This window comes from Maricaulis sp. (assembly GCF_030149425.1).
Taxonomy (GTDB): domain Bacteria; phylum Pseudomonadota; class Alphaproteobacteria; order Caulobacterales; family Maricaulaceae; genus Maricaulis.
In genome coordinates this window covers 113300-155004 of record NZ_JASBRQ010000053.1, presented here as the reverse complement: position 1 = coordinate 155004, position 41705 = coordinate 113300, and the positions used below count along the sequence as shown (strand labels likewise).

General features: G+C 61.5%; 36 protein-coding genes and 3 tRNA genes (1 of these 39 cut by a window edge). 25 read left to right on the top strand and 14 right to left on the bottom strand.

The window, feature by feature from the left end:
- Positions 1-58: 58 nt before the first annotated feature.
- Positions 59-553 carry a 30S ribosomal protein S9 gene (gene rpsI, locus Q1V57_RS09405; protein WP_300529949.1) on the top strand — a complete coding sequence of 165 codons (495 nt, stop codon included), beginning with the start codon at positions 59-61 and terminating at the stop codon, positions 551-553.
- A 105-nt stretch (positions 554-658) separates the two neighbouring features.
- Here rpsI and Q1V57_RS09400 read toward each other — a convergent pair whose 3' ends face one another.
- Positions 659-1534, bottom strand: a complete 876-nt coding sequence (locus tag Q1V57_RS09400) for a glycerophosphodiester phosphodiesterase family protein (protein ID WP_300529947.1) — start codon at positions 1532-1534, stop codon at positions 659-661.
- A 47-nt stretch (positions 1535-1581) separates the two neighbouring features.
- Positions 1582-2496: a LysR family transcriptional regulator gene (locus Q1V57_RS09395; RefSeq protein WP_300529945.1), complete on the bottom strand. Its 915-nt coding sequence runs from the start codon at positions 2494-2496 to the stop codon at positions 1582-1584.
- 119 nt (positions 2497-2615) lie between these two features.
- On the opposite strand from Q1V57_RS09395, the gene Q1V57_RS09390 reads away from it, so the two are divergent.
- The 3 genes from Q1V57_RS09390 (at position 2616) to Q1V57_RS09380 (ending at position 6745) form a co-directional block, all read left to right on the top strand.
- Positions 2616-3236 carry a class I SAM-dependent methyltransferase gene (locus Q1V57_RS09390; protein ID WP_300529943.1) on the top strand — a complete coding sequence of 207 codons (621 nt, stop codon included), beginning with the start codon at positions 2616-2618 and terminating at the stop codon, positions 3234-3236.
- Between the two features lie 12 nt (positions 3237-3248).
- Entirely contained in the window at positions 3249-5132 is a 1884-nt protein-coding gene (locus Q1V57_RS09385) for an ABC transporter transmembrane domain-containing protein (RefSeq protein ID WP_300529942.1), read from the top strand.
- Positions 5133-5239: 107 nt separating this feature from the next.
- Positions 5240-6745, top strand: a complete 1506-nt coding sequence (locus Q1V57_RS09380; protein WP_300529940.1) for a diguanylate cyclase — start codon at positions 5240-5242, stop codon at positions 6743-6745.
- A 65-nt stretch (positions 6746-6810) separates the two neighbouring features.
- Here the strand turns inward: Q1V57_RS09380 and Q1V57_RS09375 are convergent, their stop codons facing one another.
- From Q1V57_RS09375 to phaC, 4 genes are all read right to left on the bottom strand, one after another.
- Positions 6811-8328, bottom strand: coding sequence for a serine hydrolase domain-containing protein (locus Q1V57_RS09375; protein ID WP_300529938.1), 1518 nt, complete (start codon positions 8326-8328; stop codon positions 6811-6813).
- A 26-nt stretch (positions 8329-8354) separates the two neighbouring features.
- A complete protein-coding gene (locus Q1V57_RS09370) occupies positions 8355-9995 on the bottom strand; it encodes a M56 family metallopeptidase (protein WP_300529937.1) in 1641 nt (546 codons plus the stop codon).
- Positions 9992-10390 carry a BlaI/MecI/CopY family transcriptional regulator gene (locus Q1V57_RS09365; protein WP_300529935.1) on the bottom strand — a complete coding sequence of 133 codons (399 nt, stop codon included), beginning with the start codon at positions 10388-10390 and terminating at the stop codon, positions 9992-9994. Before Q1V57_RS09365 ends, Q1V57_RS09370 begins: the two co-directional genes overlap by 4 nt.
- A 123-nt stretch (positions 10391-10513) precedes the next feature.
- Positions 10514-12394, bottom strand: coding sequence for a class I poly(R)-hydroxyalkanoic acid synthase (gene phaC / locus Q1V57_RS09360; RefSeq protein ID WP_300529933.1), 1881 nt, complete (start codon positions 12392-12394; stop codon positions 10514-10516).
- A gap of 85 nt (positions 12395-12479) precedes the next feature.
- Here phaC and Q1V57_RS09355 point away from each other — a divergent pair, with 85 nt between their 5' ends.
- The 10 genes from Q1V57_RS09355 (at position 12480) to Q1V57_RS09310 (ending at position 18480) form a co-directional block, all read left to right on the top strand.
- Positions 12480-12809: a hypothetical protein gene (locus Q1V57_RS09355; RefSeq protein WP_300529931.1), complete on the top strand. Its 330-nt coding sequence runs from the start codon at positions 12480-12482 to the stop codon at positions 12807-12809.
- A 69-nt stretch (positions 12810-12878) separates the two neighbouring features.
- On the top strand, positions 12879-13835 hold the full coding sequence (gene glpX, locus Q1V57_RS09350) for a class II fructose-bisphosphatase (RefSeq protein WP_300529929.1): 957 nt from the start codon (positions 12879-12881) through the stop codon (positions 13833-13835).
- A gap of 1 nt (position 13836) precedes the next feature.
- Positions 13837-15645, top strand: a complete 1809-nt coding sequence (gene recJ, locus Q1V57_RS09345; RefSeq protein WP_300529926.1) for a single-stranded-DNA-specific exonuclease RecJ — start codon at positions 13837-13839, stop codon at positions 15643-15645.
- 71 nt (positions 15646-15716) lie between these two features.
- A tRNA-Glu gene (locus Q1V57_RS09340) sits at positions 15717-15791 on the top strand.
- A 91-nt stretch (positions 15792-15882) separates the two neighbouring features.
- Positions 15883-16383, top strand: coding sequence for a 6-carboxytetrahydropterin synthase (locus Q1V57_RS09335; protein ID WP_300529924.1), 501 nt, complete (start codon positions 15883-15885; stop codon positions 16381-16383).
- Between the two features lie 380 nt (positions 16384-16763).
- On the top strand, positions 16764-17288 hold the full coding sequence (locus Q1V57_RS15905; protein WP_366145117.1) for a cold shock domain-containing protein: 525 nt from the start codon (positions 16764-16766) through the stop codon (positions 17286-17288).
- Between the two features lie 76 nt (positions 17289-17364).
- Positions 17365-17928, top strand: a complete 564-nt coding sequence (locus Q1V57_RS09325; RefSeq protein WP_300529920.1) for a DUF192 domain-containing protein — start codon at positions 17365-17367, stop codon at positions 17926-17928.
- 39 nt (positions 17929-17967) lie between these two features.
- A tRNA-Pro gene (locus Q1V57_RS09320) sits at positions 17968-18044 on the top strand.
- 29 nt (positions 18045-18073) lie between these two features.
- A complete protein-coding gene (locus tag Q1V57_RS09315; RefSeq protein ID WP_300529918.1) occupies positions 18074-18379 on the top strand; it encodes an ETC complex I subunit in 306 nt (101 codons plus the stop codon).
- Positions 18380-18403: 24 nt separating this feature from the next.
- Positions 18404-18480 (top strand) — tRNA-Arg (locus Q1V57_RS09310).
- A gap of 49 nt (positions 18481-18529) precedes the next feature.
- On the opposite strand, the gene metC is transcribed toward Q1V57_RS09310, so the two are convergent.
- Positions 18530-19684: a cystathionine beta-lyase gene (gene metC, locus Q1V57_RS09305; protein WP_300529916.1), complete on the bottom strand. Its 1155-nt coding sequence runs from the start codon at positions 19682-19684 to the stop codon at positions 18530-18532.
- The gene (locus tag Q1V57_RS09300) at positions 19681-20694 is read right to left on the bottom strand and encodes a cysteine synthase A (RefSeq protein ID WP_300529914.1); all 1014 of its coding nucleotides are present in this window, start codon (positions 20692-20694) and stop codon (positions 19681-19683) included. Before Q1V57_RS09300 ends, metC begins: the two co-directional genes overlap by 4 nt.
- 141 nt (positions 20695-20835) lie before the next feature.
- Between Q1V57_RS09300 and Q1V57_RS09295 the strand changes: the two genes are divergently transcribed.
- Positions 20836-21420: a DUF6134 family protein gene (locus Q1V57_RS09295; protein ID WP_366145116.1), complete on the top strand. Its 585-nt coding sequence runs from the start codon at positions 20836-20838 to the stop codon at positions 21418-21420.
- Here Q1V57_RS09295 and Q1V57_RS09290 read toward each other — a convergent pair.
- Positions 21417-22895 (bottom strand): deoxyribodipyrimidine photo-lyase, encoded by a 1479-nt coding sequence (locus tag Q1V57_RS09290; RefSeq protein WP_300529910.1) that lies wholly within the window; start codon positions 22893-22895, stop codon positions 21417-21419. The two genes, Q1V57_RS09295 and Q1V57_RS09290, sit on opposite strands and share 4 nt — an antisense overlap.
- A gap of 87 nt (positions 22896-22982) precedes the next feature.
- Here Q1V57_RS09290 and kdsA point away from each other — a divergent pair, with 87 nt between their 5' ends.
- Entirely contained in the window at positions 22983-23834 is an 852-nt protein-coding gene (gene kdsA, locus Q1V57_RS09285; RefSeq protein WP_300529908.1) for a 3-deoxy-8-phosphooctulonate synthase, read from the top strand.
- A 5-nt stretch (positions 23835-23839) separates the two neighbouring features.
- On the opposite strand, the gene Q1V57_RS09280 is transcribed toward kdsA, so the two are convergent.
- Positions 23840-24982, bottom strand: coding sequence for a DUF3089 domain-containing protein (locus tag Q1V57_RS09280; protein WP_300529906.1), 1143 nt, complete (start codon positions 24980-24982; stop codon positions 23840-23842).
- A 143-nt stretch (positions 24983-25125) separates the two neighbouring features.
- On the opposite strand from Q1V57_RS09280, the gene Q1V57_RS09275 reads away from it, so the two are divergent.
- Positions 25126-25785, top strand: coding sequence for a DUF502 domain-containing protein (locus tag Q1V57_RS09275; protein WP_300529904.1), 660 nt, complete (start codon positions 25126-25128; stop codon positions 25783-25785).
- Here the strand turns inward: Q1V57_RS09275 and recG are convergent.
- Positions 25782-27866 carry an ATP-dependent DNA helicase RecG gene (gene recG / locus Q1V57_RS09270; RefSeq protein WP_300529902.1) on the bottom strand — a complete coding sequence of 695 codons (2085 nt, stop codon included), beginning with the start codon at positions 27864-27866 and terminating at the stop codon, positions 25782-25784. The genes Q1V57_RS09275 and recG overlap by 4 nt on opposite strands.
- A 75-nt stretch (positions 27867-27941) precedes the next feature.
- Here recG and Q1V57_RS09265 point away from each other — a divergent pair, with 75 nt between their 5' ends.
- Positions 27942-28235, top strand: coding sequence for a succinate dehydrogenase assembly factor 2 (locus Q1V57_RS09265; RefSeq protein ID WP_300529900.1), 294 nt, complete (start codon positions 27942-27944; stop codon positions 28233-28235).
- A 22-nt stretch (positions 28236-28257) separates the two neighbouring features.
- The gene (gene mfd, locus Q1V57_RS09260) at positions 28258-31761 is read left to right on the top strand and encodes a transcription-repair coupling factor (protein WP_300529898.1); all 3504 of its coding nucleotides are present in this window, start codon (positions 28258-28260) and stop codon (positions 31759-31761) included.
- 9 nt (positions 31762-31770) lie between these two features.
- Here mfd and Q1V57_RS09255 read toward each other — a convergent pair whose 3' ends face one another.
- Positions 31771-33087 (bottom strand): hypothetical protein, encoded by a 1317-nt coding sequence (locus tag Q1V57_RS09255; protein WP_300529897.1) that lies wholly within the window; start codon positions 33085-33087, stop codon positions 31771-31773.
- Between the two features lie 95 nt (positions 33088-33182).
- Between Q1V57_RS09255 and Q1V57_RS09250 the strand changes: the two genes are divergently transcribed.
- Positions 33183-34292, top strand: a complete 1110-nt coding sequence (locus Q1V57_RS09250; protein WP_300529895.1) for a CaiB/BaiF CoA-transferase family protein — start codon at positions 33183-33185, stop codon at positions 34290-34292.
- On the opposite strand, the gene Q1V57_RS09245 is transcribed toward Q1V57_RS09250, so the two are convergent.
- Positions 34289-35512 carry a pentapeptide repeat-containing protein gene (locus Q1V57_RS09245; protein ID WP_300529893.1) on the bottom strand — a complete coding sequence of 408 codons (1224 nt, stop codon included), beginning with the start codon at positions 35510-35512 and terminating at the stop codon, positions 34289-34291. The genes Q1V57_RS09250 and Q1V57_RS09245 overlap by 4 nt on opposite strands.
- 339 nt (positions 35513-35851) lie before the next feature.
- Here Q1V57_RS09245 and Q1V57_RS09240 point away from each other — a divergent pair, with 339 nt between their 5' ends.
- Positions 35852-36103, top strand: a complete 252-nt coding sequence (locus Q1V57_RS09240) for a hypothetical protein (protein ID WP_300529892.1) — start codon at positions 35852-35854, stop codon at positions 36101-36103.
- An 8-nt stretch (positions 36104-36111) separates the two neighbouring features.
- Here Q1V57_RS09240 and Q1V57_RS09235 read toward each other — a convergent pair whose 3' ends face one another.
- Positions 36112-37104, bottom strand: coding sequence for a WYL domain-containing protein (locus Q1V57_RS09235; protein WP_300529890.1), 993 nt, complete (start codon positions 37102-37104; stop codon positions 36112-36114).
- Positions 37105-37259: 155 nt separating this feature from the next.
- Between Q1V57_RS09235 and Q1V57_RS09230 the strand changes: the two genes are divergently transcribed.
- The 4 genes from Q1V57_RS09230 to Q1V57_RS09215 form a co-directional block, all read left to right on the top strand.
- A complete protein-coding gene (locus tag Q1V57_RS09230) occupies positions 37260-38051 on the top strand; it encodes a YihY/virulence factor BrkB family protein (RefSeq protein WP_300529889.1) in 792 nt (263 codons plus the stop codon).
- A gap of 86 nt (positions 38052-38137) precedes the next feature.
- Positions 38138-38842: a CoA transferase subunit A gene (locus Q1V57_RS09225; RefSeq protein ID WP_300529887.1), complete on the top strand. Its 705-nt coding sequence runs from the start codon at positions 38138-38140 to the stop codon at positions 38840-38842.
- Complete coding sequence (locus tag Q1V57_RS09220) at positions 38843-39502, top strand: CoA transferase subunit B (RefSeq protein WP_300529885.1); 660 nt, start codon at positions 38843-38845, stop codon at positions 39500-39502.
- 127 nt (positions 39503-39629) lie between these two features.
- A protein-coding gene (locus Q1V57_RS09215) for an efflux RND transporter permease subunit (protein WP_300529883.1) crosses the window boundary here: on the top strand, positions 39630-41705 show its 5' portion. The gene runs 1005 nt beyond the window's last position; 2076 of the gene's 3081 nt are visible here — the first part of the coding sequence; it begins with the start codon at positions 39630-39632; its stop codon lies off the right edge, out of view.

Genomic DNA, 41705 nt, shown 5'->3' with positions numbered 1-41705 from the left:
AGCAGCCTGAAGTGATCGACTTCAAGTCCATGAACTCCAAGAACGCACGAGGCTGATGATGGCTGAAGAAGCACGCTCCCTCGAGGACCTCAAAGACGTCATCGCCGAAGGCGGCAATGACGCTGTCGAAGTCGATGTGACCCCGGCTGAGCCGCAGATCGACGAACATGGCCGCTCCTATGCCACCGGCAAGCGTAAGAACGCTGTCGCCCGTGTCTGGATCAAGCGCGGCAATGGCAAGATCACGGTCAACGGCCAGGATCAGGAAAAATACTTTGCCCGCCCGGTTCTGCGCATGTTGCTGCAGCAGCCGCTGCAGACGGCTGAGCGCGTCGACGAGTTCGACATCATCGCGACCGTCAAGGGCGGTGGCCTGTCCGGTCAGGCCGGCGCAGTCCGCCACGGCATCTCCAAGGCGCTGACCTATTTCGAACCGGGCCTGCGTCCGGTGCTGAAAGCCGGCGGCTTCCTGACCCGCGACAGCCGCGTTGTTGAGCGTAAGAAGTACGGTAAGGCCAAGGCCCGCCGTTCCTTCCAGTTCTCCAAGCGTTAATCGCTTTCAGCTCAGGCTGGAATTCAAGCGGGCGGTTCCTTGCGGAACCGCCCGTTTTGTATTTGGCCTCAGGCCTTGCTGATGACGACCAGTCGTTTGTCGACGCTAGTTGACGGTGCAGGCATCAATCTGATTTTGCAGCACGTCCGGTCCACCCAGGGCCGCGACGGCTGTTGGGACGTCGTCGACGGACAGGATTTCGATGCCTGCCTCACGGGCCTGCTGATAAATGCCGGGCGTGCCGTCTTCGAGCCGGAAGAGACCGGCTGAGGTTTCCAGCCCCCGTTCAGCCAGGACCGCGTCCTCCGCGGCGTCGGGCAGGCGCACACCGAGCCAGAGATAGACCTGGTCCAGGTCCACGCCGGCTGCAGCGAGTTCGTCCGGACGGTTCGGCGCAGACAGGGTCAGGCTGGAATCCAGGGCATGAATCTCGGCGGCCTGTTCGACCGTATAGGCGATAATCAGGGCCAGATCCTGCGCGTTCTCTGCGTGAATCGCGTCGACAATCTGCGCGATCTCGACGTTCTTCATGTCCAGGTTCAGTGCCAGTCCGGTGTCCCTTGCGGCGGCAAAAGCATCGGACAAGGTCGGAATGGTTTCCGCGACGGTATTGCCGTCATCATCGACGAGCTGCAGCCCGGCAATCTCCGACCAGTCGCGATCATCATAACGGCCCGACCCGGTCGTCGTCCGGTCCAGAGTGTCATCATGCATGAGGAAGAGCTGGCCATCGGCGGTCTGGGCGACATCAATCTCGGCATAGAGAACGCCGAGCCCGGCATTGGCGCGGATCGTCGAGATCGCATTCTCCGGCAACCCGGCCCGCGGACCGGCGCGATGGGCGGCGAGCATGGTGGCGCCGGTTTCGCGCAAGCATTCCACGATAGCGGCCGGGCGTTGGCTCAGCCCGTCATTGGCGGGCTGTCCGGCCGGGGCGCAGGCGGCGGCCAGGAGGGGAAGAAGAAGCAGGCTGTGTCGCATGAATAAACTCCGGTTTCGCGTTGTCCTGGCACCGGCTTGTGGAGCCTTCAGGACGCAGGTGCATTCTCTAGCGTCTTTTTCAGCTCCCGGGCCAGAAGGTCAAACACGATGCGGATGCGGCGGCTGGTGTTCAGTTCGCGATGGGTCACCAGCCAGATCGGTATCGGGATGCCGCCCAGCCGTCCGGGCAGTATTTCCTCGAGGTCGGGATAGAGAGAGGCGACATCGAGGGTGACGGGTGAGATGCCGAGGCCAGCGCGCGTAAGGGCCAGGATAGGCTGGCCGTTATTGGCGCTGATCTTGAAATTCTCCACGCCGATATGAACGCCCATTTCAGCAAAATACGGCAGGGACCGCTCGATTTCCCCAAAGCCCACGAACGGGTAGTTGGCGAGATCTTCAGGCGATTGCGGCCGGCCGAATTCGTCAAGAAAGCTCTTTGCGGCGAACATGCGTCCGTCCGTTTCCCCGACCAGCTTGCCGATCAGGTCGGGTTGTTCCGGCCGGGCGTGGCGGATCGCGATATCGGCTTCGCGCTTGCGCAGATCGCGCAACTCGTTGGCGGCGGTAATCTCCACCGTGATGTTCGGCGCTTCGTGGCGCAGGGTCTTCATGATCGACGGCAGAAACAATGTTGCCATTGTGTCCGTGGCCGTGATGCTGACCTGGCCCTCCACTGTGGTTGATTGCCCGGACGCGGCGAGGGAGATGCGACTGGCGGCCTCGCCCATGGCGCGGACATGATCGAGCAATTCCATCCCGGCCTGGGTGATCTGCATATTGCGCCGGTCCCGTTCGAACAGGGTGACACCGAGCGCCTCCTCCAGTGAGGCGATCTGGCGGCTCAGGGTCGGCTGTGTCTGACCCAGCGCACGAGCGGCTGCGGAAAAGGAACCTTCCTCGACGGTGGCGAGGAAGGCGCGGATTTGGTTCCAGTCAAAGGATATCGATGCCCAGTTCATGCATTTGCGTATATCAGAAAACCCGATTCCGGCAATTTATATCGATCATCTGTATATGTAAGTCAGGTGTCAGCTGATCACCGGCGCAAACACGCGCCCCGAGACAAAGAGAAATGACAATGACCTCGAGTGCAAACTGGTGGGATCGTATCGCAGAGAAATACGCCCGTTCGCCGATCGCCGATGAAGCGGCTTACCAGCGCAAGCTGGAACTGACCCGCGAACATTTCACGCCGGAAAGCGAAGTGCTGGAATTCGGTTGCGGGACAGGTGGAACAGCCATCGCCCATGCGCCCCATGTGCGCCATGTGCTGGCGACGGATATCTCCGAAGAGATGTTGAAGATCGCCCGTGACAAGGCCGCAACAGCCGGTGTCGGCAATGTGACCTTCGAACAGGCGGATTTCGATACGCTGGAGGCAGGCGAGTTTGACGCCGTTCTTGGCCTGAGCATTCTGCATCTGCTCAGCGACCCGCGGCAGGCCATCCAACGGGCCTATGAGCTGACCCGCCCGGGCGGTGTGTTTGTCAGTTCAACTGCGTGCCTGGGTGACAAGATGTGGTTTCTTCGACCGATCGCCCCCATCATGAAGCTATTCGGTGTCTTCCCGCCGGTCCTCCGATTCTTCTCGGCGCGTGAATTGCGCCGGAACATCGAGGATGCGGGCTTCGAGGTCGAATATGAGTGGCGTCCGGAAAAAGCGGTGGCGGTGTTTATCATCGCGCGGCGTCCGGACTAGGCGGAGCAAGACATGACGGCGCAGACCCGAACCCAGGCGCAACAGGCCGACCTTGATCGCGGATCCAGTTTCGCCGCGGAAATGGAGCGCGATGCCGAGCACCGCGCCAAGGCCCGCAGCGCGCAGCCGTTGAAGCGTCTGGTGCCCTATGTGCTGTCCTATCCGGGCTTGCTGGCGGCCTTCGCCTGCTTCCTCGTGATCGCGGCCTCGCTCACCCTGGTCTTGCCGGGGGCTTTCCGCCTTGTCGTCGATTGCGGCTTTGGCGGAGCGTCTGATGCCGATTTGTGCCAGGCCTTTGCCATCGGCGAGGACCTGTCCGGCTATTTCATAGCCGGGATGGTTGTCGCCTTTGCGCTCGGGCTCGCCAGCGCCTTGCGCTTCTATTTCATCTCGCGTCTGGGTGAACGGGTCGTGGCGGATTTGCGCCGTGATGTTTTTGATCACCTGGTGGGCTTGAGCCCGGCCTTTTTCGTCACCACGCGGACCGGCGAGGTGCTCTCCCGCCTGACCACCGATACGACCTTGATCCAGACCGTTGTCGGGTCATCGATTTCTGTTGCCCTGCGGACCGTGGCGACAACGTTGGGTGCCTTGATCTTGATGATAGTGGTGAATTGGCAATTGGCGGCCTTGGTGTTGGGGCTTGGCCCGTTGATCATCCTGCCGATCTTGATGTTTGGCCGCCGGGTTCAGCGCCTGTCACGCTCGAGCCAGGACAATCTCGCCGATGCTTCGGCCCGGGCCAGTGAAAGCCTGATGGCTCTCGAAACCGTCCAGGCTTTCACCCGCGAACGTGAGGAAAAAAGCAGTTTTGCCGGGGCCGTGGAAAGCACGTTCAAGGTTTCCATGCGGCGGGTCACAGTGCGCGCGGCCATGACCGCTGTCATCTTCACTGTCATCCTGACCGGACTGATCGCCGTGCTCTGGTTCGGCGCCGTGCAGGTGCAGAGCGGGGCAATTACCCCGGGCGCCATGACCCAGTTCGTCATGTACGCCTTTGTCGCGGTAAGCGGTGTCGGCATGCTCACGGAGACCTATGCCGAGGTGATGCGGGCCGCCGGTGCCACCGAACGGCTGATGGAATTGCTGTCGGCCCAATCCGATATCGAGGCGCCGGCGACGCCGTCGCGCCTGCCCGATCCGGTGATGGGGGAGATACGGTTTGAAGGCGTCGATTTCGCCTATCCGGCCCGTCCTGACACCCCGGTGCTGCGCGGCCTTGATCTGGATATCCAGCATGGCGAAACCATCGCCCTGGTGGGGCCGTCCGGCGCTGGCAAATCTACCGTATTTCAGCTGCTCCTGCGCTTTTATGACCCGCAGTCCGGGCGGGTCCTGGTCGATGGCGTCGACGTGGCCGCGCTGGACCCCAAAGCCTTGCGCGGTGCGCTTGCCGTGGTGCAGCAGAACGCGCCGCTGTTTTCCGGCACGGTTGCCGACAATATCCGTTTCGGCCGTCCTGATGCGAGCCTTGAAGCCGTTGTCGAGGCCGCCAAGGCGGCGAATGCCCACGAATTCATCGAGCGTCTGCCGGAGGGGTATGACACCGGGCTGGGTGAGGGAGCTGCGACGCTTTCCGGCGGTCAACGACAGCGCCTTGCGATTGCCCGGGCGATCTTGCGCGACGCGCCTGTTCTGTTGCTGGACGAGGCCACCAGCGCGCTCGATTCCGAGAGTGAGCAGGTCATCCAGCAGGCCTTCGAACGCGTCTCGCAAGACCGGACCACGCTGGTGATCGCCCACCGGCTCGCCACTGTGCGAAACGCTGACCGGATTGTCGTCATGGAAGACGGTCAGATTGTCGATATCGGCCGGCATGAGGACTTGCTGGCGCGGGGCGGGCTTTATGCCCGCTATATCGAGCTGCAATTCGGTGAGAGCCTGACCGAGGCCTGACAGGGCGAACGGTTCGCTTGCAGTGTTAAATTATGCGGTTAGTGGCTTGCGAAACCCTCCCTTAAGCATGTGAACCCCACGGTCAGCTTGAATGTGGAGCTGACCCAATGCCATCAACCCCGGAATTGAGCCCGGAAGAAATCCGCCGCATGCGTCTTGTCGTCGAGCATGCGACGGATGTGATCGTGCTGACCGATACGGACGGGTTGATCACCTGGACCAACCCGGCTTTCACCAAGCTGACAGGGTTTTCCGGCGAGGAAGCCCTGGGTCAAAAGCCCGGTGATATGCTGCAGGGCGAGGCGACGTGTCAGACGACGCGCCAGCAGATTTCCGAGGCGCTGAAATCCCGCGTGCCGATCACAACGGAGATCGTCAATTACACCAAGGCGGGCGAGCTCTACTGGGTCGAGCTCAACATTATTCCGATCTATGACGAGAATGGGCAGCACATCAATTTCATGTCGATCGAGCGCGAGATTTCCGAGCGCAAGGACATGGAGTTTCAGCAAAACCTGCAGGCCATGCAGGACAAGGCGCGCCGTGACGAACGCCGTCTACTCAGCCAGATCGGCGAGTGGCTGCATGCCTGCAAGTCTGTTGATGAGCTGCTGGATGTGATCTCCAGCGGGCTGGCCAAACTCTTGCCGGGTACGTCTGGCGGTCTCTTCCTGTATTCCAATTCGCGCGATGTGCTGGAGGATGTGTGCCGCTGGAATTCCGGTGCAACCGGCGCCGCGATCGAACCGGATGATTGCTGGGCGCTGCGCCGTGGCCGCTCCTATGCCTATGGCACGGCCGAGCTGAACTATGCCTGCCACCACGTCACCGAGGAGCCGACCGCGCCCTATATCTGCATCCCGGTCATCGCGCATGGTGATGCCATCGGACTGCTGCATGTTGCGCTGGATTACATGGCTCTGCACGAGGCCCGCCAACCGGAACAGGAAGCAGAAATCATCATCAAGCGTGAGCTTGCCTTGACCTGTGCCGAACAGATTAGTCTCGCCCTGGCCAATGTCCGGCTACGCGATGAATTGCGGGATCAATCCGTGCGGGATCAGCTGACCGGCCTGTTTAACCGTCGCTGGTTCCTGGAGCAGTGCCGGCGCGAGATCCAATACGCCCAGCGCCATAAATCGCCCTTCACGCTGATCGCCTTCGATGTCGATCACTTCAAGGCCTTCAATGATAATTACGGTCACGATGCCGGGGACATGGTGCTGCGTGAAGTTGGTGAGGCACTGGCTTCCTATGCCACGACGGGCAGCACGGCCTGTCGACTGGGCGGGGAGGAGTTTTCGGTGATCTGCCCTGGAATGGACAGCGCTGCTGCGGCCGATCTGGCCGAGGAATTGCGGGCCGCCATCGCCCGGATATCCATCTCCTACGGGGCCGGGAAACTGCCGCGCATCACCATGTCCGCCGGTATCGCGCAACTCGGCCAGCCGGCCAATACCGTGCAAGACCTGATGAAGACGGCCGATCAGGCCCTTTATGAGGCCAAACGCCTCGGTCGCGATCAGGTCGCTATTGCAAATGCCGATGATCCGCTGGAGGACATGGCCGCAGAGCTGCAGGACATGTCGGACAAGCTTCGCGACGCGTCCTGAGCGCGTCGCCAGCGCCCTGAAACTAGAGACGGGAGCCATATGCCCCCGTCTCATTAGAGCAACACCTACTGTCGTTCGTAGCGCGATCGTGCATTGGGCATGTGCAGGGTCATCGCGCCGCTCTGCCCGAAGGCGTCGCGGTGAAATTCCACCTCTGCGATCCCGTCGCGCAGATTAAATGCTGTGATCAGGAAACGATTGGGCGCGGTCGCGATAAGCTCGATCGTCTGGTCGCTGCCTTCCCGCGCCAGGACGAGTTCGCCCTCTTGCATGGAGACGATCAGGCCCTGGTCGAAAAACCCGTTGATCACCTGCTCGCGCTGATCGCGGGGGAAGTCTGCATCAACTGCATAGGTCCCGGTATAGCTTTGCAGCTGCGCTGCCGGGAGGTTGAGCGCGGGCAAATAGACCGGCGTGTTGATCTCCCAGTCCATGGTATCGGCCACCGCATTGCGGATCTCGGTGTAAAGCGCACTCCCGCGCGAGCCATTGGTCAGCACGACCAGCCCGTCGCCGGTGGCCAGATGACCCTCGATCCAGGTCTGATAGGAGTTATTGGCGCCGCCATGATGAAAAAAGAGGCCGGCGCCTGCGCCCGAAAGGCGCGGGCCGAGGCCGTGTTCGCTGGGTGAGACCTTGGTCATCATGTCCGTGGCCAGGTCCTGCGGTAGGAATCCATCCGGGCTGCGATAGCTCTCGATCAGCGCGACGACGAGCGCCCCGAGGTCATTGGCACTGGTCCACATGCCGGATGCGGCCAACTCGGCCATGGCCTCATAACCGCGGGGCAAGGCGGCCGGGGCGCCATCTCGACCGTGGGCATAGGCGATATCGCCATGACCCTCGGGCAGCGGATTGGCAAATGTGGTCCGGTGCATGCCCAGCGGCTCAAACAAAACGGATTGGGCGGCTTCTTCGAACCCGGTTTCAAGCCGGTCCGCGATGACCTGTTCCGCGAGCGTGTAGCCACCGCCGGAATAGCGATACCCGCTTCCCGGCGCTGCCAGCAGGGTCAGGGCACCCTGGCGCGCGGGCCCGGTGCCGTTGAGGGTTTCAATCCGGCTCGGCATAGGCTGGCCGGGCTGGAAATCGGGAAAGCCGTGCAGGTTGAAGCCGGCTGTATGCGAGAGGATGGTGCGCAGGGTGACCTGGTCCTCGTCATATTCGGGCTGATCGGCCAGTGCCCAGCGGGTCAGATAGGTGCTGACCGGTTGGTCAATATCGATACGACCCTCGGCCTGCAGAGCCAGGACCATGGCGGCAGTGGCGATCTTGCTGACCGAGCCGGCGGAAAAGACGCTGTCGGCCGTGATCGGCAGATCCGAGCCGGCCCGGGCCGTGCCAAAGCCAGCGGCATAAACAACCTCGCCGTCTTCAAGGATCGCGATGGCCATGCCGGGCACGTTATGGGCCGCCATGCGCTCGGCCAGGGTGTGGCGCTCGATTACCGTGCCGACGGTGTAGCGGTCGCGCAATTGGTCGCTGAAATCGGCGGGGTTGTTTTGGGCGAGGACACCGGAATTCAGGGTGAGCGCGGCCATCCCGGCGAGCGCGGTGCTCGCCAGACAGTTAGAAAAAGTCATGGAATTACTCCTGATGTGTAGGGGTGTTAGCGGGTCGGCGGACGGTGTGCCGCGCCGTGTTCTTCAAGCCAGCGCAGCATTCCGCGCTGATTATGCCGCTGCGCTTCGCTCAACGCCGAGCGATAGATGGCATCGCCGCGCCGGTCGGTCGCCGGGACAGTCAAAGACAGATCAGCACCGGCCTCCAGCAGCAGTTCAGCCATTTCGACATGGCCGCGCCGGGCCGCATTGATCAGTGGGGTTTCATCTGCCGGGGCAAAGCCGTTTGTATCGGCACCGGCCTCAAGCAGTCTGGCGGCGACATCGAGATGATTGCCGGCGGCGGCCTGGATCAGGGCGGTTCCATCTCCCGGGGCAATCAGGTCCGGATTGGCGCCGGCTTCCAGCAGGGTCGTGAGCAGGCGCATATTGCCTTGGCGGGCGGCTTCGATCAGCGCGCTGCCATCGCCGCGGCTGGCGAGGTTCGGGTTGGCTCCCGCTTCCAGCAGGCGATCGACCATGCCGTCCCGGCGCATGCGCACCGCGGCAATCAGCGCCGTGCCATCGCCCGGGGAAACGCTGTCGGGATCCATGCCCTGTTCCAGCAGCCGATCGAGGCTTTGCATGTCGCCGCGCTCGACCGCATCGATCAGCCGCGACGCAGAGCCGGAGCTGGCGATCGCGCCGGTGAAATCGGCCAGCTTGTCGAGCCGGTCGGGGTCAATCTCGATCGCAGCGCCAACGCGCGGGGTCGCGACCAGGGCCAGGGCGGCCAGGGCCGGAAGGATAAGGGGAAGTTTCATGAGCACTGCCTTGTTGGAGGAGGGTTTGAGGGCTGCGAGGTATTGGATGCGCTGGGACAGCGCCGTGCGGCGCCCGGCAATCGCCAGCGCCAGGGCCGGGCCGCGCACCTGGCGTTCGGCGGCGTCGAGCAGGGCGTGAGCCATGACCAGCGGTTCGCCGGTTTGCTCGGCGGCGTAACGATCACACAGGCTTTCCCGGCTCTTGCTCAAAATGGGACGCAGAAGAAAAACCGGCACCAGCCACCAGAACACCGCGGCCATGACGCGCTCGACCAGCACGGTCCAGGTGTCGCGACGTTGCAGGTGGGCGATTTCGTGTTCCAGCACGGCGCGGCTACCGGGCGCCTCGCTGTCATAGTCCTGCGGCAGATAGACGACGGGGCGCAGATAGCCCGCCAGCATCGGCTCTGGAACATCGGCCGACAGACGGGTCTCAACCGTGTGCGAGAGAGTGGAAATCCGGCCGATCACTGTCTCTTCACTGCGAACCAGCAGGCGCCGCAGGCTGTAAAGATCGCGTCCGAGGACAATCAGCAAGGCGAGGCTGACAGCGGCCCACAAAGCCAACAGACCAGGCGCAATCCAGGCGGACAGATCAAGGCCAGGCTGCGCCGTTGCCAGATCGCCGGGCCGGTAGGCCACACCGGCCGTGGCGGGAATGGCTGCGCTTACCGTATCGATGTGTCGCGGCAGGAACTCGATCGAGCGCGGCATCAACGCGATCAGGAAAACCAGCGGACCGGTCAAAAGGGCTGCGAGGGCAAAATCGTGGCGCTGCTGGACATGGCTGGCCGGGGCGAACCGGTCATAGCCGATCAGCAGCCCGGTCATGGCGAGCGAAGCCAGGAGTCCGGATCCGGCAGCGGGAAGCAGGATGTCGCTCATTTGCCATCCTCCTTGCGGCCTTGCTGCTCGATCAGATGGGCGCGCAAGGCCTCGATATCATCCAGGCTGAGTTTTTCATCCTCGATCAAATGCTGGGCGAGGGCCTGGGGTGAGCCGGAGAACAGATTGTCGACCAGCCGGCCGAGGGCGGATTTCTGAGCCCCGCTGCGCGAGACGGCCGGCGCGTAGATATGCGCCCGGCCATCCTTGCGGAAGGTGACATGGCCTTTCTCCGCCATGATGCGCACCGTGGTCAGAACCGTGGTGTAAGCCAGCCCGTGAGCGGCTTCGAGAGCCTCGGTAAGCTGGCGTACGCTGGCTTCGCCGCGTTCCCAGAGCACATCCATAATACGCTGCTCGGCGTCGGTCAGTTGAGGCGAGGCAGGTCGCGGCATCGACTAATTCCTTAGTTGTTCAATCTGAACCTAGCGAAAGGCCCCGATCAATCAACTAACAAATTAGTAGGATTGAAAGCGGGACAGGGCATGCGCCTGTCCCGCCAACCGAAATGACGCGTATTACTCCGCCGGTTCCGCCTGTTTATTGCCCGCGGGAGCATCGGAACGGACCAGAACATTCTCGCCCGGTGCTTTGCGAATGACAGCGAGATTGCCGTCACCGGGAACCCGCGCGGGAACGTTCTCGCCGGAGCGTTCATAGAGCCAGCCACGCCAGTCGAGCCACCAGGAGCCGGGGTGTTCCTCAGCATCGGCGATCCATTCATCCACCGTGTCGGGCAGGGCGTCATTGGTCCAGTGCTGGTATTTATTGGCATCGGGATGGTTGATCACTCCGGCGATATGGCCCGAACCGGCCATCATGAAGCGCACCGGGCCGCCAAAGCGCTTGGCGCCTTTGTAGACGGAAGGGTAGGGCGCGATGTGATCATCGCGCGAGGCCTGCATGTAGATGGGGGTCTTCACTGCGCCGAGGTCAAGCTTGACATTATCCATGCTCAGCTCGCCCTTCGAGAGGCGGTTATTCTTGTACATGTTGTCTAGATACCAAAGGTGCAGCGCCTTGGGCATGCGCGTCTGGTCGGCATTCCAGAACAACAGATCAAAGGCCTGCGGCTGTCGACCGAGCAGGTAGTTATTGATGGTGAAGGACCACACCAGATCGTTTGACCGGAGCAGGTTGAACGTGTCCGCCATGGTCCGACCGTCGAGCACGCCGCCCTGGGCGTCCATCAGGCGCTCGATCTCCTTCATCCATTCATCATCGATGAAGAGCAGGAGATCGCCGGCCAGTTCGAAATCGGTCTGGGCGGCAAAGAAGGTGGCAGAGGCAATGCGCTCGGGCTTGCCCGTGGCTTCCAGATAGGCCAGGGCCGAGGCCAGCATGGTCCCGCCGACACAATAGCCCACCGTGTTTACCGAGGTTTCCCCGGTCGCTTCCTCGATCGCGTCAATCGCAGCGAAGAGGCCTTCATGCATGTAGTCTTCGAAAGTCTTGTCCTTGAGCTCCGGGCCCGGATTGACCCAGGAGATGAGGAAGACGGTAAAGCCCTGCTTGGTCAGCCAGCGCACCATCGAGTTCTTTTCGCGCAGATCGAGGATGTAGTATTTATTGATCCAGGGCGGCGCGATCAGCAGCGGGCGCTGTTTCACCGTCTCGGTGGTCGGCTCGTACTGGATCAGCTCGATGATATCGTTCTGGAACACGACCTTGCCCGCGGTCGTGGCGATATCCTCACCCACCTTGAAGCCTTCCATATCGGTCTGGGTCAGGGCGAGGCGTCCCTTGCCCTTTTCCAGATCCGCCATGAGGTGCTTGAGCCCGCGGGTAAGGTTTTCACCCCGGCTCTGCATGGTCTCGCGCAGAACGTCCGGATTGGTCAGCGCAAAATTGGTTGGCGCCAGCGCGTCTGTCATCTGCTTGGTGAGAAATTCGACTTTTCGCTTGGTCCGCTCGTCAACGCCGTCGACCCCGCGTACGAGCCCCATCAAGAAATGCTGATTGAGCAGATAGGACTGTTTGATCGCATCGAAGACCGGGTTCTCGCTCCAGTCCTTGGAGCGCCAGCGTTTATCGCCGGGTTCCGGCTTGATCGCGGGATCCACATCCCCGGTGACGACACGTTTGGTCGTATTGGTCCACAGATCGAGATAGCCCTTCATCAAATCGGCCTGTGCCTGCATGACCAGTTCAGGGTGCGAGACGATCTCGGTCCAGACTTCGCCAAATTCCGGTGCAGAATGAAACGGGTCGGCTTGCGGCATGACCGGGTCGCCTTCCAGTGCCTTGGCCATCACATCAGACATCAGCTTCTGAGATTTCAGTGAGGCCTGCATGAGATTGCGCGACACCTGGTCGAGGGTTTCCATGTCCTTCTCGGTCAGATCCGTCCAGCTGGGACCCTGGCCATTGCCATTATCGGTGGAGTCCGTCTTGCTCATGAGCAAATCCTTCTGCAGAGGGAGTGGTATGCGCGGTCACGAGCGTATAGAAAGCAGAAACACGCGCCTCGCGCGAGGAGATATCATGAAGTTCGTGCCTGTTTTCAGCATTTTTTCGGTCGTGCTTGCCGGCTGCTCGACACTCGATATGCCCGTTATTGAAGGCTCCAATGCCGAGTGGATCGAAGAGCGCCGCCTGGAGCGTCAAGGCGAGGGCGCCGCGCCGGTGAGTGTCCCGGTCTATGAGTCGAGCCCGATCATCCGCAGCCATATGAATGTGCGCATGATTGAAGTGCTCGAGCAGCGCGATGCGCTGATTGCCGAATCCGAAGAACTCGACGATGAGGCGGGAGCCGATACGGAGGAGTTTCTTCGCAATGGCCAGGCCCGCACAACACCGCCGCAAGGGGATTGAACCGGAACGCCTGTTACCGGTAACATCAGTTAAGGGCGGCGCGTTCGCCGCAAGAGGGAGACATCCGAGATGAGCGATACGCAATCGCTGAGCAATCTGGCTATGGGCGCTGTGCGCGCCGCTGAAGCTGCGGCGATCGCCGCTTATGACTGGATCGGCCGTGGCGAAAAGGAATCGGCAGACCAGGCAGCTGTTGACGCGCTGCGCACCGGGCTCAATGCCATGGCCATGAAAGGCCGCATCGTCATCGGTGAGGGCGAGCGCGACGAAGCGCCGATGCTGTTCATCGGTGAGGAAGTCGGAACCGGTGAGGGCCCGGCCATTGATATCGCGCTGGACCCGCTGGAGGGGACCACGCTGACGGCGAAAAACATGCCGAACGCACTGGCTGTGCTGTCCCTGAGCCCGCGTGGCGGCCTGTTGCACGCGCCGGATACCTATATGGACAAGATTGCGGTTGGGCCGGGCCTGCCTGCCGGCGTTGTCGATATCGACGCCAATCCGGAAGAGAACGTCATCAATCTGGCCAAGGCCAAAGGTGTGTCGCCGTCCGAGATCACTGTCTGTGTGCTCGAGCGCGAACGTCACCAGTATATCATTGATGGCGTCAAGGCTGCGGGCGCCCGGGTCCGGATGATTTCCGATGGCGATGTCGCTGGTGCTATGGGCGTTTCCGGTCTCGGTACCCAGGTCGACATGTATATCGGCCAGGGCGGGGCGCCTGAGGGCGTGCTCGCCGCTTCGGCGCTGCGCTGTATTGGTGGTCAGATGCAGGCCCGCCTGTTCTTCCGCAATGATGATGAGCGTGCCCGTGCGGCCCGGGTCGGCGTGACGGATCTTGATCGCAAATACGACCTCACCGAGCTGGCATCGATGGAGTGCCTCTTCGTGGCCACGGGCGTAACCGCCGGTGATCTCGTCGATGGCGTGTCCAAATCCGGCTCTCTGGTGACCACGGAAACGCTGCTGCTCGACAGCACGGATAACTCCGTGCGCCGTATCCGGACCGATCGTCCGCTGGGCTGAGGTGGACGACACCCTCGAGATGGACCAGTCGCAGGACGCCCCGCTATTGGGCGTCTCTGCTTCCCTGTTGGGGAAGTCCTGGCGCCTGCGCACCGGTTCGGAAGATGATGTCAGCCGTATCGTGCGCGAGCAGCGCATCGAGGATGTGTTGGCGCGCCTCATCGTCGCCCGGGGCATCGGGCCGGATGATGCGGCCCGCTTCCTGACGCCCAGGCTGAAGGACTATTTCCCCGACCCGTCCAGCTTTGCCGATATGGACAAGGCCGCCAGCCTCCTGTGGGACGCGCTGGAGGCCAAGCGTTCGATTGCTGTTTTCGCCGATTATGATGTCGACGGGGCGACCTCGGCGGCGCAGTTGATCCGCTGGATGCGCACGCAGGGCGCCGCGCCCCGCCATTACGTTCCGGACCGGATCGAGGAAGGCTATGGGCCGAACATCGCGGCTTTCGAGCGGCTGCACCAGGACGGGGTAGAGCTCGTCATTACGGTGGATTGCGGCGCGGCCGCGCACAGCGCGCTGGAGGCAGCGGCCGGGATCGGTCTCGAGGTTATTGTCGTTGATCACCATTTGATGGACGGGGCATTTCCGCCTTCAGCGGCTCTGGTCAATCCCAATCGACCGGACGATCAGTCCGATTGCGGGCATATGGCCGCGGCCGGGGTGACCTACATCCTGCTGGCCGCGCTTAACCGCGAAGGCCGCCGCCGTGGCCATATCGATCAATCCAATGCCCCCGACTTGCTGGCCTTTGCCGACCTGGCCGCCTTGGGAACGGTCTGTGACGTTGTGCCCTTGACCGGCATCAACCGGGCGATTGTTGCGCAAGGCCTGAAAGTGATGAGTCGCTGGGACCAGACCGGTCTGGCGGCCCTGGCTGAAATCGCCGGCATATCGGAGCCGGCCAGTGTCTACCACGCCGGTTTTCTGCTCGGACCGCGCATCAATGCCGGCGGCCGTGTTGGTCAGGCCGATCTCGGCGTGCAGCTATTGACCACCGACAGCAGCGAGGATGCCACCCGCCACGCTCGTCGTCTTGACCTCTCCAATACGGAACGGCGCGCCATTGAGGCTGAGGTGCTGGATGCCGCGATTGCCCAGGTCGAACGCCAGGGGGCTGACCGCGCTGTTCTGGTCGCGGCAGGAGAGGGATGGCACCCCGGTGTCATCGGCGTCGTAGCCGGGCGTATCAAGGAACGCTTCGACAAACCGTCCATCGTCATTGGCATCGATCGCGACGCCCAGCCTGCAGTGGGCAAGGGATCGGGGCGCTCAGTGCCGGGTGTCAATCTGGGCGGCGCCATCGCGGCCGCTCGCGAAGCCGGTCTGCTGCTCTCCGGAGGTGGACACGCCATGGCCGGCGGGCTCACCGTCAATCCGGACGCGATTAATGCACTGATTGAATTTCTCGATGCCCGGCTGGCGCCGGAGCTGGCGGCCGCGGAAGACGCCCGCACGCGCTGGATTGACGGCATTTTGAGCCCAGCCGCGGCGACGCTGGATCTTTGCCGCAGTATCGAAACCCTTGGGCCGTTCGGTCAGGGCAATCCGGAGCCGCGCTTTGTCATGCCCGATGTCCGGGTGACCTATGCCAAGCGCGTCGGCAGCGACCATGTTCGCGCCAGCCTCGAGGGATCCGACGGTGCCCGGGTGGCTGCGATCGGTTTCCGCCTCGCCGATCTGCCTGCAGGAGAGGCTTTGCTGCGGGCGAGTGATCAGCGACTGCACATTGCCGGACGGCTGAAAATCAATGCCTGGCAAGGCCGCGAGAGCGTTCAACTGCAAATCGAGGACATCGCACCTGCGAATTGATGTGCTTTTTTCAGCTCAAGCGCTTGCAAGGCCCGAACAACTTTTTTATATCACCGGCCTCACATCGATGCGGTCCCTTCGTCTATCGGTTAGGACGCCAGGTTTTCAACCTGGAAAGAGGGGTTCGATTCCCCTAGGGACTGCCATCGATGCGAATTTCAGCCAGCCATGTTATGTCCGCTCTGGCCGCGCTTCGCGAGCGCAGCGGCTATGGCTCTGACAGGACGCAGGTTGGATATGGCGCATCTCTCTACCAAGACCTATGGCAATGAACGCGGGTTATCCTGCACCTCTCGCCAATGGGCGGCGGATAGCGATTGCCACCTGCTGCACGGCTATTCCTTTGGCTTCCACTTCGTTTTTGCGGCTGAACAGCTCGACAAGCGCGGTTGGGTCCTGGATTTCGGCAAGGGCGGCTTCGGACATATTCGCGACTGGTTGCACGAAATGTTCGATCACACCCTGCTGGTTGCCGAGGACGATCCGGAGCGCGCAGCGCTGGAAGCGCTGGGCGAGCGCGGTATTGCCCGGGTTCGTATCGTATCCGGAACCAGCTGTGAGCGCATGGCCGAGATGACCTTCCATAAGGCTGATGAGATCCTGCAACGCCTGACGGGGGGGCGGTGCTGGGTTGAATCAGTGGAATGCTCCGAGCACGGCTCTAACAGCGCCATCTATCGCAGTGCCAAGGCCGTGGCCCGGTTGGCAGAGGCGGAAGCGCTGGCGACTCGCCTTTGAGGTGAGGCTGCAATGGGTGGCGTCATGAAAGCGCCCGAATCGCATTGAAAATCTCGCACTTTTTGTCTGATTTGCCCTCAGAAACCACACGGAATGGTGGAGTTGTGTGTTTTGTACACGTCAAAAACGGCGGTTTTCCACAGAATTAATTCCCCTTTTAGGAGAAAAATACACATTACCGCCACGTAATGAGAGACCCATCTCCTTGCGGGCGGTTCGCGTCCTAAACACAATATCTTGTGTTAATTGTCTTGCGAATGGCTTTCAGTATCATCATGTAGCGGAGGCGAAAAGCAACCAAATGAGTGATTTACCTTCTCTTAACTTTTGAAATTGTGTAAAACCTTTCGCTCGAGGGTTGTCTATGCGAGCGAAAAGTTATGGTTCTGGCTCATGAAGTATTCGACGACACAGAGGTTGTTCGTCTCGAAGGCCGCGTAAAATGGTATGATCCTGCACGCGGATATGGATTTATCGACGCAACTGACGGATTGGGGGACATCCTCCTCCATGCAAGTTGTCTCCGACGATTTGGTCAGGGGCCCGCACTGCCCAACGCAAGTGTAATTTGCAAAGCTGTCAAAGGCGACAAAGGTCGGCAGGCGATTGAAATCGTCGAAATGACCGGTGGCGATGAGCAGGCTCCGGCCCGGCCACGGCGTTTCCATCCCAATGCCGGGATCAATGCCCCGTTTTGCAGTGCGATTGTGAAATGGTTTGACGCATTGCGCGGTTATGGTTTCGTCACCTGTGACGAGGTTGAGGGAGATGTCTTCCTCCACGCCGCGACACTGCGCCGGGCAGGGGTGGATGAAATCCAGCCTGGAGAAGTGGTGCAGGTCCGTTGCGTCGAGGGGCCCAAAGGGGCCCTGGCGGCCGAAATCCGGGTCGGCGCGCCGGTCTAGCTGCAACTGCACAAGCCCGCCGGGCTCCAGGGTCGAGTGATTGCCTCGGCTCCAGAGCTTGGCTAGCTTGCGGCTCATGAAAAGCCTTCTTCTTTCTGCCCTGCTGCTCGGTGGCGCTGCCGTCACGCAGCCCGAACCGTCGGCCGAATCGGCTGCGGATATTCCTGCAACCGAGATTGCCGAGGTCGTGTTTGGTGCGGCTGAACCCGTCATCATTGAAACCGGTGGCGCAACGCATACGATTTCGGCAGAGATCGCCGAAACCCAGGAGCAATTGGCGCGCGGCCTGATGTATCGCGACAGCCTGGCCGACGATGCGGGCATGCTGTTCCGCTACGAGCCGGCTCAGCGCGCCTCGATGTGGATGGAAAACACGCTCATCCCGCTCGACATGATTTATATCGACAGCGATGGCCTGGTTGTGAAAGTGATCGCCCATGCCCAGCCGCAGACGCGCCGATCGCTGACATCGGACCATGTTGTTGTCGGCGTGCTTGAGCTGGCCGGCGGGCAATCAATTGAACGCGGCATCGGCCCGGGGGCCATCGTTCGCCACCGCTTCTTCAATAATGTGGAAACCGCCACAGCCGAGGATGCTGTGGATGAAACTGCGTCTGGAGCAGTCACGGACGAGCCCTAGTCTTGCCATTGGGCAAGACCGCTTCCATAAGGGCAATAACGGGGCGTAGCGCAGCCTGGTAGCGCATCTGGTTTGGGACCAGAGGGTCGCAAGTTCGAATCTTGCCGCCCCGACCATCGCAAATCTCTTGGGATTGGAGACATCGATGTTTGCAAAAATCTATCGGCCGGCGCGTAGCGCCATGCAGTCCGGTCGCGCGAAGTCGAAGCAGTGGATCCTGGAGTTCCGTCCGGAGATGGCCCGCCGTCCCGATCCCTTGATGGGATGGACGTCGAGCTCGGACATGCGCAGTCAGGTCCAGCTCAATTTCGATAGCAAGGAAGAGGCGATGGCCTACGCCAAGCGCCAGGGCATTCCTTTCCAGGTTTCCGAACCGCAAGCGGCCAAGCGCTACGAGAAGTCCTACGCGGCGAATTTCTCCGCCGATCGCAAACAGCCCTGGTCGCACTAGACCAGCCTGCCGGCCCGGCGCTCAGCCTCCGTAGCTCAACCGGATAGAGCACCCGCCTTCTAAGCGGATGGTTGCAGGTTCGAGTCCTGCCGGAGGCGCCATTCTCCTGAACTTGGACGCCATGCTGCGACGATTTTGCGTCCTATTGGCTCAGCCCACGCTGATCGCGGCCAATCCTCGCTCCAGATCACCGATCAAATCTTCCGGGTCTTCCAGGCCGACGGCCAGGCGCATCAATGTCCCGGAATGGACGCCATCCCCGGCACTGCGCCGCAGCTGCGGATCGCAATGGATGATGAGGCTCTCATACCCGCCCCAGGAATAGCCGATACCAAAGAGTTTGAGCTGATCCATGAAGTGTTCCGCCCGCGGCACATCATCGACCAGAAGTTCAAAAGAGAACAGGCCCGCCGGTCCGGTGAACCATCGCTTATAGCGCTCATGATCTTCGTGATCGGGCCGGGCGGGGTGATAGATGCGGCCAATTTCCGGACGCGTTGCGAGCCAGTCGGCGATCTGCAGCCCAGATGCTCCGCTTTTCTGCATCCGCATCTCGAGCGTGCGCAGGCCGCGCAGTACCAGAAAGGCGTCATCGGGACTGGCGAACATGCCCAGGGTTCTCTCTGTATCGGCCAGCCGTTTGGCGGCCTGTTCAGAACCCGCGACGACTGCTCCCAGCATGACGTCGGAATGTCCGCCGATATATTTGGTCAGGGCCTGGGCGGCCAGATCAATGCCGAGCTCGAGCGGTTTCATGGTCAGGCCGGCGCTCCAGGTATCATCGATGATGGTGGTGACACCATGCTCGCGGGCGATGCTGGCAATAGCTTCGAGGTCCTGGATTTCCATGGTCAGCGAGCCAGGGCTCTCCAGCAGGATGGCCTGAACGCTGTCGTCGAGCTGGGCTTCGATATCCCCGCCAGCGCGCGAGGATACGAAGCGGACCTCAACGCCAAACCGCTTCAGGGTCTGGAGCAGGAAGCCCCGGACCGGGCCATAGATACAGTCAGCCGCCAAGACTGTGCCGCCCGCTTCAACAGCGGAGAGCACGGCGAGCGCATTGGCCTGCAGGCCCGAACTGGTCAGGGCGCAATGCTGGCCGCCCTGAAGATCGCAAAGGGCTTCGCGCAATCCCGACTGGGTCGCCATCCCGACCCGGCCATAATGTGGGCGTCCCGGCGGTGCGTTGTAGAGCTCGCCGGCGGACGGGGCCAGGATGGTCGACGCGCGCTCGACCGGAGCATTGACCAGGCCGCGTTCGCCATGGGCGCGGCCCAGGCGGGTCAGGCGAGTGGCGTCTTTCATGCGTTCGCCCCATCAAGCCAGGCCGGAACCGGCAGGTTCTTCTCGCGCAGGAAGTCCGGATTGAAGAGTTTGGACTGATAGCGCGATCCGTGATCGCACAGAATAGTGACGATGGTGTGCCCGGGCCCCATATCCCGGGCGAGGCGCATGGCCCCGGCGATATTGACCCCGGCCGATCCGCCTAGGCACAGGCCTTCCTCCTGCACCAGGTCAAAAATAATCGGCAGGGCTTCCTCATCGCTGATGCGGTAGGCCCGATCGATTTTCACGCCTTCCAGGTTGGCGGTAATACGGCTCTGGCCGATCCCCTCGGTGATGGAATTGCCCTCAGCCTTGAGCTCGCCATTGGCGTAATAGCCGTAAAGCGCGGCGCCGCCAGGGTCGGCCAGGCCAATCTGGATCTCCTCGCGCTTGGACTTAAGGCCATTGGAGACCCCGCCAATTGTGCCGCCGGAGCCGACAGCACAGGCAAACCCGTCTATCTGGCCGCCGGTCTGGTCCCAGATTTCCATCGCGGTGGTCTGGGCGTGGTAGTCGCGGTTGGCAACATTATCGAACTGGTTCGCCCAGATCGCGCCATTGGCTTCGCTTTCATTGAGTTCGGCGGCCAGTGTCCCGGAATAGCGGGCATAATGATTGGGGTTCTTGTAAGGGACCGCGTCCACCTCGATCAGCTCGGCGCCCAAGAGCCGGATCGCATCCTTTTTCTCCTTGGACTGGGTGCGCGGGAAAACGATGACGACCTTGTAGCCCAGGGCTGCACCGACCATGGCAAGCCCGATACCGGTATTCCCGGCTGTTCCCTCGACAATCGTGCCACCGGGCTTGAGCGCCCCGGAGGCCTCGGCTGCGCGGATAATGCCCAGCGCTGCGCGGTCTTTGACCGAGCCGCCCGGGTTGAGAAATTCAGCCTTCCCAAGGATTTCGCAGCCGGTTTCATCGGATGCCCGGTTCAGGCGTAATAGCGGCGTGTTTCCAATCAGATCGATGACCGAACGGGCGTGCGGCATGGGGACCTCGCGGGTAAGGGGCAAAAATGGGATGGGTGCCCGAAGGAAATTCGGGTCTGAGGTGATCCGGTTCAATAATAGGCACGTATTGCGGGTATGATCAAAACACTGCTCCTCCCCGCCACCCTTATTTTGGGCGCAATGCCTGCCTTTGCAACGGACGTCCCTGCACAAGACATCCGTTTCGACGTTTATCGCAATGGGTCTCCCTTTGGGGAGCACATTGTCCGCTTCACGCCATTGGGCAACGGCGATGTCGACGTCGATATCGAGATTGAACTTTCGGTGCGTCTCGGGCCCATCACCGTGTTCCGGTATGAACACCAGGCGATCGAACGCTGGGACGATGATGAGCTGGTGCTGATGCGCTCGCGGACGTTCAAGGATGGCGGCTGGCTGGAAGTGGATGTCGAGCGCGGTCCGGACGGCGAATTGATTTCGCTGGGTGAAATGCTGAGTGACATGATCCCGTCAAGCCATTGGCGCGGATATACGCCGGAGACCCGGACCATCCTGAACACCGAAACCGGTGAACCCATGCCAGTTGAGGTGACCGATCTGGGCTTGCGGACTATCGAGACCGCGAGCGGTCCGGTCGAGGCCCGCGGCTATCGCATGGCCGGCACGGTGACGGTGGATCTCTGGTATGACGCCGATGGCCGCTGGGTCGGGTGTGAGTTCGAGGCCCGGGGCCAACGCATCAGCTATGTGCTGCAGGACGCCTAGGCGTCGTTCTGCTTGATGGCGGCGAAGGCGTCCAGGGCGGCCTGGCGCCGCTGCTTCAGATCAATGATTGGCGCAGGGTAATTCCCGCCGATCTCAACCCCTGCAGATAATCGCATGGCCGGTGGAGCCCCGGATGGCGTGTGGATGTCCTTGCCGCGCAGACCGGCAAGTTCAGGCACCCAGCGGCGCACATAATCCCCATCCGGGTCGAATTTCTCACCCTGTGTGACCGGGTTGAAGATGCGGAAATAGGGGGCAGCGTCGGCACCTGTCCCGGCGACCCACTGCCAGCTCGTCGCATTGACCAGCGGGTCGGCATCAACCAGCGTGTCCTCGAACCAGTGCATCCCGTCCTGCCAGTGAATGCCGAGATGTTTCACCAAGAATGAGGCGGCGATCATGCGGACGCGATTATGCATCCAGCCGGTTTGCCAGAGCTGGCGCATACCGGCATCGACCATAGGAATACCGGTCTGCCCGCGGGCCCAGGCCTTGAAGGCAGCAGGGTCATCGCGCCAGGCAAAATTATCGAATTTCGAATTGAAATTCTTCCGCCGCAAATCCCCGAAATGATGGAAGAGATAATAGGAAAACTCACGCCAGCCGAGCTCGGCGAGGAATTTCTCCACGGCAGCACTTGAGGCTCCACGCGCTTCGGCGTCACGGATAGCGATCCAGATTTGCCGCGGGGAAATCTCGCCAGCCGCTAGGTGGGGTGACAGCCGCGAGGTGCCCATAATATCGGGCCGGTCCCGGTTCTCCGGGTAACCGTTGAGGGCCTCGTGAACAAAGCGGTCCAGCGCTGTTTGCGCGCCGCGTTCGCCGGGCACCCAGTGCTCATCAAACTCTTCTGCCCAATTGGGATTGGACGGGATGAGGCCCCAGTCTTCAATGGCGCTGCCATCGATATCCAGGCCCGCATCATTGATCTGCTTGGGTTCGGGGGCCAGCCGGGTGGGACGGATAGTGGTAGATGCCGTGCGCCAGAAAGGCGTGAAGACCCGGAAGGGCAGTCCGGACTTGTTGAGGACCTGGCCGGCGTCGAGCAGTGTGATCGAGCGAAAGACCCGCGGCTGGGTCCCGATCTCCATCAGACGTTGGGCCAGGCGGCGGTCGCGATCATCAATCTTGGGATCTGTAATCTGGTTCCAGTAAACATCGCTGATCGCGTGTTTCTGGGCCAGGTGCGGCAGGACATATTCTGCATCGCCCTGGATCAGATGCAGCTTCGCGCCCAGTGCGCGGACCGCCTCGCTCATCTTTTCGATCGAGCGATGCAGCCACCAGCCACTCGCCGCGCCCGGGGTTAGACGGTAGGGCGTGTTCTCCTCATGAATATAAACCAGTATGAGGGGTTGGCCCGATTGCACCGCGGCCGACAGCGCCGGATTGTCCCGGAGCCGGAGGTCTCGTCCGACCCAGACGAGGGCCGGTACTGTGGCGGAGGCGGTTGCCATGGCTTGATTGTACGTCAATAAGAACTCAATTCGTCTACGATATCGCTATGCGTCCAGATCAGATTTGATGACAGCGAAGCCAGAGATTTGCTCAAGGAGTTGGCCGTGACTGAGCTGAATGCCGTGATTTCCGTTCCCCGCCCGGGTCAAGATCCGATCGAAATCGGCAATGACCGGAAACTGGTTATGATTGCCGGACCGTGCCAGCTGGAAAGCCGCGAGCATGGTCTTGAGGTATCTGCCCAACTCAAGGAGATCGCGGATCGCCTTGATATTGGATTGATTTATAAGACTTCCTTCGACAAGGCAAATAGAACCAGCCTGTCCAGCCAACGCGGCGTCGGGCTTGAGGCTGCCTTGCCGATATTCGCGGAAATCCGTGAGACGACGGGGCTTCCGGTTCTCACCGATGTGCATACCGCAGAGCAGTGCGCCATGGCTGCCCAAGCGGTCGATGTGCTGCAAATCCCGGCATTCCTGTGCCGCCAGACCGATTTGCTGATCGCCGCGGCTAAGACCGGCAAGGTGATCAATGTGAAAAAGGGCCAGTTCCTGGCGCCCTGGGATATGAAAAACGTTCTCGGCAAGATCGCCGGCGCGGGTAATCCCAACGCGATGGCTTGCGAGCGCGGGGCCAGCTTTGGCTATAATACGCTGGTGACCGACATGCGGTCCCTGCCGATCATGGCCGGTTTCGGTGCGCCCGTGGTGTTCGACGCCACCCATTCGGTCCAGCAACCGGGCGGGCAGGGGACCACGTCGGGTGGCCAACGCGAGTTCGTTCCGCCCTTGGCGCGTGCGGCGGTGTCCATCGGGGTCGGAGCCGTGTTCATGGAAACCCACCCGGATCCGGATAATGCGCCCTCGGATGGCCCCAACATGGTGCCGCTCGATCAGTTTGAGGCGCTGGTCGCCGACCTTCTGCGCTTCGACCAGCTGGCCAAGGGCTGGAGCTGATCGGCTTATTGCGGGTCGAGCATCCGCCAACGACGCTCTTCCTGCAATATGGTTCCAAGGATCAGGCTGCGGCGCGCGGCGTCTAGGCGGATGTCCTCGTAAAACAGATTGTAAGGCGGCTCGCGGAATTCCTCCGCGATCCGGCTCGGGCGGCGCAGAAGGGCTGAGCGGGGGCGCTCGGTAAACAGCACGCCGTCAGCGCATTGGGCCCCGGTTTGGCGCGGTATCGGGGCCGGATTGGTGTCCATCGACAGATTGACCGCCGCGACCCCGCCCTGGTGCATTTGCGCCGAGGCATACTGGTTCGACGGCGCTGCGAGCAGCGGGTTGGTGCAGAGCAGGCGGCGCTCATTGACGAAGTTCAGCGTCCCGTCCGGGGTCCAGCTCATCGTCCGCTCGGTGAGAATACGGATGCGCCGTTCTTCGCTCGGCAGCACCTGCATGAACGCATAGATGCAGCGCACATCTTCCGGGGTTTCGCACGCGGGTATGCCCTCCAGGGACGTATTGAGCAGGTCGAGCGGGACCGGGTGTTCGATGATATAGGCGGTGACCAGCCGGGCCTGCATCACCGGATCCTCAGCAAAGCGGTCGATCAGTAATCGCAGGACATGCAGACCACCCTGGCCATAGCCGGACAACAGGATCGGCCGCGACGGCCCGATATCGGCGAGGAATTGATCAAACGCCCGCAAGACGTCCTGATAGGCAAACTCCCGTGCCAGAACGCCGTCCTCGCGATTATTCATGAAGGTATAAAGCGCCGCCTGGCGGTATCGCGGCACAAAGAGCGGCCCGGCGCTGGAAAATGGCGCGGCGTAATTGGGCAGGATCACACGCTCGACGGCCTGGTTGGAACTGGTCTTGTCCAGTTCCGCATTCCAATTGGCCCCGCCCGAATAGGTCGTCGGGTGAACGAAAAAGACCGCGGTTTCCAGATCATCGGAAAAGCGGCCCTGAAGATACCAGGCCTCGGCGCTGGCATAGTCCGCCCCCTCAGGCGGCTCATAGGTCTGGAAAGGTTCGCCAGGGTCCTGGAAAGTCTGATAGATCTGGTCGCGCAGGAACCAGCCGGACAGGGCGGCGAGGGCGAGAAAGCCACCGACGCTTGCAGCAATAATCCACCAGGCGATACGGATCGTGTTCAAAACTGTTTCCTCGGGCGAGTCGGCGCATGATTGCTGGCGAATTATCCAAGCGCAACCGATTGGCGGCGCTGAAGGCTTCGCTTATGGTTGCCGCGCTGCTGAGGGGCGGTTTGCGGATGTCCGCGGGGTTTGGAACGGAATAGATGCTGCGCTGGCTACGAAATAGCTTTCTTACCGGGATTATCATCGCCACGCCGCTGGGTGTGACGATATTCCTGATCATCAGCTTTGTCGGCTTTGTTGATCGGGTGGTGAAGCCGATCATACCGGCGCGCTATAACCCGGAGACCTATCTGCCGGGTGATTTCACCATTCCCGGCCTCGGTGTGGTGATCGCGGTTTTCCTGCTTACCGTGCTTGGTGCACTGGCGGCGAATTTCTTTGGCCGCTCGCTGATCGGCATGGGCGAGCGGGTTCTCGCCAGCGTGCCGCTCGTGCGCAATGTCTATGGCGCGGTGAAACAGATCGTCGAGACCGTCTTCAACGGCAAGCAGAACTCCTTCAAGGAAGTCGTGCTGATCGAGTATCCGATGAAGGGGCTTTACGTCGTCGCCTTTGTGTCTGCGGAGGGCAATGACACGCTGCGGGAGAATATTTCAGACGATGTCATTGGCCTTTTCGTGCCGACAACGCCCAATCCAACCTCGGGCTTTCTGCTTTATACGCCGCGTTCCAACACCATCCCGATCAACATGTCGGTCGAGGAAGCCGCCAAGCTGATCATTTCCTTCGGCATGGTGACGCCGGACAAGCTGCCGCAAGAGGTGAAGGACGCGCTGCCGGACGAGGTGAAACAGGCCTAGCCGGATTTCAGCAACCGGATGCCCTGGTCCTGATCGAACAGGTAAAGCAGGTGGCGCAGGGCATCGCCCGTATCCCCGGTCAGTTCCGGATCGCGCGCGACGATCAGCTTGGCCCAGTCATTGGCGAGCTCGATCAGATCGGCATGAGCCTCGATGTCGGCCAGTTTGAAGTCGGGCAATCCGCTCTGGCGCAGGCCCAGCGGGTCGCCGGCGCCACGCAGACGCCAGTCTTCTTCGGCAATACGAAAACCGTCATCGCTCTCGCGCAGCATTTCCAGCCGGGCCTGTGCGGTTTCGCCGAGCGGGGGCTTGTAGAGCAGGAGGCATGAGGACGGCTTGTCGCCACGACCGACACGCCCGCGCAACTGGTGCAGCTGGGCCAGGCCGAAGCGTTCGGCGTGCTCGATGATCATGATCGTGGCATCCGGGGCATCGACGCCGACTTCGATCACCGTCGTGGCCACAAGGACCTTGATGTCACCGCCCCTGAAGGCGTTGGCGATCGCCTCTTTCTCAGCGGGCTTCATGCGGCCGTGCAAGAGCCCGATACCCTCATCCCCCAGCGCCGCGCGCAGATAGCGCCAGCGATCTTCCGCAGCGGTGAGTTCGGAGTGCTCGCTCTCTTCCACAAGCGGACAAACCCAGTAGACCCGCTCACCCTTGGCCAGGGCGCGCCGCAAACCGTCAATGACATCATCGACCCGGTCCATGGAGATCAGCCGTGTCGTCGGCGGGATGCGTCCGGCCGGTTTTTCATCAAGACGCGAGACATCCAGATCGCCGTAGACGGCGAGGGAAAGTGTGCGTGGGATCGGTGTCGCCGTCATCACCAGCGTATCGGGCCGATAGCCCTTTGCCGTCAGGCGCAGCCGGTCCGAGACACCAAACCTGTGCTGCTCATCAATGATCACCAGACCGAGATCGGAAAACTCCACCCCCTCTTGGAACAGCGCGTGGGTGCCGCAAACAACTTCAACATCGCCGGCTGCCATCTGTTCAAGCAATTGCGCGCGGGCCTTGCCCTTGTCCCGGCCGGTCAGGGCGATGACATTGAGACCGGCGGGTTCGAGCAGGGATTTGAGCGTCTTGGCATGCTGGCGTGCGAGGATTTCCGTCGGCGCCATGAGCGCGGTCTGGGTTCCCGCTTCGCTGGCCCGCGCCGCAGCCAGGGCGGCGACAAAGGTTTTGCCTGCGCCAACATCCCCGTGCAGCAGTCGGGTCATCCGCTCAGGCAGCGCCATATCCGCCTCGATCTCGGCAAACGCGCGTTGCTGGGCTCCGGTCGGCTGGAACGGGGCATGTTTGAGCAGAGCAGCGACCTTGTTGCCCTTGCCCTGCAGTGCCCGGCCGGACTGGCGTTTGCGACGGGCCCGGACCAGCTGAAGCGCCAGCTGACGGGCGAGCAGCTCGTCAAAGGCCAGGCGTTGCCGGGCCGGAAACTCCGGTTCCAGCTCGCTCGCACCATCCGGATTGTGAAGGGCTTCCAACGACTCTTTGAATGCAGGCCAGGCCCGTTCCGCCTTCAGGTCGGTATCAATCCATTCTGGCAGGTCCGGCAGAAGTCCCAAGGCCCCGGCGATGGCTTTGCGGGCGGTCTTGCCGGTCAGACCGGCGGTGAGCGGGTAGACGGGCTCCAGTAAAGATGTGCCCGCAGCCTCCTCCTGCGTCATTACCAGATCGGGATGCACAATCTGGATCTCCGATCCGAAGCGTTCGGCCTTGCCGGAGACGATACGCGTCTGGCCTACGGGGAGAAGCTTGCTGAGATAATCCCCGCGCGGATGGAAATAGATCAGGTGAAGAAAACCGGTCGGATCATAAAGCCGGACCTTGTAGGGCTGGCCCTTGCGGCGGGCCGGGAAATGTTCCTCGACCTGCGCTTCGATCGTCACAATCTGCCCCTCGGGTGCATCCGTGATCGAGACCTTTTGGCGACGGTCAACCAGCCCGGTTGGCTTGAGCCATAACACATCCTTCACCCGCGGCCCGGTGAGCTTGGCCAAGAGCGCAGCCAGCCGCGGGCCAATGCCGGGCAGGGCAGTGACGTCCTGAAACAGGGGGAAGAGGATTTCCGGTCGCATCGGCGTGCACTTTATCGTGCGAAACGCGCTGCGCCAGTGCTCGACGCGGCCCGGAAGCGGGACTATATCGCTGGCATGAGTGAAACGATCGAACACAAGCGCAAGAAACTGCGGATCCGTGCCTGGCGCCGGGGTTTCAAAGAGGCCGATCTCATCCTGGGTCGATTTGCCGATCAGAATCTGGACGCCATGTCCGATGAGGCGGTTGTCGAATTCGAGCACCTGCTCGACCAGACCGATGCGGATCTGTATGCATGGATCATCGGCCGGGAAGCGACGCCGGCGCAGTTTGACGGCGATGTCATGCAGGCGCTTAAACGTTTCCGGGTCGACGAGGACGCCGAGTATGGCGATGGTCCGAGACAGTAAGCTGTTCAGCTAGAAAAAAGACATGACGGATTTGGACATGATCGCCCGCGCCAAGGGACAGGCGCGGGTCTGCGGCGTTCCGGAAGGCCTCGATGCGCTTGTCTTTGCCGACAGTGCAAAGCTTCGCGGCGGTCTCAACGTTTTCATTGCCCGCGATGATTCCCGTGCTGCAGCTTTTGCAGCCGCGCTTGAGTTTTTTGCTCCGGAAATTGACGTGCTGCGGCTACCGGCCTGGGACTGTCAGCCCTATGACCGGATTTCCCCGTCTCCCAGGGTCGCAGCACGGCGCGCCGCGACGCTTGCTGAAATCGCCAATTATTCCGGTGATGCCACGCGGTTTGTCGTTACCACCGTCAATGCGGTCACCCAACGCTGTGCCCCGGTCGAGATTATGCGCGGTGCTGGCCAGCGCATCCGGCCCGGCAATCAGGTCGACACCGAAGCCCTGAAGGCGCATTTCGCGGCGAACGGCTATGCCCGTGCGACCACGGTGATGGAACCGGGCGACTATGCTGTACGCGGCGGTGTCATTGACGTTTTCCCGCCGGGTAATGAAGAGCCCGTGCGCCTCGACTTCTTCGGCGACACGCTCGAATCAATCCGCGCCTTCGATCCGGAGACCCAGCGCTCAACGCGGCAAATGACCGAACTGGTCCTGACGCCGGTGAGCGAGGTTCTGCTGGACGAGAAAAGCATTTCGCTGTTTCGCGGCGGCTTCGTCAAAACCTTCGGGGCGGTGCAGCATGGCGACCCGGTGTATGAGGCGGTGAGCGCCGGCGCGCGTCCCGCCGGGGTCGAGCACTGGTTGCCGCTGTTTTACACGCAGACTGCCAGCGTTTTCGATTATCTCCCGGATGATGCCCTGATCGCCGTCGACCCCTTGGCGCGAGAGGCCTTTGACGAGCGTTTGAGCCAGGTCGCGGACTATTTCGAAGCGCGTCAGATCGCAGCCGGGCAAACTCATGACAATGCCTTGTCTGCTCCGGCCTACCGGGCACTTGACCCCTCGGCGCTGTATTTCGCCGAAGCCGATTGGGACGCGGTGCTGGACGGCCGGACCGTGCGGCATTTCTCGCCCTTCAGCGAACCGGGTGAGAATACGGTTGATGTCGGCGGCAAGCAGGGGCGGGTTTTTGCAGCCGAGCGGACGGCTGAGAACACCAATGTGTTCGATGCGGTGGCCAGCCATATCAATCTTCTCAGGGCAGATGGCAAACGGGTTGTGCTGGCTGCCTGGAGCCTCGGCGCATCGGAGCGGATGGCCAGTGTCCTCGGAGATCATGGCGTCAAGAATATCGCTCTGGCCGATCGCTGGTACGATATCTCGACCCATGGCGACAAAGCGGTCAGCCGGGCGGTGTTGCCGCTGGAGCGCGGCTTTGAGACCGAGGAACTCGCCGTCCTGTCCGAACAGGATATCCTCGGTGACCGGCTGGCACGGCCGCGCAAGCGCCGCAAGAGTGCCGATGTCATTGTCGAGGCCGGGGCGCTAACGCCCGGCGATCTGGTCGTTCATGCCGATCACGGGCTGGCGCGCTTCCTGGGGCTGAAAACCCTGCCCGTGCAGGACGCACCGCATGACTGTATCGAGCTGGAGTATTCCGGCGGGTCCAAACTCTTCCTGCCGGTCGAGAATATCGAACTGCTCTCGCGCTATGGCTCTGACAATGAGACCGCCCAGCTCGACAAGCTCGGCAGCGGCGCCTGGCAGGCGCGCAAGGCCAAGGCCAAGAAACGCCTGCGCGACATGGCGGATGAGCTGATCAAGATTGCCGCCCAGCGTCTTTCGCGCAGTGCGCCCTCGATCGAGTCCGCGAGCGGGCTCTATGACGAATTCTGTTCGGCCTTTCCCTATGCAGAGACCGATGACCAGCTCAACGCGCTGGAAGACGTCATGGGCGACTTGGCCAAGGGACGGCCGATGGATCGCCTCATCTGCGGTGATGTCGGTTTCGGGAAAACCGAGGTGGCGCTGCGCGCGGCTTTTGTCACCGCGATGTCCGGTCAGCAGGTGGCTGTCATTGCGCCGACGACCTTGTTGGCACGCCAGCATTTCAAGACCTTTTCCGACCGGTTCCGCGGCTGGCCGGTCAAGGTGCGTCAGCTCTCGCGTCTGGTTGGCAGCAAGGAGGCCAAGGAGACCAAGGCGGAGCTGGCCGAGGGGCAAGTCGATATCATTATCGGTACCCACGCCCTGCTCGCCAAATCGATCAAGTTCAAGGATCTGGGGCTCCTCGTCGTCGACGAGGAACAGAATTTCGGCGTCAAACACAAGGAAGTGCTCAAGGCGCTACGGGCCAATGTCCATGTCCTGACCCTGACCGCGACTCCGATCCCGCGCACCTTGCAGCTGGCGCTCACGGGTATCCGCGATCTCTCGATCATCGCCACCCCGCCGGTCGACCGTCTCGCCGTGCGCACCTATGTGACGCCGTTCGATGCGGTGACCATTCGCGAGGCTTTGCTGCGTGAGAAGTATCGCGGCGGCCAGGCCTTCTTCGTGGTGCCGCGGATTGCCGATCTGGAAGAGATCGCAAGCTTCCTGCGCGAGAGCGTGCCGGAAGTGAATTTCGTCATCGCCCACGGCCAGATGCCGCCCTCGACCCTGGAAGACATCATGACCGCCTTTTATGAGGGGCGTTATGATGTGCTGCTATCGACCACGATCGTCGAGAGCGGGATCGATATCCCGACCGCCAACACGCTGGTGGTACATCGTGCAGACCGGTTTGGCCTGTCGCAGCTTTACCAGCTTCGCGGTCGGGTGGGGCGGTCAAAAACCCGCGCCTACGCCTATCTCGCTACGCCAGCGCGGCAGAAGATCACCGAGGGAGCCGAGAAACGCCTCAAAGTGCTGCATTCCCTGGACACGCTGGGCGCCGGTTTCACCCTCGCCAGCCATGACCTCGATCTGCGCGGCGGCGGCAATCTGCTCGGTGAGGAACAATCCGGCCACATCAAGGATGTCGGCGTCGAACTTTACCAGAGCATGCTGGAGGAGGCGGTGGCATCGCTGCGGGATGGCGGCGATGCGGAGGAGGACGGTGACTGGTCGCCGCAGATCAATGCCGGCGGCGCAGTCTTGATCCCGGATCATTATGTCCCCGATCTCGACATCCGCCTGCAGCTCTACCGGCGCCTGTCATCGCTTGAGAACAAAACCGAGCGCGAAGCCTTTGCGGCCGAACTCATTGACCGGTTCGGTCCTTTGCCGGAAGAGGTGGAGACCCTGATGCGCGTGGTCGCGGTCAAGACCTTGTGCAAGCGGGCCGGGGTCGAAAAGGTCGATGCCGGACCGAAGGGCGCAGTCATCCATTTCCGCAAGGATCGCTTTATCGATCCGCCGGGCTTGATTGCGCACATCCGCGAAAATGCCGGTCTGTTCAAGGCGCGGCCTGATCACAAACTGGTTCTGCGAACGGCCTGGGATGCGCCGGAAGATCGTTTGCGGGCGATCGAAAAAGCTATGGCACCGCTGGCGGATATCGCCATGCGGGCCAAACAGGCGGACAGCGAGACGGTCTAGGGCGTCAGATCAGGCCTGGGCGCGCAGCACCGGGCGAAGCTGCAGGGCACGCAGGCCACGTTCCAGCATGGCTTCTGCGGTCTCACCCGGCCGCGGCGTGATCCCGGTTGCGCGAACGGCCAGGCGGAAGGGCTGAAGCGGATCTTCGCTTTCAAATGCCGTGCATTCGGCGATCGCCGAAACGCGGGCCGCGACGCAGTCGACACCCTCGGCCTCGGTCAGCGGCAAGACTGCAACGAAATGATCCTCGTCGATCCGGGCTGCTGCATCTTCGCTGCGCAACAGGTGGCGAAGCATGGCGGCAAACTGGCGGCGCGCCTTTTCCGTCGAGGCGAGATCCGGCTGATGCGCCTCCTCGGGAACTTCCGTGCGCAGAACCAGCAGCGAGAAGCCGAGCTCGTCGCGCTCAAAGCCGACCAGCAAGTCCTGCAGGTGCGAGGTCAGGAAGCCGGGATGGAAGAGGCCGGTTTCAATGTCCAGCGTGCGCGGATCCCGGCACGCTTCAAGCGCCGCCTTGGCCTGGCGGCGGCGACGGCGCTCCGCAGCAAGGGCGAGCACGCGGTCGCGCATTTCATCATCCGTCGTATCCGGCGGCAGAATATCGGAGACGCCACGGGCAAAAGCCTCTTCGGCGGCTTCCAGATCATCATCATCGGACAGCAGCAGGACCGGTGTGTGATAGAGCCGGGCATTGCGGCGCATGGCCGAACTGATGGTGAAAGCGGTATCGCGCTTGCCACTGGCATTGAGCACAACGGCATCGAAACTGCGTTCATGCAGATAGTCGAAGGCTGAATAGGAGGAGAAGGCCGCGACCACTTCCGCGCCGGTTTCGTCCATGGCGTGTTGCAGCGACATGAAGCGCGGCGAGGCATCGCCGACATACAGGACGCTGGACTTGCTCTCGGTCCGTTCCGCTGCCGTGTGACGCTCGCCGTAAAGCGCTGTTACATGGGCGCGGCGCTGGGCCACCAATTCCATCGTCGACAGACGGAAGAGGGCGCGGGCGCGGGCGGCAATCTGGGCCGGCAGGGCCGGTTCGGGAATCCAGGCATCAACACCCGCAAGTCCGGCAATCTCCGAGGGGCCAACGACGATCACCGGGCGATGGCCCGGCGCAAAGCTCTCAAGGGCTGCGTGCGCCTGCGTCACGGTGTCAGCGTCATGAGCAAAAATGATTTCAGCGGCATAGAAACGGGACTTGCGGGCCGGCGGCGTGTCCTCACGGATCACGCGGGCCCGAAAAGCCAGCCGGTCCAATTGTTCAACAATCCCCCGGGCGCGCTCCGCCGCGCCATACACAAGGACGTCCAACTCGCGTCCCATATGCCCCCCTGTCGCCCCTGAAGACGAATGCTTGTTTCTTGAGTTTGTCACAAATGCCACGTTTCTGAAACCGCCGAATCGAGAAGGATGCGCGTATGAAACCTCAAGGACCTCTAAAAGGCGTTAAAGTCGTCGAATTTGTTGGGCTTGGCCCGGCACCCTTCTGCGCCATGATGCTTTCCGACATGGGTGCAGACGTGATCCGTATCGACCGGCCCGGAGCGATGGGCGGCGGTGCAGCCGATGTCCTCGGTCGCGGCCGGCGTTCGATTGCACTCAATCTGAAAGTCGATGCAGACAAGGCGGTTTGCCTCGATCTCATCAAACAGGCCGACATTCTGCTTGAGGGCTACCGGCCCGGTGTCATGGAGCGGCTCGGCTTCGGACCGGACGTTGCGCTCAAGGCCAATCCCAAGCTCGTCTATGGCCGCATGACCGGGTGGGGCCAATATGGACCGCTGGCCCATGCTGCTGGCCATGACATCAATTATGTCTCCCTGTCCGGCGCACTCGGCGCCATTGGTACGCCGCAAACCCCGGTAATTCCGCTCAACCTGGTTGGCGATTTCGGCGGCGGTGCGATGTATCTCGGCTTTGGTGTCCTGGCCGCGCTGACCCATGCCCGCACGAGTGGGGAGGGGCAGGTGGTCGATGCCGCTATCGTCGATGGTGCAGCCTCGCTGATGGCATCGCAGTATCAGCTCAAGGCGCTGGGTCTGTGGTCGAATGATCGCGGCACGAACCTGCTCGATGGCGGCGCCCATTTCTACGCCGTCTATGAGTGTGCCGATGGCAAGCACATTTCCCTGGGCCCGCTCGAGCCGGAATTCTACCAGCTGTTCTGCGAGAAAGCGGGAATTGACCCGCAGGAGATACCGGCGGACTGGTCCGGACGGGGCTGGGATGAGGCCAAGGCGAAGTTTGCGGCTCTGTTCAAGGAAAAGTCACGGGATGAATGGTGCACCCTGCTCGAGGGTACCGACGCCTGTTTTGCCCCTGTGCTGAGCATTGATGAGGCGGCCGAGCACCCGCACATGGTCGAACGGGCCTCTTTCACGGAGATTGATGGCGTGCGTCATCCCTCACCAGCACCGCGTTTCTCCCACACGCCGGGAGCGATCCAGGGCGTCGCGGCCGTGCCGGGGCGTGACACCGATGAAGTGTTGGCCGACTGGGGCGTTCAGCGCCCGGCGACCGCAGACTAGCCAATCAGGCTTTTGGACAGATCAGCGCCGGACAATGCGCCGGCCTGGTCCTGTTCAAAGCGGGCATAGGCGAGATCGGCATCGCTGGTATTGATCGCATCCAGGGCGGCGCCTTCAAATCGCGCATAGCGGCAATTGGCTCCGCTCAGGCGCGTCGGCAAAACCCGGTCCGCCTGCAACGTCAGGCCGGACAGCTTGGCGCCGCGTAGATCAGCGTGGGTGAGCAGAGCGCCGCTGAGATCGGCGCCGCGGAGATCTGCGCCGCGCAGGTCGCAGGCTCTCAGATCGGCTTGCTGAAGCCGTGCGCCCTGCAATTCAGCACCGCGCATGTCGAGGCCGGAGAAATTCGCGCCGGGTGCGGGCAGGGCGGTGAGGTTGCGCTCGGCCAGTGACCCCGCTTCGCGCATGTCCATGCCGGCGAAATTGGCCGGTGCACCATCCCGGCCATTGCTGCGGCAGAGTTTCTCGTGGTCGCGCAGTTTGGAACTGAGCGGTCGCGGATCATCATCGGGCTCGATTGCCGCCGCGCTGACCGCGTCGGGCAGGGCGCCGGTCTGCATGCCCTCGGTCTTCGCCAGATCCGTGCGCACCTGGCTTTCAAGCGCGCCGCGCAGATCAGCATTGCTGAGATCAGCACCGGCAAAATCCGTGTGGGCCAGCACCGCATTGTGCATCACGGCTCCGGCCAGATTGGCGCGCATCAGGCGGGTGTTGTTGAGATTGGCGTCGGACAGGTCCGCACCTTCCGCATCTGCGCCGGCAAGCCTGGCGAAACTCAGATTGACCCCGCCGAGGCTGGCCTGGGTCAGCCGCGTGGCCCGGGTTTCGCTGGCTTCTCCGTTTTTGCCCATCCGGGTCAGTTCACGGAAATCGGCATTCTGGCACTGGCTGGCCGAGAGATCCGCCTCGCTCATATCGCAGCCACGCATATCGCAGCGTTCCAGACGGGCGCCGATCAGCCGGGTCTTACTGAGATTGGCACCGGAGAGATCGGCATCGGTGAGATCGGCGCTGGTAAAATCACAGCCGCTGAGATTGGCATTGCGGAAGCTAGCCTCGCGCAAATCCGCGCCGGCAAAGCTTAAACCGCTCAAGTCTTCATCATCGAAACGGGCGTGAAATCCGCCCTTGCCGGCGAGCACGCGGGCGTGTTCACGGCAGCGCGTGTCGATCTCGGATTGTTGTTTCGAAGCTCCGGGGAGCGCGGCAGTAGCGGTCATTGCAGAATCCTGTTGCCTGAACCTGTGCCAGAAACAGATGGATACAAGGTGAACGCGGCTTGACCATAAGGCAAACCCCCAAGGGTATTGCGCTGAAAATCATGCCTTATTTCGTTCATTCATGTTGTTCATACACGGTTCAGGGCAGAATCGTCATTCTCACACTCGAGATCAGCGGCCCACACAGTCCCTCGCAGGTTTGCTGGTCTCATTATCGCACAGATAGCTGAAACGCCGGTCGCCCCCAACGACCGGCGTTTCTCTTGAATTTTGCGGGTGACCGAAAATGTCGCCCCCACGGGTCATATTGGTCTCAACACAAGTTGAGGAGATCACATCATGGCCATCGCAATCCAAGCCATCGTCAACGGTGCCGGCGGCGCCCAGCGCAATCTCGTTCCGCACAAGTTTCGCGACGGCTATTTCCGCATGCAGCATCCGACCGATGAACTCAGCTGCATTCATGTCGAGGATATGCGCTCTGTCTGCCGCTATCTGCATAAGGGCTATCACCTGGCCATGAGCCCCAAGGACGGTCACGCCATGCCGGCCTGGATGGCACCGGACGCCCTGCGCGTTGCGGTCCGCTAATCAGGCGATCAGGGCAAGCTCGGAAAATCGCTGCGCCGGTAGGGATTGACCAGCGCAGCGAGGGCGGGCGGTTCGAGCACTTCGACCTGATCGCCCCAGGCATATAAATGCCAGCACATTTCCAGGTGCCCGCTGGCTGTAAAACGCACAATCAGCGAACCATCGTCGCAGGTTTCCTGCACCTGTTCGGGATGAAATTCGAAGCGCGCGGCCTGTTGCGCCGCTGCGGGACTGAAACGCCAGACGGTTTCGACAAACTCAGCCTCGTTCTGAAACGCGCCGAATGAGCGCGCGGCATAAGCGGCGAGGTCGAAACTTTCATCGCGATCGAAAATCCGGTCTGTCACCCGGGCGCTGATGATATCCTCGATCCGGAAGTGGCGCAGACGGCCATCACTTTTGGCGGGGTCCTTGGCAACCAGATAGCGCCGCCCGCCGAGCAATACGCCATAGGGCTGCAAGCGGCGCTCGACAGCCACCTCATCGCGTCGGCCTTTATAGCGGATTACCAGTTCGCACGGTCCTTTGAGCGCTTCGGCGATCTCCACATCAATATCGCTATTGCTGACCGGCCGGGGCCCGGGGCGGGCAGCATGGCCCATGGCCTCGAGCAAGGCATCCTGGTCGGTTTCCAGTCCGACGCGCCGGCGCGAAGAGATCAGCAGCTTGATCGTATCTTGCAGCCCCTCAAGCTGACGCGCTTCCTGGACGAGACCGGATTTCTCCGCGCTGCGGGTTGCCAGCTCGAGTGCGGCGAGTTGATCGGCGGTGGGCGCGAAGAATTCGGCCGCCTTGGCCTGCGGCACGCGCCAGCGCTTGCGGCCCTCGTGATCGATATAGATCTCGGTGTCGGGAAATACGTCTTCCAGGGCCTGGCTCATGCGCTGTGCCGTCCGGCGGACGCATTCAAACTCACGTTCGATATCGTTGAGCGTGACGCCGATCCGGCCGCTGGCCATACGGGCCAATTGCAGCAATTGAGTCGCTTTGGAAAATGACATGGGCCTGAAAGTCCCCGTGCGTTCTGAGCCTTGTGGCCGTTTTTCGATATTTTAACCGAAGCGGCGTGTTGTGCGCCATCATGACAAACCCGTCCGCCCGGAAACAGCGCCGCCGCGCAGTTATCAGCGTTATTATCGCTGCCATCAGTCGATCGATGGCACGCGATGTGATGTTGTTCGCCGGTGGGGCATCGTTCTTCGGTATGCTGGCGCTGTTTCCGGCCATCGCCCTGGCGATGTCGGTCTATGGTGTCGTCTTTTCCATCGAGGATGCGGAGCGACAGCTTGCCCGGCTGGCGGAAATCATGCCGTCGGCTGCGCAGGATTTCATGCTCGGTCAGCTCTCCCGGTTGGCTGATGCTCCCATTACAGTGCTTTCGGTTCAGGGCGCGATTGCCCTGGCTATCGCCTTGTTCGCCGCTGCCCGTGGGGTAAAGGCGCTGATCGCCGGGCTCAATCATCTCGCGGAAGACCGCGACATCCGCAATGTCATCCATTTCAACATCATTGCCATGTTCGGTGTGTTGATCGGCGGGATTTTGCTGACTGCAGCCAATCTGGCGGTGCTGTTCATTCCGGTAATCGCGCGACAGGTGACCGACTGGCTTGGAATTGAAGGCCTGGATTTCGGTCTGGTGATCAATGAATGGACCGCTGCCGGGCTGAGCATGTTCCTCGCCCTGGAACTGCTTTACCGACTGACCATGCGCCGGCGTGAACAGGCGGTCAGCTGGAAGGCCTCAACCACCGCAGCGCTTGTTGCGACGTTGCTCTGGCTCGGTCTTTCGAAGGGTTTTTCTGCCTATATCGATGAAGTGATCGATTTTAGCGTCTATGGCTCACTTGGCGCACTTGTGGTCTTCCTCCTGTGGATTTATTGGTCCGCCTATGCCGTGTTCTTCGGCGGAGCTTTGGCCATAGAAATCGACGGCCGGTCCTCCTCCTGAAGTCCGTCGGCATGCTGTAATGACTGGTGTGGATCGCGTCTGCGGTCTAAACATGAACCGATCATCAACTTTTGACCGAGGTCCGCATGAATAAGGTTTATCCGGACGCCAAGTCTGCTTTGGACGGGCTGGTGTTTGACGGCATGACGCTGATGGCCGGGGGCTTTGGCCTCTGTGGCATCCCGGAGAATTCGATCGCTGCGCTGCATGAGCTGGGCGTCAAGGATCTGACCGTGATCTCGAATAATTGCGGCGTCGACGGGTTCGGCCTCGGCATTCTTCTCGATGCCAAGCAAATCAAGAAAATGGTCTCTTCCTATGTCGGCGAGAACAAGGAGTTCGAGCGCCAGTATCTGGAAGGCGAGCTGGAGCTGGAATTCAATCCGCAGGGCACGCTGGCCGAGCGTATTCGTGCCGGCGGCGCCGGTATCCCGGGCTTCTTCACCAAGACCGGGGTCGGCACGCTGATCGCCGAGGGTAAAGAGCACCGCGAGTTCGACGGCGAGACCTACATCATGGAAACCGGGCTGACGGCGGATGTTTCGATCGTCAAAGCCTGGAAGGCCGACCCGCAGGGTAATCTGGTTTTCCGCAAGACCGCCCGTAACTTCAATCCGATGATGGCGACCGCCGGCAAGGTGACCATTGCCGAGGTTGAGGAAATCGTTGAACTGGGCAGCCTCGACCCGGACGAAATCCACACGCCGGGGATTTTCGTTCAGCGCCTGGTCCAGGGCAATTTTGAAAAGCGCATCGAACAGCGCACGATCCGTCAGCGGGAGGACGCGTAAATGGCTTGGACTCGCGATGAAATGGCGGCTCGTGCCGCGCAGGAGCTGGAAGACGGTTTCTACGTCAATCTCGGTCTTGGCATTCCGACCCTGGTGGCCAACTACATTCCGGAGGGCGTCGACGTCACGCTGCAATCGGAGAACGGCATGCTCGGCATGGGGCCGTTTCCCTATGATGATGAGGTTGATGCCGACCTGATCAATGCCGGCAAGCAAACCATCACTGAGCTGCGCCGTACGAGCTATTTCTCCTCCGCCGACAGTTTCGCCATGATCCGCGGCGGCCATATCGACCTGTCGATCCTGGGTGCGATGGAGATTTCCGAAACCGGGGATATCGCCAACTGGATGATCCCGGGCAAGCTGGTCAAAGGCATGGGCGGGGCGATGGATCTCGTCGCCGGCGTCAAACGCGTTGTCGTGATCATGGATCACGCCAATAAGCGCGGGGAGCCGAAACTGCTCAAGGAATGCACCCTGCCGCTGACCGGCAAGCGCTGCGTCCATCGCATCATCACCACGCTTGGCGTGTTCGACGTCAAGGATGATCATCTTGAGCTGATCGAACTGGCTCCGGGTGTGAGCCTGGACGAGGTCGCGGAAAAGACCGAAGCCAAGTACGCCGTTTCCGACACGCTGATCGAACACGAAGCGGCCTAGGCAAAAACTCGCGTTTGCGTTGTATGACTTGCGTTTAAGGCGGTTCACAGAGCTGTGAGCCGCCTTAGCAAGGTTTAATCCCATTGCCCTTGTGGGGTGATATGAGAGGCGTGCGAGGGAGACTCACATGCCGCTCACACGTCTGTCACTGAACAACCCGTCTGCCGTTTTCGTCGGCATTGCACTCATCGTATTGATGGGGCTGGTCGCGTTCACGCGTCTGCCGATCCAGCTGTTTCCCGATACCGAGCGGCCGCAGGTCAATATCTCGACATTCTGGCGCTCCGCTTCCCCGCAGGAAATGGAGTCCGAGATCATCGAGCCGCAGGAACAGGCTCTGGCCGGTCTGCCGGGGCTGGAAGAAATGCGGGTGTTTGTGGGTGAGGGCAGTGCCTTCATCAATCTGACCTTTTCCATTGAAACCGACATGACGCAAACGGCGATCGAGATCGGTAACCGGCTCAGCCAGGTGCCGCCTTTGCCGCGTGATGCAGTCGGCCCCAATCTGGGCGGCTTTGGCGGCGACGCCCAGCAAAGCCTGATCTGGTTCTTTCTCCAGGCGTTGCCCGGCAACCCCAATGAGATCCACGACTATTCCAGCTTCGTTGAGGATGTCATCGTACCGCGGCTGGAAGGCATACCCGGTGTGGCCTCAGTGGCGGTTGGCTGGGGTCGCCGGCCGGAAGAGCTGCAGATTACCATCGACCCATATCGCGCCGCCGCCCTCGGGGTGACCTTGCCGCAGATCTCGGCTGCTATTGCCAATAATTCCGATGTGTCCGGCGGCAATGCCGATATTGGCCGTCGATCCTATCAATTGCGGTTTGAAGGTGAGTTCGAGCCGGAAGAAATGGGTGACCTGGTCATCGTCTGGCGCGATGGCAGCCCGGTCCGCCTGCGCGACCTTGCAACGGTCGAAGTGGCCTTTGGTGAGCGCAATGACTTCACCTACCAGAACGGCAACCCGGCGATGGGCATTGAAGTGCGCCGGGCCCAGGGCGCCAATGTCCTCGCCGCCCTGGACGCCGTGAAAGCGGAGGTCGCCGAGATCAACGAAACCCTGCTGGCCGAACGCCATCTGGTCATGGCGCCGTCCTTTGATGCCTCGGTCTTCATCATGCGGGCGATCAATCTGCTGCGGACCAATCTCCTGATCGGTATTGCTCTGGCCGTGGTCGGGCTCTGGCTCTTCCTGCGCCGTCCCCGGGCAACCCTGATTGTCTCGCTGACCATTCCGATCTGTCTGCTTTCAACCCTGATTGTGCTGTTCCTGTTCGGCCGGACACTGAATGTGATCTCCATCGCCGGCCTGGCCTTTGCCACGGGCATGGTGATGGATGCGGCGATTGTCGTGGTGGAGAACATCATCCGAAGGCGGGAGGAGGGCGAGGATCCCGATACCGCCTCGGAACAGGGCGCCGGCCAGGTCTGGGGGGCATTGCTGGCCTCGACGATCACCACGGTCGCGATCTTCCTGCCATTGATCTTTGTCCGCGATGTGGAAGGCCAGTTGTTTGCCGACCTGGCCATTACCATCGCCGTCGGGGTCGGCGTATCGATGATCGTTGCCGTCACCATCCTGCCCGTCGCCGCGAAATACCTGATCCGTGACCGCAAACAGCTAACCGCGCAGCCGATGATGTCCGCAGTCGCAGAGAGCATCCTCAAGCTCACCGATCGCCGTTCGATCCGGCTCGGCCTGATCGGTGGCCTGATTGCCGTTCCCATGGGGCTCACCTGGGCCATGCTGCCGGACATGGACTATCTGCCACCGGTCAAGCGCGATGCCGTCGATGCCTTCTGGATATTCCCGCCGGGCACCTCTCTTGACTGGATCGAAACCGAAGTGGCCCAGCGCGTAGTCGAGCGGCTTGAGCCTTATATGTCGGGCGAACAGGAACCGGCTCTGCGTAACTACTATTTCGGCACCTTCCCCGGCGGTGGCGGGGCCACAGCCGGTATTCGCGTGGCGGACCAGTCCCGGGTCGGTGAGCTGGAAGAGATCGTCCGCAATGAGATTATCGGCGACATACCCGATGTGGTGTTTTCCAATGCCCAGCAGGGCGATCTCTTTGGCGGGTTTGCCCAAGGCGGTAATATCCAGATCAATGTCCAGTCGGCGGATGCCGAGGCGCGCACCCGGGCGGTGTTGACCGGTCTGCAGATCCTGCGCGAACGCTTTCCCGGGGTGAATGTCAACGCC

Excerpts from the sequence above, each read along its gene's own strand:
- Q1V57_RS09335 (WP_300529924.1), top strand. The coding sequence starts at position 15,883 with ATGGCGCATCTCTCTACCAAGACCTATGGCAATGAACGCGGGTTATCC.
- Q1V57_RS09265 (WP_300529900.1), top strand. The coding sequence starts at position 27,942 with ATGAGTGAAACGATCGAACACAAGCGCAAGAAACTGCGGATCCGTGCC.
- mfd (WP_300529898.1), top strand. The coding sequence starts at position 28,258 with ATGACGGATTTGGACATGATCGCCCGCGCCAAGGGACAGGCGCGGGTC.
- Q1V57_RS09365 (WP_300529935.1), bottom strand. The coding sequence starts at position 10,390 with ATGCCGCGACCTGCCTCGCCTCAACTGACCGACGCCGAGCAGCGTATT.
- Q1V57_RS09235 (WP_300529890.1), bottom strand. The coding sequence starts at position 37,104 with ATGTCATTTTCCAAAGCGACTCAATTGCTGCAATTGGCCCGTATGGCC.
- Q1V57_RS09295 (WP_366145116.1), top strand. The coding sequence starts at position 20,836 with ATGCCTGCCTTTGCAACGGACGTCCCTGCACAAGACATCCGTTTCGAC.
- Q1V57_RS09395 (WP_300529945.1), bottom strand. The coding sequence starts at position 2,496 with ATGAACTGGGCATCGATATCCTTTGACTGGAACCAAATCCGCGCCTTC.
- metC (WP_300529916.1), bottom strand. The coding sequence starts at position 19,684 with ATGAAAGACGCCACTCGCCTGACCCGCCTGGGCCGCGCCCATGGCGAA.
- Q1V57_RS09355 (WP_300529931.1), top strand. The coding sequence starts at position 12,480 with ATGAAGTTCGTGCCTGTTTTCAGCATTTTTTCGGTCGTGCTTGCCGGC.
- Q1V57_RS09315 (WP_300529918.1), top strand. The coding sequence starts at position 18,074 with ATGTTTGCAAAAATCTATCGGCCGGCGCGTAGCGCCATGCAGTCCGGT.
- Q1V57_RS09250 (WP_300529895.1), top strand. The coding sequence starts at position 33,183 with ATGAAACCTCAAGGACCTCTAAAAGGCGTTAAAGTCGTCGAATTTGTT.
- Q1V57_RS09245 (WP_300529893.1), bottom strand. The coding sequence starts at position 35,512 with ATGACCGCTACTGCCGCGCTCCCCGGAGCTTCGAAACAACAATCCGAG.
- Q1V57_RS15905 (WP_366145117.1), top strand. The coding sequence starts at position 16,764 with ATGGTTCTGGCTCATGAAGTATTCGACGACACAGAGGTTGTTCGTCTC.
- rpsI (WP_300529949.1), top strand. The coding sequence starts at position 59 with ATGGCTGAAGAAGCACGCTCCCTCGAGGACCTCAAAGACGTCATCGCC.
- Q1V57_RS09375 (WP_300529938.1), bottom strand. The coding sequence starts at position 8,328 with ATGACTTTTTCTAACTGTCTGGCGAGCACCGCGCTCGCCGGGATGGCC.
- Q1V57_RS09230 (WP_300529889.1), top strand. The coding sequence starts at position 37,260 with ATGGCACGCGATGTGATGTTGTTCGCCGGTGGGGCATCGTTCTTCGGT.
- Q1V57_RS09300 (WP_300529914.1), bottom strand. The coding sequence starts at position 20,694 with ATGCCGCACGCCCGTTCGGTCATCGATCTGATTGGAAACACGCCGCTA.
- glpX (WP_300529929.1), top strand. The coding sequence starts at position 12,879 with ATGAGCGATACGCAATCGCTGAGCAATCTGGCTATGGGCGCTGTGCGC.
- Q1V57_RS09400 (WP_300529947.1), bottom strand. The coding sequence starts at position 1,534 with ATGCGACACAGCCTGCTTCTTCTTCCCCTCCTGGCCGCCGCCTGCGCC.
- phaC (WP_300529933.1), bottom strand. The coding sequence starts at position 12,394 with ATGAGCAAGACGGACTCCACCGATAATGGCAATGGCCAGGGTCCCAGC.
- recG (WP_300529902.1), bottom strand. The coding sequence starts at position 27,866 with ATGCGACCGGAAATCCTCTTCCCCCTGTTTCAGGACGTCACTGCCCTG.
- Q1V57_RS09275 (WP_300529904.1), top strand. The coding sequence starts at position 25,126 with ATGCTGCGCTGGCTACGAAATAGCTTTCTTACCGGGATTATCATCGCC.
- Q1V57_RS09220 (WP_300529885.1), top strand. The coding sequence starts at position 38,843 with ATGGCTTGGACTCGCGATGAAATGGCGGCTCGTGCCGCGCAGGAGCTG.
- Q1V57_RS09225 (WP_300529887.1), top strand. The coding sequence starts at position 38,138 with ATGAATAAGGTTTATCCGGACGCCAAGTCTGCTTTGGACGGGCTGGTG.
- Q1V57_RS09240 (WP_300529892.1), top strand. The coding sequence starts at position 35,852 with ATGGCCATCGCAATCCAAGCCATCGTCAACGGTGCCGGCGGCGCCCAG.
- Q1V57_RS09385 (WP_300529942.1), top strand. The coding sequence starts at position 3,249 with ATGACGGCGCAGACCCGAACCCAGGCGCAACAGGCCGACCTTGATCGC.
- Q1V57_RS09255 (WP_300529897.1), bottom strand. The coding sequence starts at position 33,087 with ATGGGACGCGAGTTGGACGTCCTTGTGTATGGCGCGGCGGAGCGCGCC.
- Q1V57_RS09325 (WP_300529920.1), top strand. The coding sequence starts at position 17,365 with ATGAAAAGCCTTCTTCTTTCTGCCCTGCTGCTCGGTGGCGCTGCCGTC.
- Q1V57_RS09370 (WP_300529937.1), bottom strand. The coding sequence starts at position 9,995 with ATGAGCGACATCCTGCTTCCCGCTGCCGGATCCGGACTCCTGGCTTCG.
- Q1V57_RS09390 (WP_300529943.1), top strand. The coding sequence starts at position 2,616 with ATGACCTCGAGTGCAAACTGGTGGGATCGTATCGCAGAGAAATACGCC.
- Q1V57_RS09380 (WP_300529940.1), top strand. The coding sequence starts at position 5,240 with ATGCCATCAACCCCGGAATTGAGCCCGGAAGAAATCCGCCGCATGCGT.